The 57,671-nt window shown below is 58.0% G+C and carries 43 protein-coding genes; 31 read left to right on the top strand and 12 right to left on the bottom strand.

Annotated features, from left to right (window positions below; all coding sequences use genetic code 11):
* The first annotated feature begins 617 nt into the window (after window positions 1-617).
* The 6 genes from MPRO_RS11350 to aldA all read left to right on the top strand — a co-directional run bounded on the left by MPRO_RS11350 (window position 618) and on the right by aldA (window position 8,897).
* Complete coding sequence (locus MPRO_RS11350) at window positions 618-1,580, top strand: ABC transporter substrate-binding protein (protein ID WP_067292063.1); 963 nt, start codon at window positions 618-620, stop codon at window positions 1,578-1,580.
* A gap of 100 nt (window positions 1,581-1,680) precedes the next feature.
* Window positions 1,681-3,273, top strand: a complete 1,593-nt coding sequence (locus tag MPRO_RS11345; RefSeq protein ID WP_216821294.1) for a sugar ABC transporter ATP-binding protein — start codon at window positions 1,681-1,683, stop codon at window positions 3,271-3,273.
* 57 nt (window positions 3,274-3,330) lie between these two features.
* Complete coding sequence (locus MPRO_RS11340; protein ID WP_067292060.1) at window positions 3,331-4,335, top strand: ABC transporter permease; 1,005 nt, start codon at window positions 3,331-3,333, stop codon at window positions 4,333-4,335.
* Between the two features lie 101 nt (window positions 4,336-4,436).
* Window positions 4,437-5,336, top strand: coding sequence for an ABC transporter permease (locus tag MPRO_RS11335; RefSeq protein WP_216821293.1), 900 nt, complete (start codon window positions 4,437-4,439; stop codon window positions 5,334-5,336).
* Window positions 5,337-5,448: 112 nt separating this feature from the next.
* Window positions 5,449-7,116 (top strand): GMC family oxidoreductase, encoded by a 1,668-nt coding sequence (locus MPRO_RS11330; RefSeq protein WP_067292057.1) that lies wholly within the window; start codon window positions 5,449-5,451, stop codon window positions 7,114-7,116.
* A 338-nt stretch (window positions 7,117-7,454) separates the two neighbouring features.
* Entirely contained in the window at window positions 7,455-8,897 is a 1,443-nt protein-coding gene (aldA, locus tag MPRO_RS11325) for an aldehyde dehydrogenase (protein WP_067292054.1), read from the top strand.
* A gap of 185 nt (window positions 8,898-9,082) precedes the next feature.
* Here the strand turns inward: aldA and MPRO_RS11320 are convergent, their stop codons facing one another.
* From MPRO_RS11320 to MPRO_RS11310, 3 genes are all read right to left on the bottom strand, one after another.
* Window positions 9,083-9,943, bottom strand: a complete 861-nt coding sequence (locus MPRO_RS11320) for a prephenate dehydratase (protein WP_067292051.1) — start codon at window positions 9,941-9,943, stop codon at window positions 9,083-9,085.
* Between the two features lie 98 nt (window positions 9,944-10,041).
* Window positions 10,042-10,623, bottom strand: a complete 582-nt coding sequence (locus MPRO_RS11315; RefSeq protein ID WP_067292046.1) for an NlpC/P60 family protein — start codon at window positions 10,621-10,623, stop codon at window positions 10,042-10,044.
* A 153-nt stretch (window positions 10,624-10,776) separates the two neighbouring features.
* Window positions 10,777-12,357, bottom strand: coding sequence for a DEAD/DEAH box helicase (locus MPRO_RS11310; RefSeq protein WP_082708672.1), 1,581 nt, complete (start codon window positions 12,355-12,357; stop codon window positions 10,777-10,779).
* 272 nt (window positions 12,358-12,629) lie between these two features.
* On the opposite strand from MPRO_RS11310, the gene rapA reads away from it, so the two are divergent.
* The 8 genes from rapA to minE all read left to right on the top strand — a co-directional run bounded on the left by rapA (window position 12,630) and on the right by minE (window position 20,240).
* Window positions 12,630-15,491, top strand: a complete 2,862-nt coding sequence (rapA, locus tag MPRO_RS11305; RefSeq protein WP_067292042.1) for an RNA polymerase-associated protein RapA — start codon at window positions 12,630-12,632, stop codon at window positions 15,489-15,491.
* A 65-nt stretch (window positions 15,492-15,556) separates the two neighbouring features.
* Entirely contained in the window at window positions 15,557-16,909 is a 1,353-nt protein-coding gene (locus MPRO_RS11300; protein WP_067292040.1) for a DEAD/DEAH box helicase, read from the top strand.
* A 104-nt stretch (window positions 16,910-17,013) separates the two neighbouring features.
* The gene (locus tag MPRO_RS11295) at window positions 17,014-17,496 is read left to right on the top strand and encodes an FKBP-type peptidyl-prolyl cis-trans isomerase (RefSeq protein ID WP_067292034.1); all 483 of its coding nucleotides are present in this window, start codon (window positions 17,014-17,016) and stop codon (window positions 17,494-17,496) included.
* Window positions 17,497-17,577: 81 nt separating this feature from the next.
* Window positions 17,578-17,859, top strand: coding sequence for a peptidylprolyl isomerase (locus MPRO_RS11290; protein ID WP_067292033.1), 282 nt, complete (start codon window positions 17,578-17,580; stop codon window positions 17,857-17,859).
* A gap of 228 nt (window positions 17,860-18,087) precedes the next feature.
* Entirely contained in the window at window positions 18,088-18,321 is a 234-nt protein-coding gene (locus MPRO_RS11285) for a hypothetical protein (protein ID WP_067292031.1), read from the top strand.
* A gap of 82 nt (window positions 18,322-18,403) precedes the next feature.
* Complete coding sequence (gene minC, locus MPRO_RS11280) at window positions 18,404-19,126, top strand: septum site-determining protein MinC (protein ID WP_067292029.1); 723 nt, start codon at window positions 18,404-18,406, stop codon at window positions 19,124-19,126.
* 47 nt (window positions 19,127-19,173) lie between these two features.
* Entirely contained in the window at window positions 19,174-19,986 is an 813-nt protein-coding gene (gene minD / locus MPRO_RS11275; RefSeq protein ID WP_067292118.1) for a septum site-determining protein MinD, read from the top strand.
* Window positions 19,986-20,240 (top strand): cell division topological specificity factor MinE, encoded by a 255-nt coding sequence (gene minE, locus MPRO_RS11270; protein WP_067292028.1) that lies wholly within the window; start codon window positions 19,986-19,988, stop codon window positions 20,238-20,240. Before minD ends, minE begins: the two co-directional genes overlap by 1 nt.
* A gap of 625 nt (window positions 20,241-20,865) precedes the next feature.
* On the opposite strand, the gene MPRO_RS11265 is transcribed toward minE, so the two are convergent.
* The 3 genes from MPRO_RS11265 to MPRO_RS11255 all read right to left on the bottom strand — a co-directional run bounded on the left by MPRO_RS11265 (window position 20,866) and on the right by MPRO_RS11255 (window position 24,538).
* A complete protein-coding gene (locus tag MPRO_RS11265) occupies window positions 20,866-21,357 on the bottom strand; it encodes a DUF6942 family protein (protein ID WP_067292027.1) in 492 nt (163 codons plus the stop codon).
* A gap of 76 nt (window positions 21,358-21,433) precedes the next feature.
* Complete coding sequence (gene hrpB / locus MPRO_RS11260; RefSeq protein ID WP_067292114.1) at window positions 21,434-24,004, bottom strand: ATP-dependent helicase HrpB; 2,571 nt, start codon at window positions 24,002-24,004, stop codon at window positions 21,434-21,436.
* Between the two features lie 33 nt (window positions 24,005-24,037).
* Complete coding sequence (locus MPRO_RS11255; RefSeq protein ID WP_245635084.1) at window positions 24,038-24,538, bottom strand: paraquat-inducible protein A; 501 nt, start codon at window positions 24,536-24,538, stop codon at window positions 24,038-24,040.
* Window positions 24,539-24,769: 231 nt separating this feature from the next.
* On the opposite strand from MPRO_RS11255, the gene MPRO_RS26330 reads away from it, so the two are divergent.
* From MPRO_RS26330 to MPRO_RS11230, 5 genes are all read left to right on the top strand, one after another.
* Window positions 24,770-25,300: a 3D domain-containing protein gene (locus MPRO_RS26330; protein WP_245635083.1), complete on the top strand. Its 531-nt coding sequence runs from the start codon at window positions 24,770-24,772 to the stop codon at window positions 25,298-25,300.
* A gap of 468 nt (window positions 25,301-25,768) precedes the next feature.
* Entirely contained in the window at window positions 25,769-30,607 is a 4,839-nt protein-coding gene (locus tag MPRO_RS11245) for an NAD-glutamate dehydrogenase (RefSeq protein WP_067292026.1), read from the top strand.
* Between the two features lie 224 nt (window positions 30,608-30,831).
* Entirely contained in the window at window positions 30,832-31,545 is a 714-nt protein-coding gene (gene mtgA, locus MPRO_RS11240; RefSeq protein ID WP_067292024.1) for a monofunctional biosynthetic peptidoglycan transglycosylase, read from the top strand.
* Between the two features lie 486 nt (window positions 31,546-32,031).
* Window positions 32,032-33,318 carry an exonuclease subunit SbcD gene (gene sbcD, locus MPRO_RS11235; RefSeq protein ID WP_067292018.1) on the top strand — a complete coding sequence of 429 codons (1,287 nt, stop codon included), beginning with the start codon at window positions 32,032-32,034 and terminating at the stop codon, window positions 33,316-33,318.
* Window positions 33,306-37,022, top strand: a complete 3,717-nt coding sequence (locus MPRO_RS11230; protein WP_067292017.1) for an AAA family ATPase — start codon at window positions 33,306-33,308, stop codon at window positions 37,020-37,022. Before sbcD ends, MPRO_RS11230 begins: the two co-directional genes overlap by 13 nt.
* Before the next feature lie 306 nt (window positions 37,023-37,328).
* Here the strand turns inward: MPRO_RS11230 and MPRO_RS11225 are convergent, their stop codons facing one another.
* The gene (locus MPRO_RS11225) at window positions 37,329-37,616 is read right to left on the bottom strand and encodes a helix-turn-helix domain-containing protein (RefSeq protein WP_067292016.1); all 288 of its coding nucleotides are present in this window, start codon (window positions 37,614-37,616) and stop codon (window positions 37,329-37,331) included.
* Between the two features lie 235 nt (window positions 37,617-37,851).
* On the opposite strand from MPRO_RS11225, the gene MPRO_RS11220 reads away from it, so the two are divergent.
* On the top strand, window positions 37,852-39,207 hold the full coding sequence (locus MPRO_RS11220; protein WP_067292015.1) for a DEAD/DEAH box helicase: 1,356 nt from the start codon (window positions 37,852-37,854) through the stop codon (window positions 39,205-39,207).
* Window positions 39,208-39,376: 169 nt separating this feature from the next.
* On the opposite strand, the gene MPRO_RS11215 is transcribed toward MPRO_RS11220, so the two are convergent.
* Entirely contained in the window at window positions 39,377-39,799 is a 423-nt protein-coding gene (locus MPRO_RS11215) for a VOC family protein (protein ID WP_067292012.1), read from the bottom strand.
* 100 nt (window positions 39,800-39,899) lie between these two features.
* Between MPRO_RS11215 and MPRO_RS11210 the strand changes: the two genes are divergently transcribed.
* The gene (locus tag MPRO_RS11210) at window positions 39,900-40,151 is read left to right on the top strand and encodes a putative quinol monooxygenase (RefSeq protein WP_245635082.1); all 252 of its coding nucleotides are present in this window, start codon (window positions 39,900-39,902) and stop codon (window positions 40,149-40,151) included.
* Window positions 40,152-40,228: 77 nt separating this feature from the next.
* On the top strand, window positions 40,229-42,118 hold the full coding sequence (locus tag MPRO_RS11205; protein WP_245635081.1) for a DEAD/DEAH box helicase family protein: 1,890 nt from the start codon (window positions 40,229-40,231) through the stop codon (window positions 42,116-42,118).
* A gap of 13 nt (window positions 42,119-42,131) precedes the next feature.
* Here MPRO_RS11205 and MPRO_RS11200 read toward each other — a convergent pair whose 3' ends face one another.
* From MPRO_RS11200 to MPRO_RS11190, 3 genes are all read right to left on the bottom strand, one after another.
* Window positions 42,132-43,613 (bottom strand): amidohydrolase family protein, encoded by a 1,482-nt coding sequence (locus MPRO_RS11200; protein WP_067292009.1) that lies wholly within the window; start codon window positions 43,611-43,613, stop codon window positions 42,132-42,134.
* 15 nt (window positions 43,614-43,628) lie between these two features.
* The gene (locus tag MPRO_RS11195; protein ID WP_067292007.1) at window positions 43,629-44,819 is read right to left on the bottom strand and encodes an amidohydrolase family protein; all 1,191 of its coding nucleotides are present in this window, start codon (window positions 44,817-44,819) and stop codon (window positions 43,629-43,631) included.
* Window positions 44,820-44,939: 120 nt separating this feature from the next.
* Window positions 44,940-45,644: a GntR family transcriptional regulator gene (locus tag MPRO_RS11190; protein WP_067292004.1), complete on the bottom strand. Its 705-nt coding sequence runs from the start codon at window positions 45,642-45,644 to the stop codon at window positions 44,940-44,942.
* A gap of 476 nt (window positions 45,645-46,120) precedes the next feature.
* Between MPRO_RS11190 and MPRO_RS11185 the strand changes: the two genes are divergently transcribed.
* The 8 genes from MPRO_RS11185 to MPRO_RS11150 all read left to right on the top strand — a co-directional run bounded on the left by MPRO_RS11185 (window position 46,121) and on the right by MPRO_RS11150 (window position 53,849).
* The gene (locus MPRO_RS11185; protein ID WP_067292001.1) at window positions 46,121-47,698 is read left to right on the top strand and encodes an ABC transporter substrate-binding protein; all 1,578 of its coding nucleotides are present in this window, start codon (window positions 46,121-46,123) and stop codon (window positions 47,696-47,698) included.
* A gap of 67 nt (window positions 47,699-47,765) precedes the next feature.
* Complete coding sequence (locus MPRO_RS11180) at window positions 47,766-48,752, top strand: ABC transporter permease (protein WP_067291998.1); 987 nt, start codon at window positions 47,766-47,768, stop codon at window positions 48,750-48,752.
* Window positions 48,753-48,809: 57 nt separating this feature from the next.
* Window positions 48,810-49,742 carry an ABC transporter permease gene (locus MPRO_RS11175; protein ID WP_245635080.1) on the top strand — a complete coding sequence of 311 codons (933 nt, stop codon included), beginning with the start codon at window positions 48,810-48,812 and terminating at the stop codon, window positions 49,740-49,742.
* 15 nt (window positions 49,743-49,757) lie between these two features.
* Window positions 49,758-50,867 (top strand): ABC transporter ATP-binding protein, encoded by a 1,110-nt coding sequence (locus tag MPRO_RS11170; RefSeq protein ID WP_067291992.1) that lies wholly within the window; start codon window positions 49,758-49,760, stop codon window positions 50,865-50,867.
* Window positions 50,867-51,916, top strand: coding sequence for an ABC transporter ATP-binding protein (locus MPRO_RS11165; protein WP_216821292.1), 1,050 nt, complete (start codon window positions 50,867-50,869; stop codon window positions 51,914-51,916). Before MPRO_RS11170 ends, MPRO_RS11165 begins: the two co-directional genes overlap by 1 nt.
* A gap of 131 nt (window positions 51,917-52,047) precedes the next feature.
* Window positions 52,048-52,695, top strand: coding sequence for a flavin reductase family protein (locus MPRO_RS11160; RefSeq protein WP_245635079.1), 648 nt, complete (start codon window positions 52,048-52,050; stop codon window positions 52,693-52,695).
* A gap of 77 nt (window positions 52,696-52,772) precedes the next feature.
* On the top strand, window positions 52,773-53,246 hold the full coding sequence (locus MPRO_RS11155; RefSeq protein ID WP_158651798.1) for a hypothetical protein: 474 nt from the start codon (window positions 52,773-52,775) through the stop codon (window positions 53,244-53,246).
* Window positions 53,247-53,252: 6 nt separating this feature from the next.
* Window positions 53,253-53,849 carry an acyl carrier protein phosphodiesterase gene (locus MPRO_RS11150; RefSeq protein ID WP_067291983.1) on the top strand — a complete coding sequence of 199 codons (597 nt, stop codon included), beginning with the start codon at window positions 53,253-53,255 and terminating at the stop codon, window positions 53,847-53,849.
* Window positions 53,850-53,892: 43 nt separating this feature from the next.
* On the opposite strand, the gene MPRO_RS11145 is transcribed toward MPRO_RS11150, so the two are convergent.
* The gene (locus tag MPRO_RS11145) at window positions 53,893-55,212 is read right to left on the bottom strand and encodes a Na+/H+ antiporter NhaC family protein (RefSeq protein ID WP_067291982.1); all 1,320 of its coding nucleotides are present in this window, start codon (window positions 55,210-55,212) and stop codon (window positions 53,893-53,895) included.
* A 283-nt stretch (window positions 55,213-55,495) separates the two neighbouring features.
* Here MPRO_RS11145 and MPRO_RS11140 point away from each other — a divergent pair, with 283 nt between their 5' ends.
* The gene (locus MPRO_RS11140; protein WP_067291980.1) at window positions 55,496-57,496 is read left to right on the top strand and encodes a DNA topoisomerase III; all 2,001 of its coding nucleotides are present in this window, start codon (window positions 55,496-55,498) and stop codon (window positions 57,494-57,496) included.
* Window positions 57,497-57,671: the final 175 nt, after the last annotated feature.

The raw sequence follows: 57,671 nt of genomic DNA, 5'->3' as shown, positions 1-57,671 counted from the left end.
TTAGGTTGAGTATTGTCGGACAGCCTCCTAGCGGGCTGTTGGCGTCTATGGGGCATTGAGCTTGTTGGACCTGAGTGTCATGCAGTAGTGGCTCTAAACCCATTGTTTGCATCAGTTGCATTAGGGCCTGTAGAGGAAATTGGCGTTCGATCAGTGGTGAGGTATGGGCTCTGGTTGCAAAAGTCTTTCCTCTACCAGTTGACATGACCATGTCTTGCCTGTAAGTTTTGATTATGAATTTCAACCGGTTTAAATTTTAACGCAGAGCCGAATGAATACTCATGTTAGAAGGGCAGTATCAGGAGTCCTTTTTTAATACTCATAATTTAAACCGGTTTAAATTATGAGTATTTCTAATTTTTGTAATGTAAGTAGCCGGCATAGGGCTTTTGCGGGTGTTAATCCGACGGATTAGCAGAAAAAATTTATTTGATGTTTTTTAAATTTCAATTAAAGGAGTATCTCAGTCTATAGATGGTTTTTACCATTTTCATGGCTAATAGATATTGTCTTACGTGGCGTAATTTCAGGGCCTGGGAGGGACTGTTTACGTTTTTAAGCAGAGGTCGTTAATTTTATAAATAGCTCTTTATAACAACAACACTGGAGATATAACAATGATAAATAAAATTATTACGTTAACCGCAACAGCAGCGCTTTTCTCGAGCATGGTTAGTGCGGGTCTGCCTGTACTGGAGCAAAAGGAGCGCTACAAGGTCGGTTTCGCCCAATCTGAAAGTAATAACCCTTGGCGTATCGCCGAAACCAAGAGTTTTAAAGAGGCTGCACTGAGCTGCAACTGGGACCTTGTCTATACAGATGCGGCAGGCTCTGCTGCCAAACAGGTTTCGGACGTGGATTCCATGATTGCCCAGCAAGTGGATGTTATCTTTTTGCCGCCGCGTGAAGAAAGACCGCTGCTACCGGCCGTCATGCGGGCTAAATCCCAGGGTATTCCCGTCTTTTTGGTTGACCGGAGTGTCGATGCCAAGGTCGCGCAAGCGGGTCGTGACTATGTGTCATTTCTGGGTTCAAACTTTATCGAACAGGGTCAGTTGGCTGCCCAGTGGCTGATTGAAAACACCGGCGGGCAGGCGAAGATTATCGAGCTGGAGGGAACCACTGGATCATCGCCTGCGAATGATCGCAGAAAAGGCTTCGATGATGAAATTGCCAAACACGCGGGTATGACAATCCTGGCTTCCCAGTCCGGTGACTTTGCGCGCGACAAGGGACGCAAGGTAACGGAAACACTGTTGCAGTCCCACCCGGATGTTAATGTCATTTATGCCCACAATGATGAAATGGCGATTGGTGCAATTCAGGCGCTGGAAGCGTCCGGCCGCAAGCCAGGCACTGATGTTCTTATTGTCTCCATTGACGGGACCCGTGATGCGCTGCAGGCAATTATCGACGGGAAAATGGCGTTGACGGTTGAATCCAGCCCGTTCTTTGGTCCCCTGGCCTGTGCCACATTAAAGCGCTACGTCGGCGGTGAAACCATTGAGCCCTGGGTGCGTGTTTCCGATCGAATATTCACTATCGATAACGCTGCCAAGCATATAGACGAAGCCTATTAATCAGCATGATGCCCGCCGCCCAGAGCGGCTAGTGAGTGGGAGGGCGCCTGGCGCCTTCCCATATACATCCATCATTTAGGGATACTCCCAGGAGTTTACCGTGATTAATCATGACTTATCCCCGGCCGCAGCCATTGCGGGACAAGCGGCGCTGCAGGGCGCAGTTTCCGATCAGGAAGCTGTTTTGTGTATGCGGGGTATTCATAAATCCTTCGGCGGCATAGCCGCGCTCACCGATGCCGAGCTAATCATTCAGCCGGGTGAAGTCCATGCCATCATTGGCCAGAACGGTGCCGGAAAATCGACCTTGATCAAGGTTCTCAACGGTGCCTACAAACATGACGCTGGCGAAATTTTTTTCATGGGTGAAAAGGTCTCCTATGGGTCACCCCATGAGGCTCAGTGCGCAGGGATCAGTACCATATTTCAGGAAGTTAACCTTATCGGCTACCGTTCGATAACGGAAAATATCTGTCTTGGGCACGAGCCCAAACGGTTTGGCATGGTGGACTGGAAGCGGGCGCACAGTCATGCCAGGTCGACGTTACGGCGCTTTGGGCTGGATCTCGATGTCCGCAAACCGCTAAACGAATTCAATATTGCAACTCAGCAACTGGTGGCGATTGCGCGGGCTGTGGCGCTGGATGCACGAATTGTGATTATGGATGAGCCGACCTCTTCACTGGACGACCACGAAACCAGTGTGTTGTTCGGGGTTATTCGAGAGCTAAAGGCATCCGGTGTTGCCATCCTTTATGTCAGTCATCATCTTGATGAGTTGTTTGAAATCTGTGATGAAATAACTGTGATGCGCGATGGTCGAACGGTGGACCGCAAGCACATTTCCCAAATGACAAAGCTGGATATGGTTGCCGGCATGCTCGGGCGCAGTATCGACGATGTTGAGGCCGGGGGCACGACCGGGTTTTCGGCTAAATCAACGCCGATCGGTGAAGTGATGTTGGCGGTCGAGGGGCTCGGGGGTGCGAGCCCTGTCAAAAATGTATCTTTTAAGGTGCACAAAGCAGAAGTGCTGGGTTTGGCCGGGTTGCTGGGTGCGGGGCGGTCTGAGGTTGCACGGGCCATTTTTGGACTGGACCGGGATCAGAAACAAGGCCAGGTCTTTATTGACGGTTGTGAAGTTGAGTTTGAGCGGCCCACCGATGCCATTAATGCTCAGTTGGGGTTTTGCTCTGAAGATCGCAAGCAGGACGGTATTATCCCGCAGTTGTCGGTTCGGGAGAATCTAACCCTGGCGCTGTTACCCCGGCTCGCCCGGCGGGGCTTGATTCCTGAAGCTGAAGAGCGAGAAATAGTAGCGCGCTACATGGATCGCCTTGGTATAAAAGCCAGTTCAATGGAACAGCCAATCTCGCAGCTTTCCGGCGGTAATCAGCAGAAGGTGTTATTAGCACGCTGGATGGCGACTAACCCTAAATTATTGATTCTTGATGAGCCTACGCGGGGCATCGATGTTGGGGCGAAGCGGGAAATTCAACTGCTTATTCGTGAGTTGGCGGATAACGGTTTGGCGGTGCTTATGATTTCCTCCGAGTTTGAAGAACTGGTTGAGGGTGCTGACCGCGTTATTGTGATTCAGGAAGGGAAAAGTGTGGATGAGCTGAGCGGTGAAAATCTCAGGGTAAATGCAATCATTAAATCGGTCTCCCATATTTCGCATGCAAAACAATAATACTCTTGGTTCTCCTGCTACAGATATTTGTAGCTCAGGCTATAGTGGGGCGTTGATATGACAGATACAACGATTACCTTCGGAAACTCTCCGAAGCCGCTGATGTTTAAAGTAAGAAATATACTTACACGAAACGGTACCCTATCTGCGTTTTTTTTGCTGATATTGGTTAACCTTGCTATTACGCCAAATTTCCTGGAAATTCAGACGCTCTATGTCAACCTCACCCAGGTGGCAACGATTGCGATTGTTGCTATTGGGATGACCCTGGTTATTGCTTCCGGCGGAATTGACTTGTCTGTGGGAGCTCTGATGGCACTGGCAGGTACGGTGGCGCCACTGATCATGTTATCCGACTTTGGCATGAGTAACCCTTCTATCGGTCTGATGGTAGCCATACCCGTAGCCCTGTTGGCGGCCTCTGCGGGCGGGCTGTTCAATGGCGTTCTTGTGAGCCGATATAATATACAACCTATCATTGCTACATTAGTTCTGTTTATTTCCGGTCGAGGTATCGCTCAGGTACTGACCAATGGTGAGTTGCAGTCTTTTGATATTCCGGCGTTTGAGTTTCTGGGTACGGGTCGGCTGCTGGGGATTCCATTCCAGGCCGTCATTACTGTGGTTTTGGCGCTAGTCTGTGCCTGGACTTTACGCCGTTCGATCTTTGGACGTTATCTTCTTGCCGTGGGTGGCAATGAAAAGGCTGCGCAACTGGCCGGTGTGCCGGTCAAAAAAGTAAAGCTTGTCACCTATACAGTCTGTGGGCTGTTGGCCGGTATCGCCGGCTTGATCACAACCGCGATTAACGCGGCATCCGATGCCAACCAGACCGGGCAGCTGATGGAGCTGGATGCGATTGCTGCCGCGGTTGTGGGTGGTGCCTTGTTAACCGGAGGCAAGGCGCCGGTTATAGGTGCAGTGCTGGGTGCTGCCATTATCCAGTTGATGGGTTACACCCTGCTGGCAAACGGTGTGCATGATGCTGTGGCCATGGTGGCGAAAGCCTTCATCATTATTGTCGCGGTGTATCTGCAACAGATGCGGGGGGGATCAAAATGAATAGTCCGTCCAGCACGCGCACTAATCTTTTTCAGCTTCTATCCAGGTGTAGCGCTCATTTGCGTTCAGAGGGAGTCTGGATCGCTCTGGTTCTTATGATCATGTTTGGGGGCTTACGTTACGACAGTTTCCTCACTGAATACAACATCATGACGTTTCTGTCCTACAACTCCATGTTTATCCTTATCGCGCTGGGCATGACGTTTGTCATTATGAGCGGGGGTATCGACCTGTCCGTTGGCTCGGTGGTGGCGTTATCAAGCGTTGTTGTTGCTGCTGTCAGCCCTTACGGCATTGAAGTTGCGTTACCGGTTGGCGTTTTGGTGGGTGTGGCTACAGGAGCAATTAACGCCTTTGTGATCACCCGGCTCAAAGTGGTTCCTTTTATCGCGACGCTGGCCATGATGCTGGGCGCCCGGGGCATGGCGTTGGTGATTTCCGATAATCAGTCGGTACCTGTCTCCTGGGACAGTAATTTTACTCACTTTGGTCTCGGCAAGGCCTTTGATTATCTTCCCTGGCCGGTGGTGACGACCCTTATTGTCTTTATCGGCTGCTGGGTATTGCTGGAAAAATTTCCCTTTGGTCGCCACCTGCTGTCGATCGGCGGAAGTGAAGAGTCTTCCAGGCTGATGGGTTTGCAGGTCGAGCGGACACTGTGGGGCGTCTATGTATTGAGCGGTGCTCTAGCGGGCTTGGCGGGTGTGATGCTGGCTTCCGGATTTGGCGCCGGGCAGCCGCTGGAGGGCATGGGTTGGGAACTGTCCGCAATCGCATCGGTGGTCGTGGGAGGAACGCTACTGACCGGAGGCCTTGGATCCATCAGTGCCACTCTGGCGGGCGCCATTCTGCTGGGCCTGATCTTCAACATCCTCAATTTTGAAAACGGCAGTGGGACTATCACCTTTAGTGCTTATTGGCAGTCCGTGATTCGTGGTGGCTTTCTGCTGGTGGTGGTGATCATTCAGGCCAAAATCATCAACAAGGCACGCGCGCGTTAAGCGCTGCCGTGCATTCACTGCGATGCAGTGAATGCGGCGGGCGAGCCAGGTGCGCCAGCAGTCTGCTGGGTGATTTTCAATATGGGTTTTAGCTTGTGATGTGAGGGGCACTATGGAAACGCAGTATGACTATGTGGTGATTGGAGGAGGGTCTGCCGGATGTGTCGCAGCGGCCCGTCTGGCCAGGGAGAGTGGCGGCTCTGTGTTACTGCTCGAAGCCGGTCACTCCCACAGGCACCTGCTGCTGGATATGCCACCGGGTATATTCAAGATGATCAATGGCAGCAAGTTCATGCGCTATCACCAGACCGTGCCGCAGCAACAGTTGGGGGGCCGTGTACTGGATATCCCCCAAGGCAACGTTTTGGGGGGCGGATCCTCAGTGAATGCGCAGGTCTATATGCGTGGTCGCCCATCCGATTATGACGCCTGGGATCAGGTGCTGGGTACAGATGCAGGCTGGGCCTGGAAGGACGTGTTGCCCTATTTTCGCCGCATGGAGGGCAATAACCGCCTGAGCAATGATCTTCATGGCATTGATGGACCCCTGCTGGTGTCAGACCCCAAGCATGTGGACGATGTGTCCCGCTGGTTTGTCCAAAGCGTACAGGCGCTGGGAGAACCCTACAACGATGACTTTAACGGGCCAGCCCAGCGGGGTTGTGGTTTTTATCAATTCACTAACCGTAATGGCAAGCGCAGCAGCTCAGCCTATGCCTATCTTGGGCCGCTTGCCGATTGTTCGGCGCTGACGGTGCGAGTCGGTGCGACGGTTCAGAAAATTGAATTGTCCGGCGGTGTAGCGATTGCCGTGCAGTATCGCGATGCGAAAGGTGAGCTGCACCGAATCAGTGTAGGGCGTGAGGTTGTAGTGGCCGCCGGCGCTCTGGTCAGTCCACAGCTGCTTATGCTGTCGGGTATTGGGCCCGGGAAGCATTTGCGCGAGATGGGGATTGACTGTCATGTGAATCTTGCTGGGGTTGGGGAAAACCTGATTGATCATCCCGAAGTCCCGATTATTGCGACAGCCAATGGCCCCTACGGATATTTCAAGCAAGGCGTTGGCTGGCGGATGCTGCGCAACGGCTTGCAATTCAAGCTGTTTGGTTCTGGGCCTGTGACCTCGGCAGGCGTTGAGGCGGGTGCTTTCGTTAATCCGCTTGAGCGCGAAGCCGAGCCAACGATTCAGGCATTCTGTGTCCCTATTGTGTACCTGGATCGGGATCTGAAAAACTCGGTGGAGGATACCTATGGGATGACCGTGACTACGGTTGTGGTCAAACCCAAATCCCGCGGATACGTACGGCTGCGTTCGGCGAATCCGGACGATATGCCGCAGGTGTGCCCGAATTTACTCGGGGATGATGAGGATATGCAGGCGATGGTGGCGGGTCAGCGCTTCTTTTTGAAGGCGTTTCAGACCGGGCCCCTGGCCGCGCGTGTTAAGCGGATTATCGCGCCCGCGCCGGACGACTTGAGTGATGATGCCCTTGTCGCGCACTGCAAACGCTTTGTCAAAACCAACTATCATCCTGCGGGTACCTGTCGAATGGGGCGGGACGATGACCCTCTGGCAGTGCTTGACAATAAAATGCGGGTGCTGGGCGTCAGCAATTTAAGGGTCTGTGACATGTCTGCTGTGCCGGATATCAATGCGGGCAATACAAACGCACCGGCAATGATGCTTGGGGACCGTTGTGCCGATTTTATGCTGGATGAATCAGGCCGTATAGAGTGCAGGGTCTTCAATCCTAAGCAAGAAGCACGGGCGGCTTTATAGCTGGCTATTGGTTTCAATATTCTATTTAGGTGTATAGCGTTTTGTATACCGGGTAGCCAGTAAGTTGGGCACGGTTCTTTGTATCCGTGGTGTGACCGTCTGGCAGCCCATTATAAAAGTGCTGTGCATATCCGAATTTACGACTATTTCGTCTAGGAGGCTGTCCGAGAATGCTGGCCGTAGCGAGAGTCGACTGATTTGAGCGGTTTTTTGCGGTGTTTTAAGACGAATAGTGGTTCTATTTAACGCAAAACAGCACAAAAAAAAGCCAAACTCAGGTGGCTCGCAGTAGGTTGAGTATTGTCGGACAGCCTCCTAGCGTTGCACGAGGGGTTTGTATGAAGAATTATCAGCTGTTTATAAACGGGGAATGGCGTGAATCAGTGAGCGGGGAAACGGCAGCGGTTATTTCTCCGTCCAGTGAAGTCGTTGTCGGCACTGTTCAAAAAGGTACAGAGGCGGATGCCCTGGCAGCACTTAAGGCGGCTGAGGCTGCGCAAAAGCTATGGCGAATGATTCCAGCACGTCAACGTGCAGATATTATGCGAAATTTTGCGGCGCAAATTCGCACTAACAAGTCACACCTGGCTGAATTGCTGGTGCAAGAGCAGGGCAAGCTGCTGCGAGTCGCAGAAATCGAGGTCGAAGCAACCGCATCCTTTATTGAGTACGCCTGTGATTGGGCGCGCCAAATAGAAGGCGATATTCTTCCTTCGGATAATCCTAATGAACAGATCTGGATTCAAAAAGTACCCCGTGGCGTTGTTGTAGCCATCACTGCATGGAACTTCCCGCTGGCGCTGGCGGGCCGCAAGATTGGCCCCGCTCTGGTAGCGGGTAATGCTATCGTTGTGAAGCCCACAGCAGAAACACCCCTGGCGACCCTGGAGCTCGGTGACCTGGCGAATAAGGCGGGCATCCCTGCGGGGGTCTTGAATATAGTGACAGGCCCTGGTCGTGTCATGGGTAATGCGCTGGTGAAAAATCCTATTACTAAAATGGTCACCATGACGGGAAGTACGCCTGCGGGGCAGTCGATTTTCCGCGCGGCGTCTGAAAACCTGGCTCATGTGCAGCTGGAGCTCGGTGGCAAGGCGCCGTTCATTGTGTTTGCGGATGCGAATCTGGATGTGGCCGTGGATGCGGCTGTGCATTCACGTTTCGACAACTGTGGCCAGGTGTGCACCTGCAACGAGCGCATGTATCTGCATGAAAGCATTTATGATGAATTCATGGATAAATTTTTAGGCAAGGTACGCCGCTTAAAGGTGGGTGATCCGATGCTGGCCAGCACAGATATTGGACCCAAGGTTAATCGATCCGAATTGGAGCACATGGAATATCTGGTCGCTAAAAGTCTGGAAGAGGGCGCGAAGATCGCTACCGGCGGCAAGCGCATGACGGGTGCAGGCTTTGATAAGGGATTCTGGTTTGAACCCACAGTACTGGTCGATGTAACCCAGGACATGACGATTATCCATGAAGAGGCTTTTGGCCCAATCTTGCCGGTGGTGAAATTCAGCAGCCTCGACGAAGTCATCGGATATGCCAATGACTGTGAATTCGGACTGGCCGCGATGGTATGCACTAACGACATGAAAACCATTATGCGTTGTAATACTGAGCTTGAATTCGGTGAGATCTATATCAATCGGGGTCATGGCGAGCAGCATCAGGGCTTCCATAACGGCTACAAAATGAGCGGTTCCGGTGGTGAAGATGGAAAATACGGATTCGAGCAGTATCTGGAAAAGAAAACATTTTACGTTAACTTTGCGTAGCGGGTGGCTGCGATAAAGATTGGATCATTGATCGGGTGCAGGCTTACAAGCTTAATCTCGGTAGTTGAGTACAGGCTTTGCAGCGCAGAGTTTTAAGAACCGAAGGTGTCAGGCAGGGTTAAAACGCTTGATGTCAGTTGCATAAATAGGGCTCGCCGGCTGGCGGGCCCTTTTTCGATTAAGTCTTATTCCACCAGGGTGTCTTTGCGGTAGCGGAACGGGTGCGCCGGGTAGGTGCCCATGATGCGCACGTCCTTGGCGAAGAAATCCAGTTCCTGCAGTGCGTATTGCATGGAACGCTGATCCGGGTGGCCTTCCACATCCAGGTGAAAGCTGGTGGCCTGCATGGTGTCTGAGGCCATGTAGCTTTCGAGTTTGATGGCGTTGACGCCGTTGGTGGCAAAGCCGCCGAGGGCCTTGTACAGCGCCGCCGGCATGTTGCGTACGGCGAACATGATCGATGTCATAAAGGTGACAGCAGGATCAAACACCGGCATCTGGCTGGTTTTGGACAGAATCAAAAAGCGGGTGGTATTGCCGGTTTTGTCCTGGAAATTCTCCCGCAGTATATCCAGCCCATAGAGTTCAGCGGCCAGGCTCGAGGCGATGGCAGCCATATGCTTGTTAGGGGTCGCGGCAAGTTCGGCGGCCGCACCTGCGGTGTCCAGGCTTGCGACAGGTGCAATGCCGAGGGATTTGAGATGAGTGTCGCACTGGGCCAGCGCCTGGGGGTGGGAGGCCGCTTCGGTGATGTCTTGGATGCGGCTGCCGGGTATGCCCAGCAGGCAGTGGTTCACCGGCTCAAAGTGTTCCCCGATAATGTGCAGTTCGGTTTTGGGCATCAGGCGGTAAATTTCTTCCACCCGGCCTGCGGTGGAGTTTTCCAGCGGGATCATGGCCAGATTGGCTTCCCCGCGTTCCACCATAAACATCGCGTGGCTAAAAGTCTCGCAGGCAAAGGCTTCCATTTCCGGATGTACACGGACGCAGGACAGGTGCGAATAAGCACCTTTGTAACCCTGAAATGCGATGATCTTGTTGCTCACGTTAACCGACCTTGAAATCAGATTGCTTAAATGGGCGGCTATTATTGCATAGCCGCACAGGGCTGGAAAAACATTATGCGCAGACTGCGGAAATGCCCTCAGGATTCTGTTGTGACGGGCAGCTCGATTCTGCGAGCGGTCCAGTAGTGGCGTTTCCAGTAGGGGTTTTTCATATCCGAAATCATTACGCCCTTGCTGGTGGATGCATGCAGAAAACGGCCGTTTTCAATATAAATACCGGCGTGGCGGCCATAGCTGCCCGTTCTGAAAAAAACAAGGTCGCCCGCGCGCAGTTCATCAGCGGCGATGGTATCGCCCACCCTGAGCAGGCCTTCGGTGGTGCGCGGCAGTTCTTGGCTGAAGTGCTGGCGAAAGCCATTCTGGATCAGGGCCGAGCAGTCGATGCCATTACGGCTGCTGCCGCCATAACGATAGGGTGTGCCGCGCCATTGGCGGTGCAGCTCATACAGCTGGCTGACAGTCTGCTGTTCGATGCTGGTGTGTGGTGGCTGCACAGAAATTACGGCGGGGGGCTCGGTGACGCCATTGCCGGCACAGCCCTGCAGCAGGGCGATACACAGGGCCGCAAGCAGCCAGGTTTGACTTCTGCTGCGGCTACAATTTCTGCGGTGTTGGCGCCAGGCGCTGATGTGAGCGGTGATGCGAGCTAAAAGTGTCATGGCCGTGTAGGCGCTCCCTGCGAATATGTCCTGACAGATCTGACGGCGTTAGATGTGCATTATTGCAAACACAAAGACACAGATTAAAAGCTGCCGGGCTTTTAATCCATTCGTTTGTGCCCCTGTGTCTGCATAATTATTGTGAACGCGGGGCTAACCGCGGCTCTTGTTGTCCCGTCCGCCACCGGACCTGGTGCCCTGAGTGCGGCCACCGGCAGTGCGCGGGCCGTCGCTGCGGGTACTGTTGCGAGAGTCGCTGCTGCGAGGCGTGCTTCCGCTTGGCTTGCGGTCGTCGCTGCGGCTGCTGTCACGGCTGCTATTGCTGCCAGTAGCGCCTGAGCGACCTGTGCGAGCCTTGTCGGATGAAGAGCCGGACGCCGGACGCGCAGCGCCGCTGCCTGCACTGCGGGGTTTGGCGCTGTTGCCTGCTTGTTCGCCGGCTTCTTCAGGCTGGCGTGGCGTGGCGGGGCGCGGACCCTTGACCTTCTTGCGGGACTTGCCGGGTTTGACGCCGGGCTTGATGTCGGCTTTCTTCTTCGCTTTGGCCTTGGCTTTGCTTTTCTTGGCCTGCTTGTTGGCCTGAGGCTCGGGCTTGCTGGGTTCCAGGCCTTCTATCTTGCGGCGCTTGAGCGGCTGCTGCAGGTAGCGTTCGATACGACCAACACGGGGCCAGTCGAGGGAATCGACAATGGAGACCGCGATGCCCTGGGAGCCGTCACGTCCGGCGCGTCCGGCGCGGTGAATATAGGAGTCAGCCTTGAGGGGCAGGTTCAGGTTGATAACATGGCTGATATGGGCCAGATCGAGGCCGCGGGAGGCAACATCGGTCGCCACCAGAACCTTGAGTCGACCGCGGCGCAGTTGCTTCATGTGCAGCGTGCGATCGCCCTGATCCATCTCTCCATGCAGGCCGTCGCACATGATGCCCATGGCCCGCACTATGGCGACCCACTGTTCGACCTGCTTGCGGCTGTTAACGAAAACCAGCGCCTGATCGATGCTTTCATCGCTGATCAAAGACTTGAACAGGGCGAGCTTGTGCTCGTCGTTATCGGCGCGCAGGATGCTGTGTTCGATATTACCGGCCATGGAGCGGGCGTTGCTGACCGCAACCTGGGCAGCTTCGGGCTTGAGCAACTTGCCGGCCAGAATCTGGATAGGGGCAGATTCCAGGGTGGCGGAGAACATCAGCGTCTGGTGCGCGACCGGCACCAGGCTGGCAATCTCGTTCAGCGGTTCCTGGAAACCCAGATCCAGCATGCGGTCGGCTTCGTCGATGATCAACAGGTTAACGTCGCTGAGGTCAACCCAGCCTTTTTCGTCCAGTTCCAGCAGGCGACCAGGCGTGGCGATCAGCAGATCCATACCGGTTTCCATGATCTGCTTCTGGTTGCCGTAAGGCACGCCGCCCACGATCAGACCGCAGTCCATCGAAAGCTCGGCGGCGAACGACTCAACCACGCGCAGAATCTGGCTGGCCAGCTCGCGGGTTGGGCTCAGAACCAATACCCGTGGCGACAACCCGGTACGCGGCGGCTGATCCAGCAAGTGCTGCAACGCAGGTAGCAAGAAAGCCAGAGTCTTGCCGCTGCCGGTGGGGGCCGTGGCAAGGATGTCCTGGCCATCGAGTGTCAGCGGAATGGATTGCTGCTGGATCGGCGTCGGGCTTGAAAAGCCGGATTCGATCAGGTGCTGTTGCAGTTCGAGATCTAAATCGAGGTCGAGAAAGGACATCGTTCGGGGGTTCGCCAGCTAGACTGTTTGAATGGCTGCATAGAATACCGCAAAAGCGCCGTCACGGGCGCCTATTAATTTTGCAGCTTTGGTCAGGTTGTGCCAGCGCCTGTCGTTTGTCGTTAACTGGGCAGACGGGGGCGCACAGGGTGATTGGGTGCGGCTGCAAGTCGCGCTGGCGGTATCAAGGCGCGTTGCGACTTGTTCACAGAGCCCCCAGCACCTATTATGCGCAGCCTAAAACATTCAGCAGTGAAAGCGAGTAAAGTACATTGTCAAGGCCGCAGTTTTCCCCTGGTCAGCGCTGGATAAGCAACACGGAATCGGAGCTTGGGCTCGGTGTTGTAGTCGAGCAGGCAGGGCGTAGCGTCACCCTTAATTTCCCGGCAGTCGAAGAACAGCGCACCTATGCAGTGACCAATGCGCCGCTGAGCCGTGTCGAATACCCGGTGGGCGACAAGGTTCGTACCACTTCTGGTATCGAACTTCAGATCACCGAGCGTCAGGAGCTGAATGGCTGTCTTTTCTATCACGGCACCGATCAGCACGGCGAAAGCCTGACGCTGGCCGAACTTGAACTCGACAGTCGCGTACGTTTTAGCAAGCCCCAGGATCGCCTGTTCGCAGGTCAGGTCGACAAGAACAGCGCTTTCCTGCTGCGGGTCGATACCCAGGAGCATTTGCAGCGCCATCGTCAGTCCGAGGCCTATGGTCTGCTCGGCGGGCGGGTACAGCTGCTGCCGCATCAGTATTTTATCGCCAGCCAGGTGGCGCGCCGCCCCGTGCAGCGCGTGTTGCTGGCCGATGAGGTCGGGCTTGGCAAAACCGTGGAAGCCGGTCTGATCATGCATCAGCTGCTGTGCAGCGGCCGTGCCCAGCGCGTGCTGATAGTGGTGCCCGATAGCCTTGTGCATCAGTGGCTGGTGGAAATGTTGCGTCGCTTCAATCTGCGATTCAGCATTCTGGATCCGCTGCGCTGTGTGGCGCTGGAAGCGGCCGGTGAAGGCAATCCCTTCGAGAGCGCCCAGCTGGTGCTCTGCAGCCTGTCCTTCCTGACCGGCGATGACGAGCGTCATCGTGCCGCCATGGAAGCGGGTTGGGATCTGCTGGTGGTTGATGAGGCCCATCATCTGGGCTGGAGCGAAGAAGCGGCGAGCCATAGCTACAACGTTATCGAATCCCTGGCCAAGGCCATTCCCGGCCTGCTGCTGCTGACTGCGACGCCCGAACAGCTCGGCCAGGACGGTCACTTTGCGCGCCTGCGTCTGCTGGATCCGGATCGCTACCACGACTTGCAGGCGTTTCGCGACGAAGAGTCCGAGTACCGTACCATCAGTAATCTGGTGCAGCGACTGCAGGCTGAAGATGTACTTGCTCAGCTGCGTGATGCGCCTGAATTGCTGGCCTCGCTGGAACACTATCTGGGCGAAACAGCACTGGCGCCGTTGCGCGCAGAGCTGGAAGACGGCGATATTGCTCATCTGGTCACCGATGCCATCGCCAGTCTGCTGGATCGCCACGGCACCGGCAGGGTGCTGTTTCGCAATACCCGCGACGGCGTCCAGGGCTTCCCCAAACGCGAACTTTACCGTTATCCACTGGTGCAGCCAGAAGCCTACGCCGACGTGCTGGTAGACACTAATCTTGAGGCCGTATTGCATCCCGAAGCCGGCTTTGACGAAGACTGGCTCGACTGGGATCCGCGTGTCGAATGGCTCTCCGAGTGGCTGCGTGAACACCGCGCAGACAAGACGCTGGTGATCTGTGCGCGCAAGAACACGGCCAGGGCGCTGGAAAAACAGCTGCGTCTGTTTGAGGGTGTCAAGGCGGCTGTCTTCCATGAAGGCATGAGCCTGCTGGAACGTGACCGCGCCGCCGCCTACTTTGCCGATGAAGACGACAGTGCCCAGGTGCTGATCTGCTCGGAAATCGGCAGTGAAGGGCGTAACTTCCAGTTTGCCCATCATCTGGTGCTGTTTGATCTGCCGCTTAACCCTGACTTGCTGGAGCAGCGCATTGGCCGCCTGGACCGTATCGGCCAGCGCAATGATGTGCAGATTCACGTGCCCTATTTCGAGGAGAGTCCGCAGGCGGTACTGCTGAACTGGTTTGACCTGGGCATCAATGCATTCAAGCGTTGCAGCCCGGCAGGCCAGGCGCTGTTCCAGCAGTTCGCACCGGCCCTGCGCGAGCTGCTGCTGTGCTACGACGAAGAACAGTTGCAGCAGTTGCTGGACGACACGCGCCACCGTGCCGACGAGCTGCTGGAGCAGCTGCAGGCCGGGCGCGATCGTTTGCTGGAACTTAATTCCTGCCAGCCCGAGCCCGCCGCGCGCATGATCGAACATGTGGCCGAAGCGTCCCGATCACTGGAGCTGGCCGGTTACATGGAACGGGTGTTCGACCTGTTCGGCGTCGAGCAGCAGACCCATGGTCCCGACAGCATGGTGCTGCATCCGGGCAATCATATGCCGGTGTCGAGCCTGCCGGGTCTGCCGGAGGATGGCATTACCGCTACCTTCCAGCGCGCCCTGGCGCTGTCCCGCGAGGACATGCAGTTTCTTACCTGGGAGCATCCGCTGGTGAGTGGCTCCATGGAGCTGATCAGCGATGGCGAGTTTGGCAATACGGCGCTGTGCAGCCTCAAGCTGCCGCCGCTGCCGCCGGGCACTCTGTTGCTCGAAGCCTTTTTCAACCTGCGTTGCACAGCGCCGCGCGCCTTGCAGATGCAGCGTTATCTGGGGCAGCACTCGGTGCGCCTGGTGTTTGATAACAACGGCAATAACCTCAGTGGCATTATCGCCCATGGCCACCTCAACAAGCTGGCCGAACGTGTCGGGCGCCGCACGGCCCAGTCACTGGTGAGCCATGCCAGGCCACAGATTGCCGAGATGGTGGAACGGGCCGAAACGCTGGCCGCTACCCAGGATGAGCAGGTGCGTGAGCAGGCTCGCGCCCGGGCCGACGAATTGCTGGGCGCCGAGATTACTCGCATGCGCGCACTGGCTCAGGTAAATCCCAACATTCGTGATGAGGAAATTGCCTTGCTGGAACAGCAGCTGGAGCAGGTTCGGGCACAGATTGATCTGGTTCATCTTGAGCTTGATGCCCTGCGCATCGCGGTGGTTGAGTGACCAGACGCCGCGCATATTCCTGGTCGGCACTGTTGCCGGCCATTACCCCTGATTGGAGTTAAACCTTGCTATTCACCGATCTGCCCCTGGATAAACGGCTGCTCAAGTTGCTTGAACAGCTGAATTTCACTCAGGCGACTGAAATTCAGCAGCAGTCGATTCCGTTTGCGCTTCACGATCGTGACCTGATTGCGTCCTCCAAGACGGGGTCCGGCAAGACGCTGGCCTACCTGATACCGGCCCTGCAGCGGGTCACCAAGCGCAAGTCCCTCACCAAGCGGGATCCGCGGGTGCTCATTCTGGTGCCCACACGGGAGCTGGCAGGCCAGGTGTATGGCCAGCTGCGATCCCTGTTGGCGGGCAGTCAGCTCAAGGGTGTGCTCATTCAGGGCGGCGAAAACTTCAACGACCAGGAAAAGATGCTCAAGCGCGATCCGGACTTTGTCGTCGCCACTCCTGGGCGTCTGGCGAACCACCTGGACGCCCGTACCCTGGTGCTGGCAGGCCTTGAGATGCTGGTGCTGGATGAAGCTGACCGCATGCTGGATCTGGGCTTTGCCGAACAGCTACGCCAGATCAATACGGCGGCCAATCACCGCCTGCGCCAGACGCTGCTGTTCTCGGCCACGCTGGATCATGCCGAAGTTGAAACCCTGGCCAGTGATTTGTTGAAGGACCCCAAACGTATCGCCATTGATGCCATTACCCGGCCCCATGACGATATTCGCCAGCGCTTTTTCCTGTGCGATCATCTGGATCACAAGCAGGCACTGCTGGCACATCTGCTGAACGATGAAAAATTTCAGCAGGTGATTATCTTCACCGCTACCCGCGGCGATACCGAACGCCTGGCCCAGTGGCTCGGTGAGCGCGGCCTTAAAACTGCAGCGCTCAGCGGTGAGCTGGCCCAGAGCGAACGTAATCGCATCATGGATGGTTTCAGTCGCGGTCAGCAACAGGTGCTGGTGACAACGGATCTGGCATCGCGCGGGCTCGACCTGCTCAACGTGTCACTGGTGATCAACTTCGATCTGCCGCGGCACAGTGAAGAGTATGTGCACCGTATCGGCCGTACCGGTCGCGCCGGTGCCAAGGGTGATGCCATTTCCCTGGTAGGCCCCAAGGACTGGGACAGCCTGACTCGAATCCGTCGCATGCTGCAGCAGGATATCGAGTATTCCACCATTGTCGGCATGGTCGGCAAGTTCAAGGGACTGGTGCCTGAGCCGGTTAAGCCGCCGCGTGTGCCGGTACAGGCAGCAGTAGCTCCCATGGGACGCAAGGCGCGCAACAAGCTCAAAGGTACTATCGAGCGGCCAAGGCCGGGACGCGCCAAGAGCAAGGTGGTTTCGGATGATGGCTTTGCTCCCATGCTGCGTACCAAAAAACCGCCGGTGCCCGATACCGACGACGACTGATATATTCAGAGGCTGGCGCTTTTGCAAACACTGCCGGCGGGACTTGCCCGTCGGCGGTGTTTGCACGATACTGGCGCGCTTTGAAAACTGGTGGGAGTGACTCGATGGAGATCACCAAAGATTGCGTGGTGCAGTTCCATTACAACCTGCACGATGCCGATGGCAGCGAGCTGGAAAATAGCCGCAAGGGCGACCCTATGGCGTACCTGCACGGACATCAGAACATGATGGCCGGGTTGGAAAAGGCGCTGGAAGGGCACAGTGCTGGTGACGTGTTCAGTGTGACCCTGGCACCGGAAGATGCCTACGGTTCCCGTACTGAAGACTCTGAGCAGCGCATTCCGCTCAAGCATCTGCAGGGTTCCAAAAAGTGGCGCCCGGGTATGGTTGCCACGGTAAAGACAGACCAGGGCGCGCGCCAGGTGCAGGTTCTGAAGGTTGGCAAGTTTATGGTGACCGTGGATACGAACCACCCACTGGCGGGCAAGACGATCACCTTTGATGTTGAAGTCACTGATGTACGCGCAGCCAGTGCCGAAGAGGTCTCCCACGGCCACGCCCACGGTGTGGGCGGTCATCACCATTAATTGATTCCAAAGGTTGTCAGCAACGCTCTGATCGGCGAAGCTGACGGGCCTGACAAACGCAACAGAGCGAGTGGAGCGAACATGGCAACTGCAAGTGCACGTCACATCCTGGTTAAAAGCGAAGCCAAATGTCTGGAACTGAAGGCCAGCATTGAAGCCGGTGGCGATTTCGCCGCAGCGGCACGCGAATTCTCCGACTGCCCGTCCGGCGCCCGTGGTGGTGATCTGGGCAACTTTGGCCGCGGCCAGATGGTGCCTGAATTCGACCAGGTTGTATTCAGCGCGCCGCTTAACACGGTTCAGGGTCCGGTCAAGACTCAGTTCGGTTACCACCTGCTGGAAGTAACCGCACGCAAGGATTGATCCTGCGTACCGGGCGCCGCCATGGCGCCCGGCTGTTGAGTGCTTAATCCGTTTGTGGCCCGTCCCGCGCTTTTATATTCGTTTGCTAGCCCCTGCCTTTTCTCCTGCCCCTTGCCCCTTGTTGCCCCTGCCTTTTCCTGCTGGTTACCCATGATCTTTCTCAGACTTGCGCGCCTGCGTCTTAAAACGGCATTATATTGCCCATAATCATCAGCGCAGGAACGCAGAATGAGCAAATCAATCAAGGTGGTCGTAACACGCAAGAAGGATAATGAGGCACCGGATCCGGCGCGCCAGCTTCGTATTGACGAGGCCATTGGGTTTGTCAGGGGTTTGCGCAAGAAAGGCGATAATCTCAAGGTTATGGTCGACAAGCTTAACGAGCACGGCCACCTCTGTCCCGATGGCTCAGCCTGGAGCTATGACAGCCTCAATGCCTTCATTCACGACCATCAGCTGTAAGTTGCTATCCCTTGATGACGCAAGTTCAGTAGAATAACCGGCTTTAGGGCCGGCGCACTGCCGCAGCAGAAGGACCAGGTGCATGAATCAACTTAGCTTCCAGTTAAAAGGAAGTGTTGTAACCGCGATCGTACTCGAGCTGTACCGCTATTCCCGTGCCGATTTCAGTGCTGAGCTCAGTGCCAAAGTGCGTCAGGCGCCGATGTTTTTCCATCAGACTCCGGTAGTCATCAGTCTTGAAAAGCTCGAGGCGGATGCTCCGGCCATCGATTTTCCGGAATTGATCGCCCTGTGCCGTGACTTCGGCCTGCGCCCCATGGCATTCAAGGGTGCCCCGACGGCGCTGGCGGATGTGCTTGAGGCTACCGGGCTGGTACTGATTCCGGCCGGGCAGGGCGGACGTGCACCTGTGCCTGAATCCGCGGTGCCTGAGCCTGAAGTGGTGGTGCGTACGGTGGTGGAGGAAAAACTGGTACATCGCCCCAGTAAAATTATTACCCGCCCGATTCGTTCTGGTCAGCAGGTGTACGCGGAGGGCAGCGACCTGATTGTTATGGCCGCTGTGAGTGAAGGTGCCGAGATTTTGGCCGATGGCCATATTCATGTTTACGGACCTCTAAGGGGCCGTGCTTTGGCGGGGGTGCGGGGCGATGTACAGGCGCGCATTTTTTGCCAGAGTCTGGAAGCGGAACTGGTGTCCGTTGCCGGCAATTTTAAATTGAGCGACAGTCTGCGCGAACTGAGCTGGAAGGCGCCGTCACAGGTGTATCTGCAAGACGACACGTTGCATGTGGATGCGCTTTGATGAATACTCGCGAACCGGCTGAAGCAGGCAGAACTGAGGAGAGGGTGTTGGCTAAAATTATCGTGGTGACCTCCGGCAAAGGGGGCGTTGGCAAAACGACCAGTAGCGCCGCCATCGGCACAGGTCTTGCCTTGCGGGGCTTTAAAACCGCCATTATCGATTTTGACGTTGGCCTGCGTAACCTTGATCTGATCATGGGCTGCGAGCGGCGCGTGGTATATGACTTCGTTAACGTCATCAACAAAGAAGCAACACTCAATCAGGCTCTGATCAAGGACAAGCGCACACCGAACCTGTTCATACTGCCGGCCTCTCAAACCCGCGACAAGGATGCCCTGAGTCAGGAAGGCGTACAGGCGGTGCTGAACGAGCTGTCCCGTGATTTCGATTACATCGTCTGCGACTCCCCGGCCGGGATCGAAAAGGGCGCCCAGATGGCGCTTTACTACGCCGATATCGCCGTGGTTGTTACCAACCCGGAAGTGTCCTCGGTACGTGACTCCGATCGCATTCTGGGCATTCTGCAAAGCAAGACCCGTCGTGTGGAAGCCGGAGAAGAGCCGGTGCAGGAGCATCTGCTGCTGACCCGCTATAACCCGGCCCGCGTGCAGGCCGGTGAAATGCTCAGCGTGCAGGACGTCGAAGATATTCTGGCGATCCCGCTGATCGGTGTTATTCCCGAGTCTGAAGCCGTGCTAAAGGCCTCAAACCAGGGGATGCCGGTGATACTGGATCAGGAAACAGAGGCCGGTCAGGCCTACAGCGACGCCGTGGCGCGTTTGCTGGGCGAGGTAGTTGAACATCGCTTCCTTGAAGTGCAGAAAAAGGGATTCTTTAAACGCCTGCTGGGAGGTAAGTAGTGAGCATTTTTGATTACTTTCGCAGCAAAACAAAGAACTCGTCTGCGTCGGTTGCCAAGGAGCGGCTGCAAATTATCGTTGCACACGAACGCGGACAGCGCCAGCAACCGGACTACCTGCCGCAGATGCAGCAGGAAATCCTCGATGTGATTCGCAAATACGTCGCCATCGACCAAGACAGCGTAAACATCCAGCTGGAAAACAATGATCACTGCTCGATCCTTGAGCTGAACGTAACCCTGCCGGACCGCTAACGAAGATAGCTGTCAGAGTGGTGTGAGTCCTGAGCTTTGTAGAGAGGGCTCTGCGCTGCGTTTTTTGACTACCTGCCGAAAAAACAGCAGGAAATCCTCGATGTGATCCGGCTCTTTATATGAGCAGGGCGTAGCCATCGACCAGGAAAGCGTATACATCCAGCTGGAAAACAATGATCACTGCTCGATCCTTGAGCTGAACGTGACCCTGCCGGACCGCTAAGCTGGTCGAGAATGGCTATTAAGGGTAGTGTGAGCCTTGTATTTCGGGGTTCGGACCTCCCTTTCTGCGTGTTGGTCGATAGATGTACAGATGCATCAGGAAATCCTCGATGTGATCCGGCTCTTTATATGAGCAGGGCGTCGCCATCGATCAAGACAGCGTAAACATCCAGCTGGAAAACAACGATCACTGCTCGATTCTTGAGCTGAACGTGACCCTGCCGGATCGTTAAGCCAGTCGAGAATAGTTAGCAAGGGTGGTGCGAGTCTTGATTTTCGGGGTTCGGGCCGTCCATTCTGCGTGTTGGTCGATAGGTTTTCTGCTTGAATAGCTGAGCGCAATCTATCGTTTGTATTCCGATTTTATACCGTTATCTTTGTTTCAGCTTTCAGCTTTCAGCTTTCAGCTTTCAGCTTTCACGAGCCGGCGTACCTGCTCTACCATTCGGTTGGGGAACTGTCGGTAATCGGGGTAGGGTGTAAGCAGCACATTGTCGCGCACCAGAACCCGCCCTTCATCGTCCAGTGGGCTGAAGTTGCTCGGTTCAAATCCCAGGCGCTGCCAGCTGGCCTTGCCGGCGACCAGGTGCCAGTCGGCATTGGACAGAAGGTGGTCGGCAAAACTTATAATCTCGTTGCGTTGCAGCAGTTCAATATCCCGATAGTCCTGCCAGCGCCGATCCGCTGGTGTGGCGAGCTTGGCCAGTATGCTAAGAATCTTGCGCCAGTGGTTGCCGTTGTGCTGAATAAGGCCCGGTATGTCGAGGTCTGTTTCACAGGACTCGGAGGCCGGAATCAGTGGTGGGGTGGGCAGGTAGAGCGCAAGGCGTGCACCGGGAGCGCCGAGGGTAGCAGGTTCGCTCTTTGTCTGAGGTGAAGTCTCGATTGATGTCATTGAAGTCGTCACCTTGCAGTCCATCCCGTCATTTACTGTCCTGCCAGCTTAGTGTCATAGCTGGCAGGCCGAAGCGTCATTTGCGGCGTTTTATACCCGTGCCTGGCGTGGCGGCCATGGGGTCGTCCGGCCAGTGGTGCTTGGGGTAGCGTCCCTTCATATCCTTTTGTACGTCGCGGTAACTGTTGTTCCAGAAACTCACCAGATCCTGGGTGACCTGCAGTGGGCGCTGTGCCGGTGAGAGCAGGTGCAATTTCAGAGCGACCCGGCCGATACGCGGCGTCTGTGAGCAGCCGAACAGCTCCTGCAGTTTGACCGCCAGCACCGGCGGATCCTGCTCGTAGTCGATGCGTGCGCGATTGCCGGAGGGCAATTGATAGTGCTCCGGCGCCAGCCTGTCGAGTTGCTGCGGCAGCGGCCAGGGCAGAAGGTTGTGCAGGATGGTACTCAGATCCAGGGCGGCAAAATGATTGATATGGCTGACCCGGTCGAGCCAGGGCAGCAGCCAGGTCTCGAGCGTGTCCAACAGGGCCTGATCGGACAGGTCGGGCCAGGAGGCGGTGTCTGAGGCGGCATCGCTGCCTGCATTGGTGTTCTGCAGCAGTGCCTGGCGCCGTACAAAGGTGACGCGGGTGCGCCAGCGCTGCAGGTTCTGGGTCCAGGGCAGTAGCCCGAGGCCGCGCTTGCGGATCAGGGCGCAGAGTGCGGCCGCCCGGGCCCCGGGTTCAATGCGATTAAGAGGTTCACGGGCCAGAACCAGGTTGCCTATTTTCTGCTGGCGCTCGGCTATGAGGCGGTTTTCACTGTCCTGCCAGTGAACCTGGTCGCGGGTCTCTACGAGGGCGGCCAGGGGGCCGTCAAACAGCACAGGGTCCAGGGCGGCGGCAAGCTGGATGCGATCTACGCTGTCACCGCTGCGCCCGCTCAGCTGGGCTGTTGCCAGCCAGGGCGCATTGCGCAGAGGGTCGTCCGGGTTCATGCGGGCGCTGCGTCCGTTGCTGAGCTGGTAATCCAGTCCCTGGGGCTGGCGGCGCACGGCAATGCGGTCGGGATAGGCGCAGGCGATCAGCACGGCAATGGCATTGTCTGGAGATATTTTGTTCGCACTCTGTGGGAGTACATCAAGCTTGCGGCACAGGGTGCGGAACTGATCGACCTGCTGGCGCAGGCGTTGCCACTGGGCGCGCTCCTGGGGTTGGCGTTTGATATCGCCGTGCAGCCAGGCAAGACGCAGGGCAATGTCGGCCTGGGCACGCCCCAGTGGATCGCGGTCGGACAGCAGCGCGGCGAGATCGCAGGCCAGCTCCAGCAGGCCGAGTCGGCAGCCTTCCAGCAGCATATGCGCCAGACGTGGATGGGCCGGCAGCTGCGCCATGCGCTCGCCGTGGGGCGTCAGGCTCCAGCGCGGGCCTTCGTGCAGCGTGCCACCCAGGCGCTGCAGCAGTTCCAGTGCCTGCTGGTAAGGCCCCGGTGCCGGTGCATCGAGCCAGTCCAGTTCGTTCGGGTCGGTGATGCCCCATTGCAAAAGTTGCAGCGCTAGCGGCGCCAGATCCGCCTGGCGTATCTCCGGTTCGCTGTGGGGGCTGAGTGCCTGTTGCTGGCTTTCGGACCAGAGGCGGTAGCAGAGGCCGGGCTCAGTACGCCCGGCGCGCCCGGCGCGTTGCACGCTGGAGGCCCGTGACAGGCGGCGGGTCTGCAGGCGTGACATGCCGGTGGCCGGGTCGAATACGGCCTGGCGGCTCAGGCCGCTGTCGACCACAACCCGCACGCCCTCGATAGTCAGGCTGGTTTCGGCAATGGCGGTCGCCAGTACTACCTTGCGCTGGCCCGGTGCTGCCGGAGCTATGGCGCTGCGCTGGGCGTCCAGACTGAGGTCCCCGTACAGCGGGCTCAACAGGATGCTATCACTACCTGAGCCCAGCGAATGCAGCTGGTCGCGCAGCAGGCGATGGGTTTCGCGAATTTCCCGTTGTCCGGGAAGAAATACCAATACGCTGCCGCTCTCTTCGCGCAGTGCCTCCATTACTGTGGCAGCAACGCGCGGCTCGATGCGCTCGCCCGGTTGGGCGCCTGCGCCGTAGTGGATGTTGACCGGCCAGCTGCGGCCCTCACTGCGAATCAGCGGTGCGCCGCCCAGCAGGCGGGCGCTGGCATCGCCATTGAGGGTGGCGGACATCAGCAGGAGGCGCAGCGGGTTGTCGTCGCGCAGCAGTGCTCGGCCCTGCAGCGTCAGGGCAAGACCGAGGTCTGCATCCAGGCTGCGTTCATGAAACTCATCGAATATCACCAGGCCGACACCCTCAAGCGAGGGGTCGGACTGCAGCATGCGGGTCAGAATGCCCTCGGTTACTACCTCAATGCGGGTGTTGGGGCCCACGCGGGTATCAAAGCGAATGCGATACCCCAGCGTCTGGCCAACCTTTTCGCCCAGAGTCTGGGCCATGCGCTCGGCGGCGGCCCGGGCGGCCAGGCGTCTGGGTTCGAGCATGAGAATCTTCTGCCCCGCCAGCCAGGGCTCGTGCAGCAGAGCCAGCGGTACTCGCGTGGTTTTGCCGGCGCCGGGTGGGGCTTCAAGCACGGCTTCGGTATGCAGGGTCAGTGCCTGTTTCAGAGCAGGCAGTATCTCGTCTATGGGTAGTACAGTCATGGAGTAGGGCATGCCGGGTGATGCAACCAGATCTCAGCCGTTGTCGGGCTTGAGGCGGCTGATGCGTGCAGTGATAAAAAGGGTTAGCAGAATGGCGGCGCAAAAGGCATAGAGGCCGTAATGAATTTGTACCTGGGCGATGGCGCCGAGCTTGACCGTCACCACCAGTACCGCCACCACGAATACATCAAGCATCGACCAGCGGCCGTAGTCATGCATCAGTTTCAGGTAGCGTGGCAGCCGGCTGTCGTGCTGTATCGCCGCATCGGTGAGGCGAAGCAGCACCAGCAGCTTGAGTATCGGCAGTACTATGCTGAACGCTGCGATGAGCAGGAACAGCAGATACTGGCCCTGCAGCAGTAACTGCCAGGTGCCGGAAAGTACCGAAAAACTGCTCTTGATAAGCAGGAACTGTTCGATGGTCAGCATGGGTGCGCTGAGGCCTACCAGCAGCAGGGTGGCGGTAAGCGCCAGCAGCAGCCGTAGTTGCGAGGCCCTGCGAGGTGTAAGGGCGGGGCCAGTTGAGGGTGGCATAGACACATCCATTCCTGTCGCTATTGGATCTGGGCATGATACCGGAACGGGACTGGCGCTGCCCCCGGATTTGTCAGGCGTCATAAGAGTCTCAGGTAACCGGTTTGGCCATCTTGTATCCAGACGCAGACAGAATCTAAATGAGAATTATTAATAGACGCGAAAGCAGGCTAGGCGCTGATACTGTTATCTGGCACACTGCGTGCAATTATGTGAATTAACGTACTTTTTATGATGCTGAACAACCTTCGAAAGCGCCTGGTGCGCCCGCTGATAACGGTGCTGCTGGCCATGCCTCTGGTGTTCCTGTCCAGCGCCAATGTCGGCTGGGCTACAGAAAAGCTTTCCGGCTCAACGGCGACCCAGGTCAAGGCGCAGGCCAAAAGCACCGGCAGGATCCGCACGCTGGCGCTCGACTCACTGCAGGGCGCCGCAAGTGCGAAGGTAAAACTCAAGGTTACTGCAACCGCGTACAATTCGCTGCCAGATCAGACCCAGGGCAAGGCTAATATTGGTGCCTGGGGTCATAAGCTCAAGCCGGGTCTCAAGGCGATTGCTGTTTCCCGCGATCTGCTGGGTATGGGCCTTGAACCTGGTACCGAAGTTGAAATAGAAGGCCTCCCAGGGCGCTATAAGGTGCTCGACAAGATGCATCGCCGCTGGGCCCGCAAGATCGATATCTACATGGGTGTGGATGAAGATGCAGCGCTGGCCTGGGGCAAAAGACCCGTTGTGATCCGTTGGGAAAATCAGGACTCCTGATTTGCTGCAGCTGTTTTATTTCTTCCAGTTTTATTCTGTCTGATCTGGCGCCAGTTTGCCGGATACCTTCCCAAAACGCTGTTCGTAGTGCTGATGCAAAGTTCACATGGACTCATGTAATCATTGCAGCGGTACAGCCGCACCCGGTTATAAAACACCTCTGTATCCTTGAAGAGTGGGGCAGGCGCTTGTGCGTGCTGGACTTCCTTGGCTGGAGGCGGTGTTCGCACTGGGCCCTGGTTGCAGCGAAAGCCAATGATGCAAGATTCCTGCTGCATGCATTAAACCAAGTTAATAACGTACGTTTTCGCAAAGAAAACCCAGCCTTTGACAATCTTTTTTCTCCGATAACGCCTAGAGTTGATGGAATCTGAATTCCATCAGGTTAGCCGTGGATGCCCACACTCGCGTTCTGTGCACTGCGGTTGATTTCGGCACTGTCTGAGCAACAAGGGGTTAAAGGATTCGATGTCCGAGCAACGAAGCGATAATAAGAAGCGGCTGCTGACGCAGCTGGGTGAACTGTTCGAAAGCCGTTTGGCGTCTGACACGGTTGCCCAGGTGGGCGCCTTTGCCGCGGCCTACTATCGGGTTTCACCTTATGATGAGCTGGCCGAGCGCCGACTTGACAATCTTTATGGTGCAACCTTGTCCTGTTTTCAGTTTCTTTACGAAAGCGAAGCCCATGAACCGCGGCTGCGGGTGTTCAATCCCGATCTCGAGCAGCACGGCTGGCACTGCAGTCACACCGTCATTCAAATTATTCATCCCAATATGCCTTTCCTGGTGGACTCTCTGCGCATGGAGTTGAATCGCCGTGAAATGGCGATTCATGTGGTGCACAGTTCGGTGCTGGATCTGTCTCGCGACAGCAGCGGCAGTGTCACCGGGCTGGTTGCAACCGGCACCGAGGGGGCCCTGCGCGAAGCCCTGATCTATCTGGAAGTCGATCGTCACAGTGCGGCGGACGAGCTCAAGTCACTGCAGGCTCAGTTGAGCGAAGTGCTGGGCGAAGTGCGGGCCTCGGTGGCGGATTTTCCGGCTATGCGAACGCGTCTCGAAAGCCTGCGGGATGCACTTCGCACGCCCAAAGCCGGTGCAGCTGCGGATTGTGTAACGGAAGCCGCGGCCTTCTGCGACTGGATGCTGAACGACCGCTTTACCTTTCTGGGGTACGACGAGCTGGCCTTCAGCGGTACCGGAGATGCCTTTGGGGTGACTCGGGTTGAGGGCAGCGAGCTGGGCACCCTGAAGCTGCACGCCCAGAGCGGGCGCAGCCGCAGCGGCAGTGATCTGCGCGCTGAAGAGCGGGATTTCATGCTCTGCACCGATCCGCTGACCTTTGCCAAGGATGCCGTGCGTTCCCGTGTCCACCGTCCGGCACATCAGGATTTGGTGGTTCTCAAGCGTTACGACGCCGAGGGTGTTGTTTGCGGAGAGCATCGTTTTTATGGTCTTTGGACCTCGCCTGTCTACGTTGAGCCGCCATTGCAGGTACCGCTGCTGCGCCGTCGCACGCAAAAGGCATTGGCGCGGGCCGGTTTTGACCCCAAGGGCCACAGTGGCAAGGCATTGGTGCAGATCATCGCAGAATTACCCCGTGATGAGCTGTTTCTGGCCAATGACGATGAACTCTTCGACATGGCCATGGGGATTTTCAATCTGCAGGAACGCCGTAAGGTCAAACTGCTGATTCGCCGGGACAGTTGCTCCAAGTTTGTCAGCTGTCTCTATTTTGTGCCGCGGGATCTGTACACCACGGCCCTGCGCCTGCAGGTGCAGCAACGCCTGACCGAACATTTCGGTGCCCGCGACTGCGAGTTCACTACCCGTTTTAGTGAATCTCTGCTGGCACGGGTGCATTTCGTGCTTCAGGTTGACGCTGATACGACGCTGGAGTTTGACCCTCAGGCTGTCGAAGCCGAGATCATCGAAATATCCAAAGCCTGGAGCGAAGATCTGCACGCAGCCCTGGTCGAGAGCGCCGGTGAAGAGCGTGGCAATCAGCTGATCAATCACTATCGCAATGCTTTTCCATCCGCCTACCGGGAGGATTTCACTCCCAGCAGTGCGGTCTACGATATCCAGCGCATTGAGCAGCTGGATGAAACCCGTATTATCAACCTGAGTTTTTACCGTGTGCTGGAGCAGAGTCGCGAAGTCTTGCGCTTTAAACTGTTTCATCCACAACAGCCACTGATTCTGTCCGACGTTATCCCGGTGCTCGAAAAACTCGGCATGCGGGTGGTGGGCGAGCACCCCTACAAGGTCAAGCGCCGCGATGGCGCGCGCTTCTGGATTCACGATTTCACCCTGCGCTACGACAGCACTGAGCCGGTGGTACTGGAAGACGTGAAGCAGAACTTCCAGGATGCCTTTTCCAGTGTCTGGGCGGGGCGAGCCGAGAACGACGAATTTAACCGTCTGGTGATAGGCGCTAACCTGTCGTGGCGCGAAGTCGCCATGTTGCGAGCCTATGCCCGTTACAATCAGCAGATCCGTTTTGGTTTTAGCCAGCCCTATATCGCAGAGGCGTTGGGACGGCACCTGTATCTGACCCGCCTGCTGGTGGCGTTGTTCAAGGCGCGTTTTGAGCCGGGCCGTCAGAACAGCCGCAAGGTGCAGGCCCTGACCGAGCGAATTGCCGCCAGCATCATCGAAGGACTCGACAAGGTCGATAACCTTAACGATGACAAGATTCTGCGCCGTTTTCTGGAGCTGATTCAGGCTACTTTGCGTACTAACTACTATCAGCCTGGTGACGATGGCGAGCTGAAGGATTATTTCGCCTTCAAACTTAATCCCCACGGCATCGCCGATATTCCGTTGCCAAGACCCATGTTCGAGGTGTTCGTTTACTCGGCCCGCGTTGAGGGTGTGCATCTGCGCGGCGGCAAGGTTGCGCGCGGCGGCCTGCGCTGGTCCGACAGGCGCGAGGATTACCGTACAGAAGTGCTGGGTCTGGTGAAGGCTCAGCAAGTCAAGAACGCCGTTATCGTCCCTGTCGGTGCCAAAGGCGGCTTTGTGCCCAAGGCACTGCCGGTGAATGGCAACCGCGATGAGATCCAGGCCGAGGGTATTGCCTGCTACCAGATCTTTATTCGTGCATTGCTGGATGTGACCGATAACCTGGTGGGAGCTGATCTGGTGCCGCCCAAGGGGCTGGTGCGCCACGATGAAGATGACCCTTATCTGGTGGTGGCGGCGGACAAGGGCACCGCGACCTTCTCCGATATCGCCAATGAAATCGCCGAAGAATACGGTTTCTGGCTCGGCGATGCCTTCGCATCCGGCGGCAGCCAGGGCTACGACCACAAGAAGATGGGCATCACGGCGCGGGGCGCCTGGGAGTCGGTCAAACTGCATTTCCGTGAGCTGGGCCTGGATACCCAGACCCAGGAATTTACCGTGGTGGCCATCGGCGACATGGCAGGCGATGTGTTCGGCAACGGCATGCTGATGTCGCGCCATACTCGCCTGGTTGCAGCCTTTAACCATCTGCATATTTTTATCGACCCGCAACCCGATCCTGCCAGCAGCTACGCTGAGCGCGAGCGGCTCTTTGTACTGCCCCGTTCGAGCTGGGATGATTACGACCGCAGCCTGATTTCCACCGGCGGTGGCCTCTTCCTGCGCAGCGCCAAGTGGATTGATATCAGCCCTGAAATGAAGCAACGCTTTGATATCACGGCTGATCGCCTGGCACCGACTGATCTGTTGTCGGCCCTGCTGCGTGCCCAGGTTGATCTGATCTGGAACGGTGGCATTGGTACCTACGTCAAGGCCAGTCACGAGAGCCACGCTGATGTTGGCGACAAGGCTAACGACTCGTTGCGTATCGACGGCAAGCAACTGCGTTGCCGGGTGCTGGGCGAGGGCGGTAACCTGGGCTTCACGCAGCACGGACGTATCGAATATGCCCTGCACGGCGGCGCATCCAACACCGACTTTATTGACAATGCCGGTGGTGTGGATTGCTCCGACCACGAGGTCAATATCAAGATTCTGCTCAATGAAGTTGTGGCCAACGGCGACATGACGGTCAAGCAGCGCAACGCCATGCTGCGCGAAATGACCGACGAAATCGCCCGCCTGGTGTTGAAGAACAACTACAGTCAGACACTGGCCATCAGTATTGCGAAAACGCATTCGCGCAGTTCGCTGGATGACTATATCCGCCTGATTCACCGGCTGGAGGCGTCGGGCCGGCTGGTACGCTCGCTGGAGTTTATTCCCTCCGACGAAGTACTGCAGGAGCGCAAGGCGCAGCAGCTGGGGCTGACCCGGCCGGAGCTGTCGGTACTGATTTCCTATACCAAGGCTGAGCTGAAGGAAAAGCTCACCGGCTCCTGGATTACCGAAGATCCGTTTTTGTCCCGGGCGATCACTACGGCCTTCCCGGATCAGCTGGTGCAGCGTTTCCCTGAACAGGTACAGAATCATCGCCTGCGCTCGGAAATCATTGCCACCCAGATTGCCAATGCGCTGGTCAATCACATGGGCATCACCTTCATGCAGCATCTGCAGCAGGCCAGCGGACGCGACCAGGCGGCTATTGCCGCGGCCTACGTGATTGCCCGCGAGCTATACGATATCGAACCTTTGTGGCGCGAGATCGAAGCCCTGGACAACAAGGTGCCGGCGCAGTTGCAGCAGGACATGATGCTGGACCTGATGCGTCTGGTGCGCCGGGCCAGCTACTGGTTCCTGCTCAAGCAGCGCGGCACCCTGGAAGTGGCGGCCACGGTCGAGCGCTACCAGCCGGGTATTCGTGCGATCAGCCCGACTATCGCGCAGCGTCTTCAGGGTGAACCGCTGAACGACTGGCAGCAGCGCAGCAGTGCCCTGGTGGACGCCGGCGTACCTGAATCCCTCGCAGCCAAGGTGGCCTCGGCGGATAGCCTCTATGCGCTCTTGGGTGTAATGGAGGCGGCGGCACAAACCGGTCAGGCGCTGGAGCGGGTGGCATCGGTCTACTTCGATCTGGCCCAGCGGCTTGAGCTGCACTGGTTTGATCAGCAGGTGCGGGCGATTGAAGTTGGCAACCACTGGCAGTCCATGGCGCGTGACGGCCTGCGCGAAGACCTCAACACCCAGATGCGGGTACTGACGGTGAATGTGCTCGAAGAAGGTGCCGAAAACGACGATACCACAGCCCTGATTGACGATTGGCTCGAGCGCCAGGCGCCCTTGCTGGGTCGCTGGCAGCAGATGCTCAGCGAGCTGCGTGCCAGCAGTGGCAATGACAGTGCAATCTTTACCGTCGCCATGCGCGAGCTCTTCGACCTGGCTCAGGCCGGCGGCTAAGCGTTTTCCCGGTCGGTGGGCGTTCTGCCCACCGGCCTTTTTACCCTCCATTCGCTATTTTCGCGCGCTGTTTTTCCACATCCCTCGTCCTGCCTTTTTCCCGCTGTTCGGGGCTTCCCTCGCCTTTCTTCGTAATCAGATTGCATGAATCTGCCGGCATGCATCGACCTTGCCTGAGTCCCTGTGCACAATAGGGCCCTCTACACGACTGCTGCGGATTTGCTGTGCCTGTGATCAAACGTTATTTGCTGCGCCCGCTGCTCAAGGTGACGCTCTGGCTCATCGCAGGCTGGGTTGGCTTCAGTGTGCTGCTGGTGTTGCTGCTCAAGGTGGTGAACCCGCCTGTCTGGTCCTGGCTGATTCAGCGTGAACTCTTTCCCCCCGCTGACTATCCGGATGACTATGCCCATCGCTGGGTGTCGACTGAGCGTATAGCGCCGGCCATGCGCCTGGCGGTTATTGCTGCCGAAGATCAGCGCTTTGCTGATCACAGTGGTTTTGATTTCAAGGCCATCAAGCGGGCGCTGGATCACAACCTTGATGGCGGCCGCGTGCGCGGTGCCAGTACCCTGACTCAGCAGACGGCCAAGAATCTGTTTTTGTGGTCTGGCCGCAGCTGGGTGCGCAAGGGGCTGGAAGCCTGGTTCGCATTACTGCTGGAGCTGCTCTGGGACAAGAGCCGCATTCTGGAGGTCTATCTGAACATCGTCGAGTTTGGCCCGGGTATCTATGGGGTCGAGGCGGCGGGGCGCTACTACTACGGCACGCCCGCGCGTGCGCTTAGCAATCTGCAGGCTGCGCGCCTGGCGGCGGTACTGCCCAACCCCTATCGTTACCGCGCCCATCCGCCCAGCCCCTATGTGCAGCAGCGTAGTCAATGGATACTGAGACAGATGCGCCAGCTCGGCACTGTCACGCTCAAAACCATCGACGATTGATGAGAAGTGTAGGCCCTGGTGGTTTGCCCGGGGCACTTTAGGATTAATATGGGCGGCTTTGAGTGCCGCTGCGCTAGGAGGCTGTCCGAGAATACTCAACCTACTGCGAGCCACCTGAGTTTGGCTGTTTTTTGTGCTGTTTTGCGTTAAATAGAACCACTATTCACAAGCTACATCCCTGTAGCTTGCCCGGTGGGCAGCTAACGCTGTGTAAATCGGCAATCCTGCCGATTTATCGCCTTAAAACACCGCAAAAACCCGCTCAAATCAGTCGGCTCTCGCTACGGCCAGCATTCTCGGACAGCCTCCTGGTGTGCTGTTGCATTCTTGGTGGTGCTTTAGAATGCGCTCATTTTTTCGCCAGCCAAGGCGTGAGGCACAGTCTTGGTGGGGCTACGGCGACAACGAACAACGCAGGATGGCGGAAAAAGGGGCCGTTATAAGCTTCATATAGCGTGCAACAGTACACTAGGATCAGGATTATCAATGCGAATACTTCACAGCTCGGACTGGCATCTCGGGCAACACTTCATGGGCAAGAGCCGCGAAGCTGAACACCGCGCCTTTCTGGCCTGGCTGATTGAGCAGGTACAGACGCATCAGGTGGATGCGCTTATTGTTGCCGGCGACCTGTTTGATACAGGTACGCCACCGAGCTATGCCCGCAGGCTCTATAACCAGTTTATCGCTGACCTGCGCGCTACGGGGTGCCAGTTGGTGATCCTGGGTGGCAACCATGATTCCGTCTCGACCCTGCATGAATCCCGTGAGCTGCTGGCCTGCCTGGGTACGACGGTAGTGGGGGGAGTCACGGCGGACCCCGCCGATCAGGTCATAGTGCTGCAGCGTCGCGATGGCTCGCCTGGGGCTGTGCTCTGTGCCATCCCTTACCTGCGTCCGCGGGACCTGGTTGAAAGTCATGCCGGTGAGAGCACGCAGCACAAGCGCCAGGCTCTGAGCGATGCTATTGGTCGTCATTATACCGTTATCTATGACGCAGCCGCTGGTGTCAGGGATGCGTTACAACTCGAGCAGGTGAAACAGGCGGGCGAGCCCAGTGCTTTGCCTATTGTAGCTACGGGGCACCTGACCTGCGTCGGCGGCCAGTTGTCCGAGTCTGTGCGCGAGCTTTATATAGGTACGCTTGAGGCTTACCCTGCGGGTGCGTTTCCGCCGGCCGACTATATCGCCCTGGGGCATCTGCACCGAGCCCAGGTCGTGGGCGGCAAGTCCCATATTCGTTACAGCGGCTCACCCATTGCCCTGAGTTTTGATGAAAGCCGGGGCAGCAAGCAGGTGCTGCTGGTGGATTTCGACGCCGGTAAACTGGCCGAGGTCACGCCACTGCCGGTGCCAGGCTGGCAGCCCATGCTGAGTCTCAGCGGTAATTTGAAAGAGCTTGAAGCCCAGTTGCAACAAACCTTCGGCACGACCTGTGATGAAGCCCAGGCCCCGGGCGGGCCCATTGCCTGGCTCGAGATCGAAGTGCGCGGGGACGATTATCTCAGCGACCTGCAGCCGCGGGTGCAGCAGCTGGTTGAGGGTTTGCCGGTCGAGGTGCTGCGTATCCGGCGCCAGCGCAGTGCCAGTACGAGTGCGCTGGCACGGGACAGTCGTGAAACCCTGCAGGAGCTGACTGTACGCGAGGTGTTTGAACGTCGCCTTGCGCTGGAGGAAAGCCTGGATGAGGACTCCCGAGTACGCCTGGGAGAGGCTTTTGACTCGCTGTTGGCACAGCTGCAGGACGGGGAGTCAGTCACATGCGAATCCTGAGCCTGAGATTGAAAAACATCAATTCGCTCAAGGGCGAGTGGAAACTGGATTTTCGCGCATCCGAGTTTCGGGATAACGGCCTCTTTGCGATTACCGGCCCGACCGGCGCCGGTAAAACCACCTTGCTTGATGCCATTTGTCTGGCGCTCTACCACGCTACGCCGCGTTTGAATGTATCCGCTGGCAGCAATGAGCTGATGACGCGCCATACCGCAGACTGCCTGGCGGAGGTAGAGTTTGAGGTGCGCGGCGAGGAATACCGCGCTTTCTGGTCCCAGCGCCGTGCCCGCAATCAGCCGGATGGCAAGCTGCAGGCGCCCCAGGTCGAGCTGGCCCGTGCAGACGGCCAGCTACTGAGTACCCGTATAGGTGAAAAGCTCAATCTGGTAAGTGAGCTTACAGGCCTCGATTTTGCCCGTTTTACCAAGTCGATGATGCTGGCCCAGGGCGGTTTTGCTGCCTTTCTGAATGCCAGCCCTAATGAGCGGGCTGAATTGCTGGAAGAGTTGACCGGCACCGAAATTTACGGCGAGATATCCAGTCTTGCGTTTGAGCGCAAGCGCAGCGAAGAAGAAGCCCTGCGGGTGTTGCAGGCCCGTGCGGGTGATGTAGAGCTGCTGGACCAGGCAAGTCTGGCGGCACTTGATATCGAAAAGGCTGAGCTAACTTCAAGCCAAGCCCGGCTGCAAGCCGATGACACTCGGTTACAGCAGGAAATACAGGGGCTTGAAGCACTGGGTCAGGCGCGCAGCGCGCAGCAGCAGAGCGAAGCTGAGCAGCTGCGGGCGCAGCAGGCCTTTGAACGCGAGGCGGCACAGCTGGCGCGGCTGGACGCCTGCCTGCCCGCGCTGGATCTGCGGCCGTTGCACCAGCAGTGGCAGGCCGACCTCTTGCAGGCGAAGGAGCTGGATACGGCTCGCAGGCAGGATGAACAGTCGCTGCTGCAGGCGCAGCAGCAGCTGGATGCTCAACAGGCCGTGCAGCAAGAGGCGCGGCAACAGTTGGATGGCGCACGCCTGGAGCGTGAGGCCACCGAAACGCGGCTGCTGGACGAGGTCGTGCCACTGGACAACCGCATGGCGCAGCTGGCTGATCGTCAGCGCGAGCTGGCGACTATGCTGGCGGCCCAGTCCCAGAACCTTACCGAGTTGGGTGGGCAGCGCGAGGGTCTGACGGAGAGCCTCAAGCAGGCGCAGCTTGAGCGCGATCAGACACAGGATTTCTTGCATAAGCACCAGGGCGCTGCGCGTTTGGGCGAGCAGCTACCGTTGTGGCAGGAACGCTTCGCCCAGCGTGGGCGCCTGTTGCAGCAGCTGAATGATATGCGCCAGCGTCAGCTGAGTCTGGCAACGCGCCAGACAACGCTTGCACGGGAACTGCCGACACTGCAGGCAGGCTTAGTTCAGAGTCGCGAACGCCAGCAACAGCTGCAGCTGCAAGGGCAGGCGTTAGGCGAGCAGCGGGTCAGATTATTAGGGCCCCGCACCCCGATGGAACTGGAACAGTTGCTGAAGTCATTGCAGGGCGCTGTGCGAACGCTGGATCGGCTCGAAGCTTTGGGCCGGCGTTTCCAGACCTTGGCGGTGGGGCTTGAGTCACGCAGTACCCTGATGGGGCAGCGCAGTGCCGAGCTTGAGACGCAGCAGGCAGTGCTTGTGGCTGCACGGCAGCAATACAGCGATTGCAAGCAGCACCGCGATGATCTGGAACTGCTGCTGGCGCAGGAGCAGCGTATCAGCGATCTGAGCGCGTATCGGGATACGCTGCAGCCTGATGACGCCTGCCCACTCTGTGGCTCGCAAGAGCACCCCTATATCACGGACTACCGTCAGCCGCAGCTGTCCGAAACGCGCCAGCGTTACGATGCCAAGAAACTGCAGTTGGAGCAGTTGCAGCAGGACGGCCAGAAAATGGCCGCCGTCACTGCGACATTGCAGGCGGGTCTCAAAGAGCTGCAGCAGCAAAGCGCTCAGGACGGTGCCGAGCAGTCGAGCCTGCAGGCCGAGGCGCAACCGCTGATCGAGAGCCTGGTCAACAGGCTGAACGCCGGTACATCGCAGGAGGACGAGGTCAGGCTGCAGCTGAACGACACTGCGGGTATCACCCAGTGCGCCCAGCGCCTTGGTGTTGAGTTGTCCGAACTTGAAACGAACCTGTCGCAACTGGGTGAACTGGACCGGGCGCTGCAACAGCAGCGCGACGAAACGGTGCAAACAAATAGCTTGCTGGCCAACCAAAGCCATCAGCTGGACACGCAGACCCGCGAGCTGCAAACACTGCAGCAACAGCAGGAACAGACGGCTGCTGAAGTGCAGACGCAGCAGGAGGCACTGACAGCGCTTGAGCAGTCGCTGCGCAGCGCGCTGCAGGAGACGCTTGGTGAACCTGAATTGCCGGCGGCGGATATGCAGGCGAGCTGGCTGCAACAGAAGGCGCAGTACTGGGCCGACTACCAACAGATGTTCATTCGCAGCGCCGAGAGCACGCGCAGCTGCGAACAGCTTGAGGCTCGGCTTGAGGTGCTGGAACGTGACTTAGCCCTGTTGCAGCAACAACAGGGGATAAATCTGCAACAGCAGCGCGACTGGGCGCAGCAAAACGCAGCGCTAGCCACGCAGCGCTCGATGTTGTTTGAGGGTCGCGCGGTTGCACAGATTCGCACGCAGCTACAGGATCGGCTGCAACAGGCCGATAATCGCTGGCAGCAGGCGGCTACCGCACTGGCGGCGGCACAGAAAAGCGTGGATGGGTTGCGCGGCAGTCTTGCAGCCCTGCAGCAGCGCGAGATCCAGCAGGGGGCACAGCTTGAGCGTTCTGCGCCTGTCTGGCGCGAGGCGCTGGAGGCCAGTCCATTCATCGATGAGGCCGGTTATATGGCGGCCTTGCTGGAACCGCAAGCGCGGCGCGAACTGCAGGCATTACGCCAGACGCTGGACGGTGACCTGTCCCAGGCGCAGACACTGCTGCTGCAGGCGCGCACACGCCTGGCAGAGCTCGAGCAGCAGCCATTTGCGGTGCTGGATCCGGCTGCCGTACAAACAGCACGGGCGGCGGTAACCGAACAGCTGCAAACTCTGGTGCAGCGCCGTGGTGCACTGATGCAGCAATTGGAGCAGGATGCACGCTTACGTCAGGCGCAGCAGGTGCTGTTGCAGGAGATCGAGGCGCAGCAGGCGCATTATGATACCTGGGCGCAGCTTTCGAGCCTGATCGGTTCGCAGAAGGGCGATCGCTTTCGCCGCTTTGCCCAGGGGCTGACGCTGGACCATCTGATCTATCTGGCCAATCGTCAGCTCGAGCGTCTTGATGGTCGCTATCGCCTGCAGCGCAAAAGCGGGGATGAGCTGGAGCTGGAGGTGATCGACAGTTGGCAGGCCGATGCGCTGCGCGATACACGCACTCTGTCCGGCGGCGAAAGCTTTCTGGTCAGTCTGGCGCTGGCGCTGGCGCTGTCGGATCTGGTGAGCCACCGCACCAGTATCGACTCGCTGTTTCTGGATGAGGGTTTTGGCACCCTGGATGCGGATACGCTGGATACGGCGCTCAATGCACTGGACAGCCTGAATGCCAGCGGCAAGATGATAGGCGTAATTTCCCACGTAGAGGCGCTCAAAGAGCGCATTCCGGTGCAGGTCAGGGTACGCAAGGGCAATGGTCTGGGATGCAGCCGGCTGGACGCACGCTTTGCGTTTGAACCGGCATAGGAGGTTTTAAAGCCCGGCACTTTGTCTGGCTGTAATTGTTCAGCCTCAGCTTTAATAGTTGCGCTAAGGTGCAGGCTGCTCAGCTGCGTGTGTAGCTGAGCAGCTAATCCTTCCTTTATTGCTCAAGCTCCGTTTAAACAGCAGTGAGTTGCTGCGTACTCAGCTGCTTCAGTACCTGGACGAACTCAATCCATCGAGAATCTTTTTTGCTGTTAAGGGTTATTGCTCAAGCTTCGCTTTAAACAGTAGTAAGTTGCTGCGCACCCAGGTTCTTCGGTATGTGGCTTCACTCAATCCATCCAGCTTTTATTGCTCTAGCTCCTCTTTAAGCAGTAGTAGGTTGCTGCGCACCCAGCTCCTTCTGATAGGGCCCCAATCCATGACCCGGTAGAGACCGCAGTTATTGCGTTCGCCATTGCTCTGTTCAAAGATGCAGCGGATGCCGATATCTTCAAGATCCTTGAGGCTGTCCTGCAGGGTGCGTCTAGGCATGCCGGTTTTCTCCTGCAGAGTGCGCAGGTTGTGTCGGCCATTATCTATCAGCCAGGCCAGATAGATTTTGCGGAAGAACGCGCGTTGAGATCTGCGGGTCATATGCCGGTTCCTCTCGTACGTAACTGCAATCAGCCTAGTCCAACGTATGCATTCTGACCATTTTCAGGCGGTGCGAGGCTTTCAGGCCGATGCGTGGCACATTATCCACGGTGTTGAATAGTACTCGCACCCGAGGGGGCTTTACGGTAAGCTGCGCCGCTTAGCTGTATCCTGGGCCGGTGCCGTATGAACAACACGTCAGGGCCTGCCGACCGATTCCACACTACGGACATTCATGACTGCTTTTTCCTCTCTCGGACTTTCCGACGCACTGCTGCGTGCTGTGCAAGAGCAGGGGTACGATACCCCATCCCCAATTCAGGCCCAGGCAATTCCGGTTGTACTGGAAGGCCGCGACCTGCTGGCTGCCGCCCAGACCGGCACCGGTAAAACCGCCGGTTTTACCCTGCCAATGTTGCAACTGTTGTCCGAACACCGCCCGCCGGACGGGCACCAGCTGCGTGCACTGGTTCTGACTCCCACCCGCGAACTCGCCGCCCAGGTGGGTGAGAGCGTCAGCACCTACGGTCGTCATCTGCCGTTGCGCTCGGCCATCGTCTTCGGTGGTGTCAGCATCAATCCGCAGAAAGACCTGCTGCGCCGCGGCGTCGATATTCTGGTGGCGACACCGGGCCGTCTGCTGGATCTGCAGGGTCAGGGCTGCGTCGATCTGTCCCACGTCCAGATACTGGTGCTCGACGAAGCCGACCGCATGCTGGACATGGGCTTTATCCATGACATCAAGCGCATCCTGAAACTGTTGCCCAAGAAACGTCAGAATCTGATGTTCTCGGCTACTTTTTCGCCGGAAATTCGTCGCCTGACCAGCGATATACTGCACAACCCCACCAGCATCGAAGTGTCGCGCAATGTTACGGCGCACAAGATCGAACAGCGTTTTCACGCGGTGGAAAAAACCGAGAAGATGACGGTGCTGGCGCACATGATTCTGGCCGGCAACTGGACCCAGGTACTGGTGTTCTCCCGTACCAAGCACGGCGCCAACCGTCTGGCTCAGCAGCTTGAGCGCAACGGTATCAGCGCTGCGGCCATTCATGGCAACAAGAGCCAGAATGCCCGTACTCGTGCGCTATCCGACTTCAAGGGCGGCCTGGTACGGGTGCTCGTGGCCACGGATATCGCGGCCCGTGGTCTGGATATCGACCATCTGCCCCATGTGGTGAACTACGAGCTGCCGAACGTTCCGGCGGACTACGTGCACCGTATCGGCCGTACCGGTCGTGCCGGCGCCAGTGGCGAGGCTGTGTCCCTGATCAGCCGTGATGAAGAAAAGGAATTCCGCGCCATTGAGCGTCTGCTGCGTCAGAAGTTTGATGTTCAGCCAGCGCCTGCGGTGGATCTGGATATGTTGCAGGCCAGCGCCGCCAACTATGTGCCCCAGCCTGAAGCCCCGGCTGCTGCGCCACGAGCCGCCAAAAGTGGCAATGGTCAGCGCCGTGGTGGTGGTCAGGGTCGTGCCAAACCTGCGGGCGGCGAACAGCCACGTCGTGCCAGCGGCAATGAAGCGGCACCGGGCAATGCGCCGCGTCGCCGTCGCCCCCGTCGCAGCACGCCGTCCACGGCACGCTAACCGACAAGCCGCTGTAGCGGCACCCTCGGGTGCCATCCCGCTGCCGGCCCCCTGTGATCATTGCTCTGTGCCTTGATCATGGCGGGCCGGCAGTGTCGTTTCCGGGGGTGATGGCCCGAGTGTTCTTTTAACAATCTGGCCTGGGTTTATCAGGGTCTTCAGGATCTTGTCAGGGCTTGGCCAGGCGCTGACCCGACACCGCCGGGTGATAGATCGGCTGCACAGTGTTGCCGGCGGGGTCCCGGCAATAAAAGCTGCGCACCCCGGGATCATTGCTGTGATCGTGGGGGCGGGCGAGAATGTCTACTCCCTGTTGTGCCAGGTAGTCCGCCCAGGCGTCCACATCGCCAGGCTCGTCACAGATAAAGCCGAAATGATCCAGTCGTTGCGGTCCGCTTGCGCGCTCAGTTGCGCTGCCACTACTCAGTGACAGATTGTCGTTGCCCAGCGTCAGATAGACCAGATTCTGGTGCGGACGGTGCAGTACCTGCATGCCCAGCAGCTCGACGTAAAAGCGCTCCACTTCTTCCAGGTTTTCCACCGTAAAGGCGATATGGCGCATGCCGTTGAGGGCGTTTGGCCGGCTGCTCATTGAGGCTCTCCTTGTTTTGAATAGGGTTTGTAATTAAAGTATTTGTAAATTGTGTACATAACATAATAATTATTGCGAACACTTACAATCGGAGATCCCCATGTACTGCATTTTTATCAGTGTCGATCTCAAGCCCGGCGCAAAACAATCCTACCTGGCGCTGATTCAGGCCAATGCCCGGGCATCGGTGGAGCAGGAGCCGGGCTGCCATACCTTTGATGTGCTGCTCGATCGCGAGCACGACGATCGAGTCTATCTGTACGAGGTGTACGAGAGCCCGCAGGCGCTGCAGGCGCATAAGGAAACGCCGCATTACCTGCGGGACCGTGAGCAGATCAATTCCCTGATTTGAACAGCAGCAGGTGTTGCGAGCTGATGTGGCGGGGTTCTATCCGCCGCGGGGCTAGATCAGTGTGACTTCAACGGGTATTGGCAGCGTTTTCTGTGTGTCGGCGAGAGGTTTCTGATGAGGTTGCCCAGGAGGTAGGTTGGCACGCCTCCTGTTGTAATATGGGGTGCTGTGGTAAACCTTATGGAACCTTGTTGAGCCAGGCTTTATCTATGAAAAACTCCGAATTTTCAGCGTGGAATCCCGGCCTTGAAGCAGAACTTCCAGTTGAATATAGATCCCTTGAAAGCGTCCATCGGCCGGAGAATGTCTTCACCCGACTTGCCGATGTGGCAGAAATAGCAGAGCAGGTTGGGCTTGCACAGGACGAATTAGTCGCGTTCAGGCCCGAGCGCCTGGTGCTGCATGAATTGCTGGTGCGAGTTACCGCTGACATAGTGGCGCTGGAGGGGGAAGACGAAGTCGACCTTGGCGTACACTTTCGCGAGATTGCCCAGAAAATTCTTGTCGATTATATCCATCCGAATCTGGCATCAATTACGCAGGCCCATGGCGAGTTGCGCCAGCAGGTCGAAGCCCGGGTACGTCAGGAACTGACAACTTCACTCTTTGCGCCGGCTCCGGCCAGAAAGGCCAAAAAACGCTTTGCTGTTCTTCAATTGTTTTTAAAGCCCAAGCCTGGGCCCAGCGCCCTGATTCAGGAATCCACCCAGGAAAAACAGTACCGCATCATCGCCGGGTTCAAAGAGAAAGGTCTTGTTGAGCAGGATCCCCTTGCCAGGGCTGTCTACCGAAGCCTGTATCGCGTACTCGGCTCTATTGCGGGTACCAGCGGCTTTGTCGGCTCGGATATGGAGTATCTGGCACGGCTGGTAACAAACCATGTTTGCAACCGCTTTGGCAGCCTGGTTCTTGGCCACCGGATCGCGCCCATGATTGAGCGGGCGATTCAGCAGCTTGGGCTGACGCCAACCGTCACGGCAGAAAAACCGGTTCTGATCAGCCTGAAAGGGGCATCCGCAGCGGGCAAAAGCTCCCTGCGTGCCAGGCTCCAGAAAATCATGGGTGAACATGGCATTCAATCGGGCGGCTATGCCACCATCAGCCCCGATATCTGGCGGCGCTTCCTGCTGGACTACGACTCTCTTGGGGACGCGTACAAGTATGCCGGACGACTGACCAGCAAGGAGGTGGCGATCATCGATCGCAAGCTCGACTACTATATCCGCGACAAGGCGAAACGGGATGCTTCCATCCCCCACCTGCTGGTCGACCGCTTTCGGTTTGACAGTTTTTCAACCGAAAGCATATCGCGAATATTGCACAACACTTATGCCAGTTATGTCGATACGATGCTTATGTTTTTCGTGATAACGCCGCCGGAAGAAACTGTCGCAAGGGGCTGGGAGAGGGGATTGAAGGTCGGTCGCTACAAGGCCGTGGAAGACTTTCTCGGTCACAGTGTTGAAGCCTATGCCGGTATGCCGAAATTGTTCTTCAAGTGGCTGGCGTGCAGCAAACCGGTTTTCAAATACGAGTTCCTGGACAACAGTGTCCCCAAGGGAACCTATCCCAAGACCATCGCCTTCGGCAATCAGCAAGAGATTACCATTCTCAACCCCCTGGCATTTATCGATATCGAGCGTTATCAGAAAATCAATACCAAGGCGAAAACACCCGCGCAAGTGTATCCGGACAAGGGGACATTTTCGGTTAAGGATAACCTCGGATTTTTAACGAAATGCCTCGCTGAAATCCCCCTGGTTCATTTTATGGACGAGGCCACCCGGGTGATTTACCTGCAGGCAGGCGCAGGAGGCTTTGATGTTCTCGCCCCCGCGCTGCTGAGCGCACAGCTGTCCGACTCGAGGATGCGCGAGATTTTTCAAGCGCTGGCGCCAGGGATGATGGCGTCTTTGGGGGCTGAAGACCCGAACGCAGGGGGCGTCCGGGCACAGGGCGGGGTTTGATTCCTCTCAGGTCTTACTGGGCTTCACCTGCACGCAGCGGTGCAAAGCTGGGGGCAAAAATTTCGTCAACCGGAGGATGCAGGTGCGTGCGCTCCGGGTAGCTGGCGCGCAGGCGGTCATACTGATCCTGGGCGCGCTGGTGCCAGTCGGCGTAGGGCACCCCCTCAATGCGGTAATCCTCTACCCGGATGCGGCCATCGACAATCACGGTTTTAAAGTCGCTGCCGCTGCCGTTCATGATCATGGTCTGGATGGGGTCGACGCGCTGGCCAAGGTGAAAGCCCGACAGGTCGAAAACGGTGATATCGGCCTTGGCGCCGGGCGCCAGACGGCCAAGGTCGTCACGTCCCAGGGCGCGGGCGCCATCCAGGGTGGCGGCGTTATAGAAGTCGGCGGCGCTCACGGCCTGGGCGTCATCCTCCTGCACCCGGTTCAGCATGATGCCTGTGTGCATGTTGCGGATCAGGTCCGCCGGGAAGGTATCGGTGCCCAGGCCAATATTGATGCCCCGTGCCCGCAGGCGGCTAAAGCTGTTCAGTGCCTTGCCGCTGCGCCCAAAGACGATGGGGCAGTGCACCAGGGTGCTGCCTGAGTCCCGCAGGCTGTCCAGTTCCTGCTCTATATCCTGGCGCCGCGCTGCGGCGCCCCCCAGAAAGAGCCCGTGTGGCAACAGGGTGCGCGGACCCAGAAAGCCAATCTCCTGCAGCAGCGCCAGCGACGAGGTGCCAAAACGCCGCTCCATGGTATCCACCTCCAGCTGTGACTGGCAGCAGTGCAGCCGCACCGGGCATTGCAGTGCGTTGCTCGCGTCGCGGGTGCGCTCAAGCAATTCCCGGGTGCAGCCCTCGATACGATCGGGGGCTAGCATGGCGCGTACCAGGCCCTTGTGGCTGTTGTCGTAGTCCTGCGCAAAGCGCATGGCATCGTCGAGCCCCTGCAGGCCACGGGCTTCATCCCAGTACATGTCGAAACGGCCATCGGGTTGAACCGTCGAGAGACCGGTGCGATAGGCAGGCCCAAGATAGACGCGCAGCCCCATCTCGGCGGCGATGTCGGCGGCACGGGCAAACTCGTCGTAGGTTTCGGCCCATTCACGATACAGCAGGGAGGTGATGGGCAGCGCTGTGGTGATGCCATTGTGCAGCAGCTGGGCATAGGCATAGCGCTTCATGAAGTCTTCGTCGCTGCGGTCGTAGACCTCCCGGGGTCCGCGCTCGACATAGCTGCTGGCCCAGACGCGGCCGCAGCGCCAGGCCGGGCCGTTGTCAAACGCTAGTACGGTGGAATCCAGATCCGCCAGCGCATCGAGATCAATAAAGCCCGGCCCCACCACGGCGTTGCCGGCGTCGATTTCGCGGTCGACCTGGCCGCTATAGCCAAAACCGCAGAAGATAATGCGGTCATCCTGATAGACCACTTCGCCGTTTTCCAGCAGGCGGTGGCCTGTGCCATCGAAGCCGATGACATAGCGGCCGGTAATGCGGGTGGTACCCATGGCGGAGCTCCTCCTTCAGACCAGGCATTCGCCGTTGCGGGCGACAATGCGGCCGGCCTTGCAGACCAGACTGCGTGGCGGGCGGCTGACAATGGCGTGGGTGGGGGTTTCTGCATCCACCAGTACAAAGTCCGCACTGCAGCCGGCGTTCAGGCCGTAGTGTTTCTCACCCATCACCCGGGCGCCGCCAAAACTGCAGATATCCAGAATCATTTCCAGCTCGTCATCGTGGCGGTAGTTACTGCGAAAGCCCATCAGCATGGCACGTTCCAGCATGTCGGCGTTGCCGTAGGGCCCCCAGGCATCGCGGATGCCATCCGAGCCCGCGCAGACCTTTACGCCGGCTTCATACAGCCGCTTGATAGGCGGGAAGGCGATATGGCCAGGGCCGTGGGTCATGATGGTGATATCCAGTGCCTGAAACTGAGCGATCAGCTCGCTTAGCTGAGCTTCGGGCAGCATGCCCAGGCAGAAGGCGTGGCTGATGGTGACCTTGCCCTGCATGCCCAGTGCCCGGGTACGCTCCAGAATCAGCTCGATGGAGGTTGCGCCCAGCTGGTCGGCTTCGTGCAGGTGAATATCGATACCCACCTGTTTGCGCTCGGCGATGTCAAAAATGCAGTCCAGGTGACCGGCGGGGTCACGGTCGATGGCGCCGGGGTCGATGCCGCCGACAAGATCTGCGCCGGCGTCTATGGCGGCTTCCAGCAGTTCCCGCGTGCCGGGTCTGATCATCAGGCCGCTCTGGGGGAAGGCCACCAGTTGCAGTGTCATGCTGTCGCGAAAGGTCTCCTTGCTGGCCAGTACCGCTTCAATGCTCGACAGGCCTATTTCGGTGTCCACATCCACGTGGGTGCGGATATGGGTGGTACCCATGCGGATGGCCTGGCGGATCTGATTGGCGGACTGGGTTTGGGCGCAGAGGTTCAGCTCGCGGCGCAGCCGGCGCTCATTCTCGATCTTGTCGATGATGCGCGGGCCCGCCTGGTGGCGCTGCCAGGGCTGGCCCCAGAAGGTCTTGTCGATATGGGTGTGGGCATCGACCAGTCCCGGCAGCAGCAGTTGGCCGGCGCCATCAATAACCTCGGCGTCGGCAGCATCGAGGTCTGTGCCCTGGGCGGCTATCTTGCCGTTGCGTATCAGCAGGTCGGTGGCGTTTGTGCCCAGCGGGCGTACGTTTCGGATCAGCAGGCTGTTGTTATGCATTCTTGTAGTCGCTCCCATCACGAAAAAAAGGCAAAGGCGGCCCGGGGCTGTGCAAGGCACAGCCTGGCGGGGATTAAATCGGTCAGATGGCGGCGGCGGGTATTGCCGCGGCTGCCGGGGTCAGGCGAATACTTTTCTCAGGTCGACGTGCTGTTCCAGGGGCGGATCCAGATCGAGCTGATTTTCCAGTTCCTGCAGGTGATCATCCATGACCGCAACCGCCTGTTCGATGCGGTGTTCGGCGATGGCATCGATCAAATCATGGTGCTCAGAGCAGGCACGGTCACCGGCGCTGCGGCCATTGGCCGAGTGGGAGCGCTGGTACAGCGCCACAATCAGCGAGGCACGGGAAATGATTTCGTGCAAAAACTGATACAGCACAGGGCGGTCGGCGAGGGCGCCAATTAACAGGTGGAATTCTCCCGATAGTCGGATACGCAGGCTCTTGTCGCCACTGCTGTGGGCTTCATGTTCGCGATGTACGTGCTTCTCCAGCATCTGTCGGTCCATGGGGGTGCACTTGCGTGCCAGTTCGCGCACCATTTCAAGCTCCACCAGGCGGCGGGTCTTGAACACTTCCAGTGCCTCTTCGCGGCTGGGCCTCGCCACGAAGGCACCGCTGTTGGGTATTAAGGTGACCAGGTGATGGTGGGCCAGTTGCTGCAGCAGCTTGCGGACATTACCCCGGCTGATATCGAAGGTGTCGCAGAGATCGTCTTCCTTGAGCCTGGTGCCGGGTAGCAGCTTGTGGGAGACAATGGCTCCCCAGACGCGCTGGTAGGCCGCATCAAGCTGATTGTTTACGGACGTCTTGTCGGTGCCCATGGCAGTTTTCTCATTCTGTAAAAATGATCATGAGTACAGCACAGAGGATGTTTTCTGTGCGGTCCCCTCAGGCGTACAACTTCAAGCCTGAGCCGGGACGCTAGAAAACTAGGCTAGCGCGCTTGTGCTAACGATGCAATAAATAATCGTTAACGAAAAATACGCCTAATGAGCTGGCAGCGCCGCAGGGAGGCCTAATTCTGTCTGAGTGAAATAAAATCAAGCGCAGCCAGAGTATCTGCGGCACTTCCAAGTGACTGAATTACGTAGACATGAGCTTATAAGCTGACGTGGAGGTCAAACAAGGCTGAATGTTTTTACTTGACAGTCACCGCGGGGTGGTATGTATTGAACGCAAGATCGTTAACGAAAAAATAATTGATCGTTAACCTCTGGTGTCGAAGTTGTCACGGAGCTAAAGGTGGCAGTTTCGGTTGAACCTTGACGGTAAGAGCAGCAGCCACGAGAGAATAATAATGCGAATGAAACTGCTTTGTGTAGCAATGACCGTAACCCTGGGTCTGGGCGCGGCAATGGTGTCCCAGGCGAATACCCTGCGCATGGCCGAAGCCTCGGATATCGCCTCACTGGATCCCTATTCGGTGACTGAGAGCAATACCTTGGGTTTTCTGCACCATATTTACGAGCCGCTGGTGCGCTATAACGCCGATCTGCAGCTGGAACCGGCTTTGGCCACGAGCTGGGAAGTGGTTGAACCCAACGTCTGGCGCTTTGAGCTGCGCGAAGGCGTAACCTTTCACAATGGCAATAGCCTGAGCGCCGATGATGTAGTGGCCTCGATTCACCGTGCCATCGACCCCAATGCGCCTATCAGGGTCAACGTACCGACTGTGCTGGATGCCCGCAAGGTGGGAGACATGAGCGTCGAGATCGTGCTGAGCACGGCCGATCCGTTGCTGCTGAACTACCTCACCAACGTTTATATTTTCGACAAGGAATGGATGACCGAGAACAATGCGCTGAATGCCATTGATCTGCGCAAGGGTGAGGAAAACTACGCCACTACTCACGCCAACGGCACCGGTCCCTTCACACTTGAGAGTCGGCAGCCCGATGCCAAGACGGTGCTGGTGGTCAATCCAGCATGGTGGGATACACCAGAGCACAATCTGACCCGCATCGAGTTCACCCCCATCTCCTCCGATGCCACCCGTGTGGCCGCCCTGTTGTCCGGCGAAATTGATCTGATGTACCCGGCACCGCTGCAGGACGTGAAGCGCATCGACTCCACCGCCGGCGTTAAGGTGCTGCAGGCGCCGTCTCTGCGCACCATCATGTTTGGTTTGAACCAGCGCGACGATCAGTTGCACGATTCCGATATCAAGGGCAAGAATCCGCTCAAGGATGCGCGGGTGCGCAAGGCGCTCTATCAGGCCATTAATATGGAGCTGATTCAGAAAAAGGTAATGCGCGGCAATTCCCGCAATTCAGCGCTGGTGGTAGCACCGGAAGTGCCAGGCTATGACGCCGCGCTTAATCAGCGTTTTGCGTTCGACCCAGAAGCGGCCAAGGCGTTGCTGGCAGATGCCGGTTACCCCAATGGTTTCAGGGTAGGGCTCGACTGCACCAATGATCGTTATGTCAATGACGAGGAAATCTGCCAGGCGGTGGTGTCCATGTGGGCACGGGTGGGCATCAAGGCCAACCTGACGGCCCAGAGCAAGGGCAATCACTTCCAGAAAATGCTCGGCGGCGGCTCGGACATCTATATGTTTGGCTGGGCGACTCTGCCGATGCTGGATACGTTCAGCGCCCTGACAGGTTTTCTGGCGACACCGGCCGACAAGCTGGGCACCTGGAACCCGGGTGGCTATTCCAATGCTCGTATCGACAGTCTGATCGGTCAGATTTCCGGCGAACTGGATGAGCCCAAGCGCCTCATCATGCTGGCGGAAACGCTGGAAATCGCGCGGGACGAAGTGGCGGTGATCCCGTTGCATCAGCAGCCGCTGTCCTGGGGTATCCGTGAAGGCATCACGCTGCCGCAGACGCCGGATGACAAGCCTCGCCTGTGGTACGCCAAGGTTAACTGATCACAGTGGCCGGTCTTTGGGGCCGGCCCTCTGGTAACCCTATACGTTTTCCGCAGGAGTCATTCCCATGCTTAGTTTTTTAATCCGTCGGCTGGGGCAGTCGTTGCTGGTGATGCTGGCCGTCGCCTTGCTGGCTTTCAGCATGTTCCGCTACGTCGGTGACCCGGTCACCAGCATGCTGTCCCAGAACGCCTCAGTGGAAGAGCGCGAGCAGTTGCGCGACAGCCTCGGGCTGAGCGAGCCGCTCTATGTGCAGTTCTCGACCTTTGTGGTGCAGGCCGCCCAGGGCGATTTCGGCATCTCCTATCGTAACCAGCGCCCGGTGTCTGAGCTTATCGCCGAGCGCATGCCGGCCACGCTGGAGCTGGTGGCGGTGGCCTTTGTCATATCCTTGCTGGTGGGTGTGCCTATGGGCGTCTACTCGGCGCTAAAACCCCATAGCTGGCTCAGTCATGTGTTCCAGACACTGTCACTGATTGGCATATCGCTGCCCACCTTCGTGACCGGCATCCTGCTGATCCTGACCTTTTCCGTCACGCTTAACTGGCTGCCATCTTTTGGTCGTGGCGAGGTGGTGAATATTGGCTGGTGGAGTACGGGCCTGTTCACCGCCAGTGGCCTGAAATCGCTGATCCTGCCGGGAATCATGCTGGGGCTGTTCCAGGTAACGCTGATCATGCGGCTGGTGCGGGCTGAAATGATGGAGGTGCTACGCACCGATTACATCCGTTTTGCACGGGCTCGGGGCCTGAGCAACCGCGCCGTCAACTTTGGTCATGCGCTGAAAAACACTCTGATGCCGGTGATCACAATTATTGGTCTGCAGCTCGGTGCCATGATCGCCTTCGCCATCATTACCGAAACCGTATTCCAGTGGCCGGGCATGGGCTTCCTGTTTATCCAGGCGGTGAGCTTCGTGGATATCCCGGTGATGTCGGCCTATTTGTTGCTGGTATCGCTGATCTTCGTTGTTATTAACATGATCGTCGACATGATGTATTTCATGCTGGATCCACGCCTGTGCGCCGATCGTGGCACCGCCAATTCACACTAGGAACCTCGCCATGACAAGTACCCATTGCTTTGTTTCACCGCGTGGAGGGCAAGCACCATGCAACGCTTAATGAATATGCGCGACGACTGGCACCGGCTTCTGGACAGTGACTTGTTCTACAGCTTCAAGGGGTCACGCATTACCGTGATCGCCACCCTGGTGACGGTAGTGATGATACTGGCGGCACTCTTTGCGCCCTGGATAGCACCCCACAATCCGTTTGATGTCGCCACCCTGGATCTGATGGATAGCGAACTGCCGCCCATGTGGCTGGAGGGCGGTGATGCGCGCTTTCTGCTGGGTACCGACAGTCAGGGCCGCGATGTGCTCTCTTCCATGCTGTACGGCCTGCGGGTGTCCCTGGTAGTGGGTTTTGCCGGCGTCTTCGTCGCCATGATCATTGGTGTCAGCCTTGGGCTTTTAAGCGGCTTTCTCGGTGGCGTGGTGGATGCCTTTATCATGCGTGTGGCCGATATGATCCTGAGCTTCCCGGCTATCCTGGTGGCGCTACTGATCAACGGTATCGCACTGAGCTTTCTGCCCCAGGAAGTGATGCACGAATCGGCCCTCTATGTGCTGGTACTGGCCATTGCAATGACCAGTTGGGTGCAGTACGCCCGCACCGTGCGCGGCTCTACCATGGTGGAAAAATCCAAGGAATATGTGCAGGCGGCCAAGGTGATCGGGTTGCATCCGCTGCTGATCATGATTCGCCATGTCCTGCCCAATGTACTGGGCCCGGTGCTGGTCATCGCCACCATTAACCTGGGTCTGGCGATTCTGACCGAGGCCATGCTGTCGTTCCTCGGCGTCGGCATGCCGCCGACCGAGCCGTCGCTGGGTACCCTGATCCGTATCGGTAACGAGTTCCTGTTTTCCGGTATCTGGTGGGTAGTGATCTTCCCGTCGCTGACGCTGGCGCTGCTGGTGCTGGCGGTCAATTTGCTGGGTGACTGGCTGCGCGATGCGCTCAACCCGAAATTGCGCTGAAGAGGAAAGCTGAACATGAATAACAACCAGAGCAACAGCGGCGCGCTGCTTGAAGTCAAAGGCCTGCGTATCGAGTTCCCGACAAGGCGCGGCACTCTCCGGGCCATAGACGGCATTTCCCTGAGCCTGGAGGCCGGTGAAATTTTGGGTGTAGTGGGGGAGTCCGGTGCGGGCAAATCCCTCACCGGTACCGCTATTACCGGCTTGCTGGAGCGCCCCGGGCGTATTGCCGGCGGCGAGATTCACTTTAACGGACAACGGATCGACAACCTGCCGAGCGAGGCCATGCGCAAGCTGCGCGGCAAGCAAATAGGCTCCATCTTCCAGGACCCGCTGACCAGCTTGAACCCGCTGTTCAGCGTTGGCCGGCAGCTGATTGAAACCATTCGCACCCACACCGACCTTACACCGCGCCAGGCCCGGGCCAGGGCCATCGAGATGCTGACCCAGGTAGGGATTCCTGCGCCGGAGCAGCGCATTGACCAGTACCCCCATCAGTTTTCCGGAGGCATGCGCCAGCGGGTGGTGATCGCGCTGGCGCTCTGCGTCAATCCAAAGCTCGTGATCGCCGATGAGCCCACCACGGCGCTGGATGTATCGGTACAGGCGCAGATTATTGATCTGCTCAAGACCCTGTGCCGCGAGCACGGGTCTGCGGTGATGCTGGTGACCCACGATATGGGTGTTATTGCCGAAACCTGTGATCGGGTGGCGGTCATGTACGCGGGTCGTCTGGTGGAGGTGGGGCCGGTGCAGGAGGTGGTCAAGCATGCGCGTCACCCCTATACCCGTGGTCTGATGGGATCCATTCCCAAGCTCGGGGAAGAGGTGGAGCACCTGGTGCAGATCGATGGTGCCATGCCGCGCCTGAGTCATATTCCCAAAGGCTGTGCCTTTAACCCGCGCTGCCCCTACGCCACGGCGCGCTGTCGTGAGGACAAACCCGAATTTGCCCAAGCAGGGCGGGGTGAGGTGGCTTGCTGGCTTTGGGAGGGTGTCGATCCTGACGCCGATCCCGATCAGCTGTTTGAGGAGCTGGCGCTGGCGCAGCGCGCCAGGCATCAGGCGGAAGCAGGCAACTTAGCGGTAAAGAAGTCCGTGCAGGCCTGCGGGCTGGAGGTGTAATGATGAACGCACATGTAGCACAAGACGCCATGACAATGGCCACCGACAAAGCGGCGGCGGAGCCGATTCTGCGGGCGCGCAATCTCAAGCGCCATTTCGATGTGTCGCCACCCTGGCTTAATCGGGTGCTGGAGCGCAGGCCGCGGCAGTTTCTGCGGGCGGTGGACGGCATCGATTTCGAAATTCACAAGGGCGAAACCTTTGGTCTGGTGGGCGAGTCGGGTTGTGGCAAATCGACGGCGGCGCGCCTGGCCGTCGGGCTCTATGCGCCCAGTAGTGGCAGCATCGAGTTTGAGGGGGTGGATATAGGGCCGCTGAGCCGCAAGCAGATGGCGCCGCTGCGCAGCCGCATGCAGATGATTTTTCAGGATCCCTACGCCAGCTTCAATCCGCGCTGGCGGGTCAAGAAGATCATCGCTGAGCCGATTCGGGTGTTCGGTTTGCTGAAAACCACGGCTGAAGTGGACGCGCGGGTAGCCGAACTGCTGACCCAGGTGGGCCTGATGCCGGCGGATGGTGACAAGTACCCCCATGAGTTCAGCGGTGGCCAGCGCCAGCGCATTTCCATTGCCCGGGCGCTGGCGAGCAACCCGGACTTTATCGTCTGCGATGAGCCAACCTCAGCGCTGGACGTGTCGGTGCAGGCGCAGATTCTCAATCTGATGCGCGACCTGCAGCGTCAGTATCGCCTGACCTATATGTTTATTAGTCATGATCTGGCGGTTGTGTTCCACATCTCCGATCGTGTCGGTGTCATGTATCTGGGGGCCATGGTGGAGCAGGCGCCTTCCGCCGAGCTGCTGCGCAACCCGCGCCACCCCTATACGCGCATGCTGCTGGATGCCATTCCGGATCTGGACATGAGCGGGCGGGCCCGAACGCCGGTGAGTGGCGAAGTACCCAGCCCGATTTCGCCGCCCAGCGGCTGCACCTTTCACCCGCGCTGCCCCCACGCCAATGCACGCTGTACGTCGGAGCGCCCGGTCACTATCGCCACTGACGGTGGTGGTCAGGTGGCCTGCCACGCGGTTGAGGAAGGGCGTATCTGACCTCGCATCCTTATTAACCAGGTTGTACCTCCGGTGCTTCGTTGGCCCGTTGGCTCCTTGGAGCTGACGGGTCCTTGTTCGCGCCGGGAATAACACTGCAACACGCGGGCAATACGCCCGTCTGGAGATCCATGATGGAATTCGATTTCACCCGCCTGAGCAAACAGGAAAAGTACAAGCTGCTGGTGAGCTTTGTTGTGCCGCGCCCCATAGCGCTGGTGACCAGTCGTTGCCCCGACGGGATCAACAATGCCGCGCCTATCAGTTTTTTTAATGTATTCAGTGACGAACCGCCGCTGCTGATTCTGGGTATTCAGCATAAACCCGGCGGTAGTCCCAAGGACACGACTCGCAATATTCACGCCACCGGCCAATTCGTCGTCAATATGGTGGACGAAAGTATTGCCCGCCAGATGATAGTTTCGTCGATTGATTTTCCGCCCGAGGTGGATGAACTGGAGGCCTCGCAACTGACCTGCGCTGACAGCAGTCAGGTGATGCCGGGGCGCATTCTGGAGGCGCCGGTGGCGTTCGAATGCCGGCTTGAGCGAAGTATCGAGTATCCGAATCGCTCTATTATCTTTGGTGAAGTGGTGAATATGCACGTGCAGGATCAGTATATCGATGCAGAACGCCTGCATGTACGCTCTCCGGCCTACTGCCCCATCTCGCGCATGCACGCCGATACCTACACCTCGACGCGGGATCAGTTCCAGTTGCCAAGGGTTAGCTACGAAGAGTGGCTGAACAGTCAGGAGAGGCGGATCAATCAAGCCTGATGGCGCTGGTCATGAGGGGCCGCGTTGATCTGCCTGGGGGCTGCCGTAACGCCCTCGGGCGTGCTACATTCAATCCCATGTCCTTATCCCGATCTGCTATCGATACCAAACCCTATGCCCGTGCCGGACAGGCAGATCGCAGCAAAATTTTGCTGCGCTGTCTGCACCTGGCGGTAGGTCTTCTGAGCCTGCTGGCCTTTCTGCTGGCCGGGCTTTATCTCTACCTTGAACTGCCTGACAGTAGTGATGTTCCTCAGGGGTACAGCATGCTGTATCGCGCCAACCATATCTACCTGCTCTGTGCGGCCCTGCTCAATGTGCAGCTGGGCTGCTACCTCAATGTACTGAATTTCCCCCTGGCCCGTGGGCTGCAATGGATCGGATCGTTGTTGCTCTTGCTGGCCCCTGCACTGCTGTTACTGGCCATATTTGATGAGCCTGTGCAAAGCGGCCCAGAGCTGCCCTATACCTTGCCGGCCTTGGTTGCGCTCTTTGCGGGTGTGACTCTGCATGCGACGGCCCGTGTGCTGGCGCGTCGACAGAGTCGCTGAGGCGGCATGAACTATCTGGCGCACTTTCATCTCGCCACTCGGGCGGGCAGTTCGCTCACTGGCAATTACCTCGGTGATGCGGTTAAGGGGTCAGCACTGGATGCCTGGCCTCTGGAAATTGCTGAGGGAATACGGCTGCACCGCAGCGTTGATGCCTTTACCGACCACCACCCCGATGTGCTGCGTACACTGGCGCTGATCGAGGCGCCACGGCGTCGATTTGCCGGCATTATCGTGGACATGGCATTCGATCACTTCCTGGCTCGGCACTGGGCATCCTTTCACGCTGAACCCCTGGCTGATTTTAGTCGCGCAGTCTACGAGACCATGGCGTCTGAAGCGCATTTGATGCCGGCCCCTGCGCGGGCGCGTTTCGAGCGCATGCGGCAATACGACTGGTTGCTGAGTTATCAGCGGCTTGAGGTGATAGATCGGGCACTGGATTCTATCGCCGGGCGCCTGAGCAGGCGTACCGCGCTCTATGGCGGGGCAGAGGAGGTCGAGCGCCACTATGGGGCGCTCGAAGAGGCGTTTCTGTGTTTTTATCCGCAGCTGCTGCACTGGGTGCAGCAGCCTGACCGAGTTGAAAAGACAAAGAACTAAGCCCCGCAGGTTACAAAGCTGGCTGGGCTAAGTGCAAGGGGACTTAGGCTTGGGGCTGGGGCGAGGTCTGTGCCAGCAGGCGCGGCACGCCGGCAATGATGGCAATGATGGCGGCTATGCCCAGCAGCCAGCAGTAATAGATACTGCCAATCAGCTCCAGCGGCGACAGCGCGGCAATGGAGCCTGCCAGCAGCACCTGGGCGCCGTAGGGCAGCAGGCCCTGTACCACGCAGGAAAAAATATCCATCAGGCTGGCGCTGCGCCTTGGGTCCACCCCGTGGCGCTGGGCAATATCCCGTGCCAGCGAGCCGCTGAGAATAATCGCCACCGTATTGTTGGCGGTCGCCAGATTAGCCAGTACCACGCTGGCGGCAATGCTGATTTCACCGCTGCGACGCTGACTGCCCCGGGCGAGCCGATCAATCTGGCGGGCGAGAAATTCCAATCCGCCCTGGTGCTTCATCAGGGCGCCTAGGCCGCCAATCAGCAGTGACAGAATCAGGATCTCCTGCATGCTGCCATAGCCCGCATAGATATCGGCCGAGAGTCTGGCCAGGCTGTAGTCGGCAATCTGGATCAGGCCGACGAGACCTGCCAGCACTATGCCGCTGAGCAGCACCAGCATGACATTCAGCCCCATGACCGCCAGTACCAGCACAGCTACATAGGGCAGTACCTTGATCAGGTCATAGTCTTGCGGAGCATTGATACTGCCGCCGCTACCCTGCAGGTAAAGCACCACCAGAGTCACGAGCGCTGCCGGAACCGCAATCATGAAGTTGAGTCGAAACTTGTCACGCATCTCGCAGCCCTGGGAGCGGGTGGCGGCGATGGTGGTGTCGGAAATGATCGACAGGTTGTCACCAAACATTGCGCCGCCTATCACGGTACCCACAGTGAGCGTCAGCGGCAGATCAGTGGCCTCGGACAGGCCCACAGCCACAGGCGCTATGGCGGCGATGGTACCCATGGAAGTCCCCATGGAAGTAGCGACAAAGGCGGTAATCACAAAGAGTCCCGGCAGAACCAGGGATTCTGGCACCACGCTAAGACCAAAATTCACGGTAGCATCCACGCCGCCCACGGCCTTGGCAACACTGGCAAAGGCGCCAGCCAGCAGGTAAATAATGCACATGGTAATGATGGTGCTGTCGCCCACGCCCTTGATAAAGGTATCGATGCGGCTATTGAGCGCGCCGCGTCCGAGCAGCAGGGCCAGCACTATGGCGGGCAGGATCGCCACAGGTGCGGAAATCTGATAGAAGGCAAAGTCGGTGTCCTGTGCCTGGTAGTACAGACCGCTGCCAATAAAGAGTGTCAGGAACAGCAGCAGGGGTAGCAGGGCGATCGCTCTGGGTTGCATCGCAGTCTCCAAGAGTGTGCCGCCTTGTAGGCGACGGATAAATAACAGGGCGCTGGGATAAAACGCCTTAGTGGACAGGCTCACTGCAGTGCGACTGCGCGGGTGATTCTGACGGCAAGCGCGGCATTATACGGATAGCGCTGTGTGCGGCTAAAGATTGTCTGGTTATATACTAATAAGTTCTTAAATGTATATTTTATATAACTACAGTAGCTTGCGTTAAGCTGGTGTCAGGCAGGGCTTGCGGCTAATATGACTGTCTATTTATACAGTTATCGATGCCATGATTCTTTATATTGCAGAAAAACCCAGCCTCGGCCGCGCCATTGCCGATGTATTGCCCAGGCCCCATCAAAAAGGCGACGGATATATTCGTGCCGGTAATGGCGATACCGTCAGCTGGTGTATAGGCCATCTGCTGGAGCAGGCTGAACCTGATGCCTATGATCCGGCCTATAAGCAGTGGCGTCTGGAGCATTTGCCCATACTGCCGCAGCAGTGGCAGCTGACGCCCAAGCCCAAGACCCGCAAGCAGCTAACGGTGCTGCGCAAGCTCGTCAAGGAGGCGGATCAGCTGATACACGCCGGTGACCCGGATCGCGAAGGTCAGCTGCTGGTTGATGAAGTTATCGAATACCTGGGTGTGAAGGATGCAAAACGTGCGGCGGTACAGCGCTGTCTGATCAGCGACCTGAACCCCGAAGCCGTGCGACGGGCACTGCAGCGCCTGAGGCCCAACCGGGAGTTTATACCGCTGTCGACCTCGGCCCTGGCCCGTTCCCGTGCCGATTGGTTGTACGGACTTAATATGACCCGCGCCTACACCATTCAGGGGCGCAAGGTGGGGTACGACGGCGTGCTGTCTGTCGGCCGGGTACAGACCCCGTTGCTGGGGCTGGTGGTACGCCGGGATCAGGCCATTGCCGCCTTTGTACCCAAGCCGTTTTATGAGGTACGTGCGCACCTGCTGACGGCTGCGAGCGAGGCCTTTCATGCCAAGTGGCAGCCCAGCGAGGCCTGCGAGCCTTACCAGGATGAGGATGGCCGGGTACTCTCGAGGCCCCTGGCCGAGAATGTGGTGAAACGCATCAGCGGGCAGCCAGGCACTGTGCTTGAGGTTGAGAAGAAACGCCGTCGCCAGGCGGCACCCTTGCCCTATAGCCTTTCCAGCCTGCAGATTGATGCCGCCAAGCGCTTTGGTTTCAGTGCCAAGGAAACCCTGGATATCTGCCAGAGCCTGTATGAAAAGCATAAGCTGATCACCTATCCCCGTTCCGACAGCCGCCATTTGCCGCTGGAGCATCTGGCGCGCGCGCCTCAGGTGCTGAGCGCCATTGGACATAATAGCGAGGCGCTTAAAGATGCACTGGCGGCAACCGACAGTCGGCGCAAGAGCCAGGCCTGGAATGACAGCAAGGTGGATGCGCACCACGCCATTATTCCAACCGAGAAGACACAGGCTGCGAGCGGGCTGCAGGGGCGGGAGCGACAGCTGTACGAGCTGGTCGCGCGTCAGTATGTGGGGCAGTTTTTGCCTGACTTTGAGTATTTTGAAACCCGGGTGGAAATTGATATCGCCGGCGGGCGCTTTCGTACCCAGGCGCGGGAAGTCATAGTGCCGGGCTGGAAGCCATTCTTTGGACGCCAGGAACCCGCAGGTGATGAGGCAACCCAACTGCTGCCTGCACTCAGTGTGGGTCAGGTTTTGCAGTGCGAGCGTGGCGAGTTGGTGGAAAAGATGACCCAGCCACCCAAGCACTTTACCGATGCGACCCTGCTGGCCGCCATGACCGGTATCGCCCGCTTTGTGGAAGACCGTTCAATCCGCCAGATTCTGAAGGATACCGATGGTCTGGGTACCGAGGCGACTCGCGCCGGTATTATCGAGTTGCTGTTCAGACGTGGCTTTCTGGAACGTCGTGGCAAGGCGATTCACGCCACGGCCGCAGGTTGTGGCCTGATCGACAGCCTGCCGCGGCAAACAACGCTGCCGGACATGACGGCGCAGTGGGAGGCAAAGCTGGAGGCCATCTGCCAGCGTGAGGGTAGTTACGGCGACTTTATGGGGGCGCTGGTGACTGCGCTCGGTGAGTTGATCAATACCGCGAGTAATACCCTGCCCCAGGGCCTGCAGGGCGTTCGCAGCGCCAGCCCCAGTCGCGGTCGACGCAAGACGAGCTCTGCCGGTAGTAAAACGCCCCGCAAGAGCGCGCCTGCAACATCCGCCCGCAAGGCACCGGCCAAGCGGCGCAGCCCTGCAAAATCAGCCAGCAAGCCAGGCTAGCTGCTAGGAGGCTGTCCGACAATACTCAACCTACTGCGAGCCACCTGAATTTGGCTGTTTTTTGTGCTGTTTTGCGTTAAATAGAACCACTATTCGCCTTAAAACACCGCAAAAAACCGCTCAAATCAGTCGACTCTCGCTACGGCCAGCATTCTCGGGCAGCCTCCTAGCCGCA

Source organism: Marinobacterium profundum, from assembly GCF_001528745.1.
Lineage (GTDB): Bacteria > Pseudomonadota > Gammaproteobacteria > Pseudomonadales > Balneatricaceae > Marinobacterium_A > Marinobacterium_A profundum.
This window is presented reverse-complemented; position numbering and strand designations above follow the sequence as displayed.

Coding starts and splice junctions, on each gene's coding strand:
- MPRO_RS11350 (WP_067292063.1), top strand. CDS start 618: ATGATAAATAAAATTATTACGTTAACCGCAACAGCAGCGCTTTTCTCG.
- MPRO_RS11340 (WP_067292060.1), top strand. CDS start 3,331: ATGACAGATACAACGATTACCTTCGGAAACTCTCCGAAGCCGCTGATG.
- MPRO_RS11335 (WP_216821293.1), top strand. CDS start 4,437: ATGTTTGGGGGCTTACGTTACGACAGTTTCCTCACTGAATACAACATC.
- MPRO_RS11330 (WP_067292057.1), top strand. CDS start 5,449: ATGGAAACGCAGTATGACTATGTGGTGATTGGAGGAGGGTCTGCCGGA.
- aldA (WP_067292054.1), top strand. CDS start 7,455: ATGAAGAATTATCAGCTGTTTATAAACGGGGAATGGCGTGAATCAGTG.
- MPRO_RS11315 (WP_067292046.1), bottom strand. CDS start 10,623: ATGACACTTTTAGCTCGCATCACCGCTCACATCAGCGCCTGGCGCCAA.
- MPRO_RS11310 (WP_082708672.1), bottom strand. CDS start 12,357: ATGTCCTTTCTCGACCTCGATTTAGATCTCGAACTGCAACAGCACCTG.
- MPRO_RS11295 (WP_067292034.1), top strand. CDS start 17,014: ATGGAGATCACCAAAGATTGCGTGGTGCAGTTCCATTACAACCTGCAC.
- MPRO_RS11290 (WP_067292033.1), top strand. CDS start 17,578: ATGGCAACTGCAAGTGCACGTCACATCCTGGTTAAAAGCGAAGCCAAA.
- MPRO_RS11285 (WP_067292031.1), top strand. CDS start 18,088: ATGAGCAAATCAATCAAGGTGGTCGTAACACGCAAGAAGGATAATGAG.
- minC (WP_067292029.1), top strand. CDS start 18,404: ATGAATCAACTTAGCTTCCAGTTAAAAGGAAGTGTTGTAACCGCGATC.
- MPRO_RS11265 (WP_067292027.1), bottom strand. CDS start 21,357: ATGACATCAATCGAGACTTCACCTCAGACAAAGAGCGAACCTGCTACC.
- hrpB (WP_067292114.1), bottom strand. CDS start 24,004: ATGACTGTACTACCCATAGACGAGATACTGCCTGCTCTGAAACAGGCA.
- MPRO_RS11255 (WP_245635084.1), bottom strand. CDS start 24,538: ATGCCACCCTCAACTGGCCCCGCCCTTACACCTCGCAGGGCCTCGCAA.
- MPRO_RS26330 (WP_245635083.1), top strand. CDS start 24,770: ATGATGCTGAACAACCTTCGAAAGCGCCTGGTGCGCCCGCTGATAACG.
- MPRO_RS11245 (WP_067292026.1), top strand. CDS start 25,769: ATGTCCGAGCAACGAAGCGATAATAAGAAGCGGCTGCTGACGCAGCTG.
- sbcD (WP_067292018.1), top strand. CDS start 32,032: ATGCGAATACTTCACAGCTCGGACTGGCATCTCGGGCAACACTTCATG.
- MPRO_RS11230 (WP_067292017.1), top strand. CDS start 33,306: ATGCGAATCCTGAGCCTGAGATTGAAAAACATCAATTCGCTCAAGGGC.
- MPRO_RS11225 (WP_067292016.1), bottom strand. CDS start 37,616: ATGACCCGCAGATCTCAACGCGCGTTCTTCCGCAAAATCTATCTGGCC.
- MPRO_RS11220 (WP_067292015.1), top strand. CDS start 37,852: ATGACTGCTTTTTCCTCTCTCGGACTTTCCGACGCACTGCTGCGTGCT.
- MPRO_RS11215 (WP_067292012.1), bottom strand. CDS start 39,799: ATGAGCAGCCGGCCAAACGCCCTCAACGGCATGCGCCATATCGCCTTT.
- MPRO_RS11210 (WP_245635082.1), top strand. CDS start 39,900: ATGTACTGCATTTTTATCAGTGTCGATCTCAAGCCCGGCGCAAAACAA.
- MPRO_RS11200 (WP_067292009.1), bottom strand. CDS start 43,613: ATGGGTACCACCCGCATTACCGGCCGCTATGTCATCGGCTTCGATGGC.
- MPRO_RS11195 (WP_067292007.1), bottom strand. CDS start 44,819: ATGCATAACAACAGCCTGCTGATCCGAAACGTACGCCCGCTGGGCACA.
- MPRO_RS11190 (WP_067292004.1), bottom strand. CDS start 45,644: ATGGGCACCGACAAGACGTCCGTAAACAATCAGCTTGATGCGGCCTAC.
- MPRO_RS11185 (WP_067292001.1), top strand. CDS start 46,121: ATGCGAATGAAACTGCTTTGTGTAGCAATGACCGTAACCCTGGGTCTG.
- MPRO_RS11180 (WP_067291998.1), top strand. CDS start 47,766: ATGCTTAGTTTTTTAATCCGTCGGCTGGGGCAGTCGTTGCTGGTGATG.
- MPRO_RS11175 (WP_245635080.1), top strand. CDS start 48,810: ATGCAACGCTTAATGAATATGCGCGACGACTGGCACCGGCTTCTGGAC.
- MPRO_RS11170 (WP_067291992.1), top strand. CDS start 49,758: ATGAATAACAACCAGAGCAACAGCGGCGCGCTGCTTGAAGTCAAAGGC.
- MPRO_RS11165 (WP_216821292.1), top strand. CDS start 50,867: ATGATGAACGCACATGTAGCACAAGACGCCATGACAATGGCCACCGAC.
- MPRO_RS11160 (WP_245635079.1), top strand. CDS start 52,048: ATGATGGAATTCGATTTCACCCGCCTGAGCAAACAGGAAAAGTACAAG.
- MPRO_RS11155 (WP_158651798.1), top strand. CDS start 52,773: ATGTCCTTATCCCGATCTGCTATCGATACCAAACCCTATGCCCGTGCC.
- MPRO_RS11150 (WP_067291983.1), top strand. CDS start 53,253: ATGAACTATCTGGCGCACTTTCATCTCGCCACTCGGGCGGGCAGTTCG.
- MPRO_RS11145 (WP_067291982.1), bottom strand. CDS start 55,212: ATGCAACCCAGAGCGATCGCCCTGCTACCCCTGCTGCTGTTCCTGACA.
- MPRO_RS11140 (WP_067291980.1), top strand. CDS start 55,496: ATGATTCTTTATATTGCAGAAAAACCCAGCCTCGGCCGCGCCATTGCC.